Origin of the sequence: Planotetraspora thailandica (assembly GCF_016863335.1) — a bacterium.
In the GTDB taxonomy this organism is placed as follows: domain Bacteria; phylum Actinomycetota; class Actinomycetes; order Streptosporangiales; family Streptosporangiaceae; genus Planotetraspora; species Planotetraspora thailandica.
The window spans coordinates 115,344-172,591 of record NZ_BOOR01000005.1; the positions used below are offsets into that span (position 1 = coordinate 115,344).

49 protein-coding genes (2 of these 49 cut by a window edge) are annotated in these 57,248 nt (G+C 70.1%); 23 read left to right on the plus strand and 26 right to left on the minus strand.

Going from position 1 to position 57,248, the window contains the following annotated elements; genetic code table 11:
• From Pth03_RS03360 to Pth03_RS03380, 5 genes are all read left to right on the plus strand, one after another.
• Window positions 1–1,377: the 3' portion of an ABC transporter substrate-binding protein gene (locus Pth03_RS03360; protein WP_203942599.1), read on the plus strand. The gene continues 147 nt to the left of window position 1, outside the view; 1,377 of the gene's 1,524 nt are visible here — the last part of the coding sequence; the start codon falls outside the window, past its left edge; its stop codon occupies window positions 1,375–1,377.
• 69 nt (window positions 1,378–1,446) lie between these two features.
• Window positions 1,447–2,412, plus strand: coding sequence for an ABC transporter permease (locus tag Pth03_RS03365; RefSeq protein WP_203942600.1), 966 nt, complete (start codon window positions 1,447–1,449; stop codon window positions 2,410–2,412).
• Window positions 2,409–3,248 (plus strand): ABC transporter permease, encoded by an 840-nt coding sequence (locus Pth03_RS03370; RefSeq protein WP_203942601.1) that lies wholly within the window; start codon window positions 2,409–2,411, stop codon window positions 3,246–3,248. Before Pth03_RS03365 ends, Pth03_RS03370 begins: the two co-directional genes overlap by 4 nt.
• A complete protein-coding gene (locus Pth03_RS03375) occupies window positions 3,245–4,069 on the plus strand; it encodes an ABC transporter ATP-binding protein (RefSeq protein ID WP_203942602.1) in 825 nt (274 codons plus the stop codon). Before Pth03_RS03370 ends, Pth03_RS03375 begins: the two co-directional genes overlap by 4 nt.
• Window positions 4,066–4,860, plus strand: coding sequence for an ABC transporter ATP-binding protein (locus tag Pth03_RS03380; RefSeq protein WP_239118725.1), 795 nt, complete (start codon window positions 4,066–4,068; stop codon window positions 4,858–4,860). The genes Pth03_RS03375 and Pth03_RS03380 overlap by 4 nt, the downstream gene beginning before the upstream one ends.
• Here Pth03_RS03380 and Pth03_RS03385 read toward each other — a convergent pair.
• The 3 genes from Pth03_RS03385 to Pth03_RS03395 form a co-directional block, all read right to left on the minus strand.
• The gene (locus Pth03_RS03385) at window positions 4,857–6,053 is read right to left on the minus strand and encodes an amidohydrolase family protein (RefSeq protein WP_203942603.1); all 1,197 of its coding nucleotides are present in this window, start codon (window positions 6,051–6,053) and stop codon (window positions 4,857–4,859) included. The genes Pth03_RS03380 and Pth03_RS03385 overlap by 4 nt on opposite strands.
• A gap of 302 nt (window positions 6,054–6,355) precedes the next feature.
• Window positions 6,356–7,186 (minus strand): SURF1 family cytochrome oxidase biogenesis protein, encoded by an 831-nt coding sequence (locus tag Pth03_RS03390; RefSeq protein ID WP_203942604.1) that lies wholly within the window; start codon window positions 7,184–7,186, stop codon window positions 6,356–6,358.
• A 92-nt stretch (window positions 7,187–7,278) separates the two neighbouring features.
• Window positions 7,279–7,740, minus strand: coding sequence for a winged helix-turn-helix transcriptional regulator (locus tag Pth03_RS03395; RefSeq protein WP_203942605.1), 462 nt, complete (start codon window positions 7,738–7,740; stop codon window positions 7,279–7,281).
• Window positions 7,741–7,930: 190 nt separating this feature from the next.
• Here Pth03_RS03395 and Pth03_RS03400 point away from each other — a divergent pair, with 190 nt between their 5' ends.
• The 3 genes from Pth03_RS03400 (at window position 7,931) to Pth03_RS03410 (ending at window position 11,136) form a co-directional block, all read left to right on the plus strand.
• A complete protein-coding gene (locus Pth03_RS03400; RefSeq protein WP_203942606.1) occupies window positions 7,931–8,521 on the plus strand; it encodes a TetR/AcrR family transcriptional regulator in 591 nt (196 codons plus the stop codon).
• 123 nt (window positions 8,522–8,644) lie between these two features.
• Complete coding sequence (locus Pth03_RS03405) at window positions 8,645–9,631, plus strand: NAD(P)-dependent oxidoreductase (protein WP_203942607.1); 987 nt, start codon at window positions 8,645–8,647, stop codon at window positions 9,629–9,631.
• Between the two features lie 23 nt (window positions 9,632–9,654).
• Entirely contained in the window at window positions 9,655–11,136 is a 1,482-nt protein-coding gene (locus Pth03_RS03410; RefSeq protein ID WP_239118726.1) for a DUF7059 domain-containing protein, read from the plus strand.
• Between the two features lie 267 nt (window positions 11,137–11,403).
• Here the strand turns inward: Pth03_RS03410 and Pth03_RS03415 are convergent, their stop codons facing one another.
• From Pth03_RS03415 to Pth03_RS03425, 3 genes are all read right to left on the minus strand, one after another.
• A complete protein-coding gene (locus Pth03_RS03415; protein WP_203942608.1) occupies window positions 11,404–14,403 on the minus strand; it encodes an AfsR/SARP family transcriptional regulator in 3,000 nt (999 codons plus the stop codon).
• A gap of 276 nt (window positions 14,404–14,679) precedes the next feature.
• Window positions 14,680–15,324: a GNAT family N-acetyltransferase gene (locus Pth03_RS03420; RefSeq protein WP_203942609.1), complete on the minus strand. Its 645-nt coding sequence runs from the start codon at window positions 15,322–15,324 to the stop codon at window positions 14,680–14,682.
• 194 nt (window positions 15,325–15,518) lie between these two features.
• On the minus strand, window positions 15,519–16,793 hold the full coding sequence (locus Pth03_RS03425) for a pyridoxal phosphate-dependent aminotransferase (protein ID WP_203942610.1): 1,275 nt from the start codon (window positions 16,791–16,793) through the stop codon (window positions 15,519–15,521).
• A gap of 94 nt (window positions 16,794–16,887) precedes the next feature.
• On the opposite strand from Pth03_RS03425, the gene Pth03_RS03430 reads away from it, so the two are divergent.
• Complete coding sequence (locus Pth03_RS03430; protein ID WP_203942611.1) at window positions 16,888–17,853, plus strand: LysR family transcriptional regulator; 966 nt, start codon at window positions 16,888–16,890, stop codon at window positions 17,851–17,853.
• A gap of 13 nt (window positions 17,854–17,866) precedes the next feature.
• On the opposite strand, the gene Pth03_RS03435 is transcribed toward Pth03_RS03430, so the two are convergent.
• The 7 genes from Pth03_RS03435 to Pth03_RS03465 form a co-directional block, all read right to left on the minus strand.
• Window positions 17,867–19,342, minus strand: a complete 1,476-nt coding sequence (locus tag Pth03_RS03435) for a serine/threonine-protein kinase (protein WP_203942612.1) — start codon at window positions 19,340–19,342, stop codon at window positions 17,867–17,869.
• Between the two features lie 54 nt (window positions 19,343–19,396).
• A complete protein-coding gene (locus Pth03_RS03440) occupies window positions 19,397–19,789 on the minus strand; it encodes an RrF2 family transcriptional regulator (protein WP_203942613.1) in 393 nt (130 codons plus the stop codon).
• A gap of 13 nt (window positions 19,790–19,802) precedes the next feature.
• Complete coding sequence (locus tag Pth03_RS03445; RefSeq protein ID WP_203942614.1) at window positions 19,803–20,768, minus strand: sulfate/molybdate ABC transporter ATP-binding protein; 966 nt, start codon at window positions 20,766–20,768, stop codon at window positions 19,803–19,805.
• 2 nt (window positions 20,769–20,770) lie between these two features.
• A complete protein-coding gene (locus Pth03_RS03450) occupies window positions 20,771–21,553 on the minus strand; it encodes a sulfate ABC transporter permease subunit (protein WP_203942615.1) in 783 nt (260 codons plus the stop codon).
• Window positions 21,546–22,406: a sulfate ABC transporter permease subunit CysT gene (gene cysT, locus Pth03_RS03455; RefSeq protein WP_203942616.1), complete on the minus strand. Its 861-nt coding sequence runs from the start codon at window positions 22,404–22,406 to the stop codon at window positions 21,546–21,548. The genes Pth03_RS03450 and cysT overlap by 8 nt, the downstream gene beginning before the upstream one ends.
• A 7-nt stretch (window positions 22,407–22,413) precedes the next feature.
• On the minus strand, window positions 22,414–23,424 hold the full coding sequence (locus Pth03_RS03460; protein WP_203942617.1) for a sulfate ABC transporter substrate-binding protein: 1,011 nt from the start codon (window positions 23,422–23,424) through the stop codon (window positions 22,414–22,416).
• 133 nt (window positions 23,425–23,557) lie between these two features.
• A complete protein-coding gene (locus Pth03_RS03465; protein ID WP_203942618.1) occupies window positions 23,558–24,895 on the minus strand; it encodes an LCP family protein in 1,338 nt (445 codons plus the stop codon).
• 217 nt (window positions 24,896–25,112) lie between these two features.
• On the opposite strand from Pth03_RS03465, the gene Pth03_RS03470 reads away from it, so the two are divergent.
• On the plus strand, window positions 25,113–26,057 hold the full coding sequence (locus Pth03_RS03470) for a hypothetical protein (RefSeq protein WP_203942619.1): 945 nt from the start codon (window positions 25,113–25,115) through the stop codon (window positions 26,055–26,057).
• 1,256 nt (window positions 26,058–27,313) lie between these two features.
• Here the strand turns inward: Pth03_RS03470 and Pth03_RS03475 are convergent.
• Entirely contained in the window at window positions 27,314–28,720 is a 1,407-nt protein-coding gene (locus Pth03_RS03475; RefSeq protein ID WP_203942620.1) for an LCP family protein, read from the minus strand.
• A gap of 547 nt (window positions 28,721–29,267) precedes the next feature.
• Here Pth03_RS03475 and manA point away from each other — a divergent pair.
• A complete protein-coding gene (gene manA, locus Pth03_RS03480; RefSeq protein ID WP_203942621.1) occupies window positions 29,268–30,365 on the plus strand; it encodes a mannose-6-phosphate isomerase, class I in 1,098 nt (365 codons plus the stop codon).
• A 240-nt stretch (window positions 30,366–30,605) separates the two neighbouring features.
• Complete coding sequence (locus Pth03_RS03485; protein ID WP_239118727.1) at window positions 30,606–31,607, plus strand: polysaccharide deacetylase family protein; 1,002 nt, start codon at window positions 30,606–30,608, stop codon at window positions 31,605–31,607.
• Window positions 31,608–31,613: 6 nt separating this feature from the next.
• Here Pth03_RS03485 and Pth03_RS03490 read toward each other — a convergent pair whose 3' ends face one another.
• On the minus strand, window positions 31,614–32,276 hold the full coding sequence (locus Pth03_RS03490; RefSeq protein WP_203942623.1) for a hypothetical protein: 663 nt from the start codon (window positions 32,274–32,276) through the stop codon (window positions 31,614–31,616).
• 112 nt (window positions 32,277–32,388) lie between these two features.
• On the opposite strand from Pth03_RS03490, the gene Pth03_RS03495 reads away from it, so the two are divergent.
• From Pth03_RS03495 to Pth03_RS03515, 5 genes are all read left to right on the plus strand, one after another.
• A complete protein-coding gene (locus Pth03_RS03495) occupies window positions 32,389–33,183 on the plus strand; it encodes a CPBP family intramembrane glutamic endopeptidase (protein ID WP_203942624.1) in 795 nt (264 codons plus the stop codon).
• 39 nt (window positions 33,184–33,222) lie between these two features.
• Window positions 33,223–33,855, plus strand: a complete 633-nt coding sequence (locus Pth03_RS03500; RefSeq protein ID WP_203942625.1) for an MFS transporter — start codon at window positions 33,223–33,225, stop codon at window positions 33,853–33,855.
• Window positions 33,856–33,943: 88 nt separating this feature from the next.
• Window positions 33,944–34,678, plus strand: coding sequence for a YcnI family copper-binding membrane protein (locus Pth03_RS03505; RefSeq protein WP_203942626.1), 735 nt, complete (start codon window positions 33,944–33,946; stop codon window positions 34,676–34,678).
• 188 nt (window positions 34,679–34,866) lie between these two features.
• Window positions 34,867–37,584, plus strand: coding sequence for a DUF4118 domain-containing protein (locus Pth03_RS03510; RefSeq protein ID WP_203942627.1), 2,718 nt, complete (start codon window positions 34,867–34,869; stop codon window positions 37,582–37,584).
• A gap of 600 nt (window positions 37,585–38,184) precedes the next feature.
• Entirely contained in the window at window positions 38,185–38,397 is a 213-nt protein-coding gene (locus tag Pth03_RS03515) for a hypothetical protein (protein WP_203942628.1), read from the plus strand.
• Between the two features lie 59 nt (window positions 38,398–38,456).
• Here Pth03_RS03515 and Pth03_RS03520 read toward each other — a convergent pair whose 3' ends face one another.
• Genes Pth03_RS03520 through Pth03_RS03530 form a run of 3 tightly spaced genes read right to left on the minus strand, consistent with a single transcriptional unit; the run spans window position 38,457 to window position 40,579 of the window.
• Window positions 38,457–38,864: a phenolic acid decarboxylase gene (locus tag Pth03_RS03520; protein ID WP_203942629.1), complete on the minus strand. Its 408-nt coding sequence runs from the start codon at window positions 38,862–38,864 to the stop codon at window positions 38,457–38,459.
• A 10-nt stretch (window positions 38,865–38,874) separates the two neighbouring features.
• Complete coding sequence (locus Pth03_RS03525; protein ID WP_203942630.1) at window positions 38,875–39,588, minus strand: maleylpyruvate isomerase family mycothiol-dependent enzyme; 714 nt, start codon at window positions 39,586–39,588, stop codon at window positions 38,875–38,877.
• 28 nt (window positions 39,589–39,616) lie between these two features.
• On the minus strand, window positions 39,617–40,579 hold the full coding sequence (locus Pth03_RS03530) for a pirin family protein (protein ID WP_203942631.1): 963 nt from the start codon (window positions 40,577–40,579) through the stop codon (window positions 39,617–39,619).
• A 100-nt stretch (window positions 40,580–40,679) separates the two neighbouring features.
• Here Pth03_RS03530 and Pth03_RS03535 point away from each other — a divergent pair, with 100 nt between their 5' ends.
• Entirely contained in the window at window positions 40,680–42,092 is a 1,413-nt protein-coding gene (locus Pth03_RS03535; RefSeq protein ID WP_203942632.1) for a dihydrolipoyl dehydrogenase family protein, read from the plus strand.
• A gap of 3 nt (window positions 42,093–42,095) precedes the next feature.
• Here the strand turns inward: Pth03_RS03535 and Pth03_RS03540 are convergent, their stop codons facing one another.
• Window positions 42,096–42,722: a nucleoside/nucleotide kinase family protein gene (locus Pth03_RS03540; protein ID WP_203942633.1), complete on the minus strand. Its 627-nt coding sequence runs from the start codon at window positions 42,720–42,722 to the stop codon at window positions 42,096–42,098.
• Window positions 42,723–42,804: 82 nt separating this feature from the next.
• Here Pth03_RS03540 and Pth03_RS03545 point away from each other — a divergent pair, with 82 nt between their 5' ends.
• On the plus strand, window positions 42,805–44,493 hold the full coding sequence (locus Pth03_RS03545) for a GAF domain-containing sensor histidine kinase (protein ID WP_203942634.1): 1,689 nt from the start codon (window positions 42,805–42,807) through the stop codon (window positions 44,491–44,493).
• Between the two features lie 355 nt (window positions 44,494–44,848).
• Here Pth03_RS03545 and Pth03_RS03550 read toward each other — a convergent pair whose 3' ends face one another.
• The 3 genes from Pth03_RS03550 to mads6 all read right to left on the minus strand — a co-directional run bounded on the left by Pth03_RS03550 (window position 44,849) and on the right by mads6 (window position 47,430).
• Window positions 44,849–45,256, minus strand: coding sequence for a pyridoxamine 5'-phosphate oxidase family protein (locus Pth03_RS03550; protein WP_203942635.1), 408 nt, complete (start codon window positions 45,254–45,256; stop codon window positions 44,849–44,851).
• Between the two features lie 52 nt (window positions 45,257–45,308).
• Window positions 45,309–45,950, minus strand: a complete 642-nt coding sequence (locus Pth03_RS03555; RefSeq protein WP_203942636.1) for a response regulator — start codon at window positions 45,948–45,950, stop codon at window positions 45,309–45,311.
• A gap of 61 nt (window positions 45,951–46,011) precedes the next feature.
• Window positions 46,012–47,430 (minus strand): methylation-associated defense system protein kinase MAD6, encoded by a 1,419-nt coding sequence (gene mads6, locus Pth03_RS03560; RefSeq protein WP_203942637.1) that lies wholly within the window; start codon window positions 47,428–47,430, stop codon window positions 46,012–46,014.
• A gap of 206 nt (window positions 47,431–47,636) precedes the next feature.
• Here mads6 and Pth03_RS03565 point away from each other — a divergent pair, with 206 nt between their 5' ends.
• Complete coding sequence (locus Pth03_RS03565) at window positions 47,637–48,674, plus strand: NAD-dependent epimerase/dehydratase family protein (protein WP_239118728.1); 1,038 nt, start codon at window positions 47,637–47,639, stop codon at window positions 48,672–48,674.
• 68 nt (window positions 48,675–48,742) lie between these two features.
• Here the strand turns inward: Pth03_RS03565 and Pth03_RS03570 are convergent, their stop codons facing one another.
• Together Pth03_RS03570 and Pth03_RS03575 are read right to left on the minus strand one after the other, a co-directional pair.
• Window positions 48,743–49,288, minus strand: coding sequence for a hypothetical protein (locus tag Pth03_RS03570; RefSeq protein WP_203942639.1), 546 nt, complete (start codon window positions 49,286–49,288; stop codon window positions 48,743–48,745).
• Window positions 49,285–51,003 (minus strand): PHP domain-containing protein, encoded by a 1,719-nt coding sequence (locus Pth03_RS03575; RefSeq protein WP_203942640.1) that lies wholly within the window; start codon window positions 51,001–51,003, stop codon window positions 49,285–49,287. Before Pth03_RS03575 ends, Pth03_RS03570 begins: the two co-directional genes overlap by 4 nt.
• Before the next feature lie 631 nt (window positions 51,004–51,634).
• Here Pth03_RS03575 and Pth03_RS03580 point away from each other — a divergent pair.
• From Pth03_RS03580 to Pth03_RS03590, 3 genes are all read left to right on the plus strand, one after another.
• Window positions 51,635–51,823 (plus strand): hypothetical protein, encoded by a 189-nt coding sequence (locus tag Pth03_RS03580; protein ID WP_203942641.1) that lies wholly within the window; start codon window positions 51,635–51,637, stop codon window positions 51,821–51,823.
• Window positions 51,824–52,150: 327 nt separating this feature from the next.
• On the plus strand, window positions 52,151–54,235 hold the full coding sequence (locus tag Pth03_RS03585; RefSeq protein ID WP_203942642.1) for a catalase: 2,085 nt from the start codon (window positions 52,151–52,153) through the stop codon (window positions 54,233–54,235).
• Between the two features lie 31 nt (window positions 54,236–54,266).
• On the plus strand, window positions 54,267–55,460 hold the full coding sequence (locus tag Pth03_RS03590) for a carboxylate-amine ligase (protein WP_203942643.1): 1,194 nt from the start codon (window positions 54,267–54,269) through the stop codon (window positions 55,458–55,460).
• On the opposite strand, the gene Pth03_RS03595 is transcribed toward Pth03_RS03590, so the two are convergent.
• Both Pth03_RS03595 and Pth03_RS03600 read right to left on the minus strand, forming a co-directional pair.
• The gene (locus Pth03_RS03595) at window positions 55,420–56,031 is read right to left on the minus strand and encodes a TetR/AcrR family transcriptional regulator (RefSeq protein WP_203942644.1); all 612 of its coding nucleotides are present in this window, start codon (window positions 56,029–56,031) and stop codon (window positions 55,420–55,422) included. The genes Pth03_RS03590 and Pth03_RS03595 overlap by 41 nt on opposite strands.
• Window positions 56,032–56,058: 27 nt before the next feature.
• On the minus strand, window positions 56,059–57,248 hold the 3' portion of the coding sequence (locus Pth03_RS03600) for a sensor histidine kinase (RefSeq protein WP_203942645.1). It continues 208 nt past the right edge of the window; 1,190 of the gene's 1,398 nt are visible here — the last part of the coding sequence; its start codon lies beyond the right edge, outside the window; its stop codon occupies window positions 56,059–56,061.

Consider the following 57,248-nt stretch of genomic DNA (forward strand, 5'->3'; position numbering starts at 1 on the left):
CTCTACGAGCCGCAGAACCTCGACAACACGGCGGGCGGAGGCCAGGGCGTCACCGAGGCGTTCAACGGCAACGTCTACGAGGGGCTGTTCAAGCTCACCGACGACGGCAAGGTCGAGAACCTCCTCGCCAAGGACTACAAGGTGAGCGCCGACGGCCTCACCTACACCCTCACCCTGCGCGACGGCGTGAAGTTCCACTCCGGCAAGCCGCTGACCTCGGCCGACGTGAAATACAGCATCGAGAAGGTCACCGCGCCCGATTCGCAGTCGGCGCGCAAGAGCAGCTTCGACATGATCAAGAAGATCGAGACTCCGGACGATCAAACGGTAGTCGTCACGCTGTCGAGCAAGTCGATCTCGTTCGTCTACAACCTGAGCTACATCTGGATCATCAATGACCAGGCCAAAAGCCTCACGACCTCGGAAGACGGCACGGGGCCGTACACGCTGGGCACGTGGAAGCGCGGCTCCACGCTGAGCCTTGAGCGCTTCGCGGGCTACTGGGGCACGCCTCCCACCAACAAGGAGGTCGTGTTCCACTACTTCACCGACGCGACCGCGCTCAACAACGCGCTGCTGACCAACGCCGTCGACGTCGTCACCAGCGAGCAGAGCCCCGACGCGCTGGCCCAGTTCGACGGCAACTCGAACTACAAGGTCAACAACGGGCACTCCACGACCAAGCTCCTGCTCGCCTTCAACGACAGGAAGGCGCCGTTCGACAAGCCGCTCGTCCGCAAGGCGGTCACCTCGGCGATCGACAACAAGAAGCTGCTCAACTCCATCTGGGGCGACTACGGCACGCTGATCGGCTCGATGGTGCCCCCGACCGACCCGTGGTACGAGGACCTCACCAAGGTCAACCCGTACGACCCGGCGCTGGCCAAGAAGGAGCTGACCGACGCGGGCTACGCCAACGGGTTCAGCTTCACCCTCGACACCCCGAACTACGACCCGCACCCCACGGCGGCGACGTTCATCAAGTCGGAGCTGGCCAAGGTCGGCATCACGGTGAACATCAACATCATCACCGCCGACCAGTGGTACACGAAGGTCTACAAGAACCACGACTTCGCCGCGACGATGCAGGAGCACGTCAACGACCGTGACGTCGTCTGGTACGGCGACCCGACGTTCTACTGGGGCTACGACAACCCGCAGGTCACCGACTGGGTGAAGCAGGCCGAGCAGTCGGACACCACCGACGAGCAGACGGCCCTGCTCAAGACGGTCAACGAGCAGATCGCCGCGGACGCCGCCAGCGACTGGCTGTACCTCTACCCGCAGATCGTCGTCGCCTCCTCGTCGCTGTCGGGCTACCCCCTCAACGGGCTCAACTCGCAGTTCTACGCCTACGGAATCAAGAAGACCGCCTGACGCCCCCGCCCCGGCCTGTACGGCAGGCCGGGGCGGCCCCGCAATGACTCCCGCATCGATCGGACCCCGATGACCGCCTACCTGCTGCGCCGGACGGCGTTCCTCGTCGTCTCGCTGCTCCTGGCCGCGGCCGTCCTGTTCCTGCTCCTGCGCCTGCTGCCCGGCGACCCCGCCAACTCGCTGCTGTCGGTCGGCGCCACCCCGGACCAGATCGCGGCCGCCCGCCACCAGATCGGGACCGACCGCCCGCTGGCCGCGCAGTTCGTCTCCTGGATCGGCCAGATGGCGACCTTCGACCTCGGCACGTCGTTCGTCAGCACGCTCCCGGTCGGCCCGGAGATCGCCTCGCGTCTGGCCGTCACGGTGCCGCTCACCCTGCTGTCGTTCGCGCTCGCCGTCGTCGTGGCGCTGCCCGTCGGGTTCGTCGCCGCGCACAAGGCGGACACCTGGTACGGCACGCTGCTGAGCGGCGTCTCTCAGCTCGGCATCGCGGTGCCGGTCTTCTGGGTCGGCATGCTCCTGATCACGGTGTTCTCGCTTTCGCTGCGGGTGCTGCCCGCGGGGGGCTTCCCACAGGACGACTGGGCCGATCCCGCGCAGGCGCTCACATCGCTCGTGCTGCCGGTCGTCACGATCGCGCTCGTCATGGCGGCGTCGCTCATCCGCTATGTGCGCTCGGCCACGCTGGACGTGCTCGGCAGCGACTACCTGCGCACATCACGCGCGCTCGGCTCGTCCTTCGCCCGCGCGATGTGGCGGCATGGCCTGCGCAACGCGATCGTGCCGGTCATCTCGATCCTGGGCATCGAACTGGCCACCACCTTCCTCGGCGCGGTCGTCGTCGAGAGCGTCTTCGCCCTGCCCGGGCTCGGCGGCATGCTCGTGAAGGGGCTCGCCCAGCACGACTACCCGGTCATCCAGGGCATCCTGTTCGTCAGCACGCTCGTCGTGCTGGTCATCGGCTTCGTCGCCGACCTCGCGCAACGCCTCATCGATCCGCGGCTGCGCCATTCGCTCGCCAGGGACGCCCGATGAGCGCCCAGGCTCGTACGGCCAGGCGCCGATCGCTTCCGCTCACCGCGGGCTGCGTGCTCGTCGGCCTGGTGGTCGCCGTCGCGGTCGTGTCGCTCTTCTGGGTGCCGTTCACCCCGGACGACACCTCGGGCGACCGGCTGATGCCACCCGGCCTGCCGCACCTGCTCGGCACCGACAAGCTGGGCCGCGACCTCCTCACACAGCTGATGATCGGCGCGCGGATCGCCCTTGCGGCGGGGGCGGGATCGGTCGTGCTGGGCGGGGTGATCGGTCTGGCCGCCGGTCTCGCCGCCGGGTTCGCCACCCGGTGGCTGGACGACGTCGTCTCGGCCCTGCTGGACATCCTCATCGCGTTTCCGACGCTGCTGCTGGCCATGCTCGTCGCCGCCACCCAGACGGCCTCGCTCACCTCGGCGATCGTTGCGATCGGGCTGGCCATGTCGGCGATCGTCGCCCGGCTCACCCGGGTGCTCGTCAAGCGCGTGCTCGCCCAGGACTACATCACGGCCTCGCGCACGTCGGGCACGTCGTGGCCCCGCGTCATCGCCGAGCATGTGCTGCCGAACATCTGGCCCACACTCACGGTCAATCTGGCGCTCCAGTTCGGCCTGGCCGTACTGGCGGAGGCGAGCCTGTCCTATCTCGGTCTGGGCGCGCCGCCGCCGAACGCGTCGTGGGGACGCATGCTCGCCGAGGCCCAGGCGAGCGTCTTCATCGCCCCGGTCGGCGTGATCGCCCCGGGCGTGCTCATCGTCCTGCTCGTCGTGGGCGTCAACCTGGTCGCGGACGGCCTGCGTGACGTCGCCGACCCGACCCGGAGGAGGCGGCGGCGATGAGCCTGCTGGAGGTCGCAGGACTGCACGTGCGCGCGGCCGGCGGCCGCGACCTGGTCAGCGACCTGTCGTTCACCGTCGAGGCGGGCGAGCGGTTCGGCCTGATCGGCGAGTCCGGCTCAGGAAAGTCGCTGACCGCGTTGGCGATCATGGGCTTGCTGCCGCCGGGGATGACCGCCTCCGGCAGCGTCGTGTTCGACGCGCCCGGCACGGACCGCACGGAGGTCGTCGGCGCCCCAGAGCGGCGGCTCACCCGGTTGCGGGGGCAGGTCACGAGCGTGGTCTTCCAGGAGCCGCTCACCGCGCTCGACCCGCTCATGCGGATCGGCCGCCAGGTCGCCGAGCCGTTGCGGCGCAGGCAGGGGCTGCGCGGCCGCGCCCTGGACAAGGCGGTGCTCGCCGCCCTCGAAGAGGTACGGCTGGCCGAGCCGCGCCGGATCGCCCGGGCCTACCCGCATGAGATCTCCGGCGGGCAGCGCCAGCGTGTGGCGATCGCCATGGCGCTCGCATGCAGGCCCGCCCTGCTGATCGCCGACGAGCCGACCACTGCGCTCGACGTGACCGTGCAGGCCGAGGTGCTCGCGCTGCTCGACGGCCTGGTCGCCGAGCGCTCCATGGCCCTGCTGTTCATCAGCCACGACCTCGCGGTCGTGGCCGGCCTCACCGACCACGTCCTCATTCTCAAGGACGGTGCCGCGGTCGAGTCGGGAAGCGCCCTCGACGTCGTGAACGACCCCCGGCATCCGTACGCGCGCGAGCTGGTGGACAGCGCCAGGGTGCTCGACGCGGCCCTGGACAGGTTGAAAGGGGGAGGAACGCCATGATCCCGCCGATCATCGAGGCGCGTGAGGCGGGCTTCGCCTACCGCCGCTCCGCCCCCGTGCTCGCGGACGTGTCCGTCGAGGTCACGCGGGGCAGGGGCGTGGCCCTGGTGGGCGAGTCGGGTGCGGGGAAGACCACGCTGCTGCGCCTGCTGCTCGGGCTGGCCGCCCCGACGAGCGGGAGCGTCCTGTTCGACGGCGCCCCGCTCGCCCTCGGCGACAAGCGGCTCATGCGCGGCTTCCGGAGCTCCGTGCAGACGGTCTTCCAGGATCCGTACTCGTCGCTCGACCCGCGCCAGAGCGTCGGCAGGATCGTCTCCGAGCCGCTCCGTTCGCTCGGCCTGACGGCCGGTGGGCCGCGCGCCACCCGGCGCGCCGAGGCCGCCGAGCGCGTCGCCGCGGCGTTGCGGGCCGTCGGTCTCCCCGAGGACGCCGCCGCCCGCTATCCCCACGAGTTCTCCGGCGGGCAGCGGCAGCGGGTCGCCATCGCCCGCGCGATCGTGTGCGAGCCGCGCGTGCTGCTGGCCGACGAGCCCGTCAGCGCCCTCGACGTGTCGACCCGGGTGCGCATCGTCGACCTGCTGGCCGAGCTGAGGGAGACCCGCGGCCTGACCGTCGTGATGGTCTCCCACGACCTCGCCGTCGTGGCCGCCCTGTGCCCACAGGTGGCCGTGCTGGAGCGGGGCCGCGTCGTGGAGCAGGGCGACACCGCCGACGTCCTGGGCTCGCCCCGCCACCCCTACACCCGCAGGCTGGTCCAGAGCGTGCCCAGGCTGCCCGCCAGGCCCGCCTAGAGCTCCTCCATCCGGAGCCAGGCCCGGGACGGCAGGGGATGCCCGAACAGGCGTGCGGCGTTGCCGTACGCCACCCTGGCGACGTCGGCGGGCGGCAGGATGCCGAGGTTCTTCGTCACCGACTGCTGAGTGTCCGGCCAGGTGGACTCGGCCCTCGGGTAGCCGCTCTCCAGCAGCACGTGCTCCATGCCCACCGCGAGCCTGACCCCGCCCAGCGCGCTGTCGTCGAGCGTGCCGAAGAAGAAGTTCCGCCGCAGCACCTCGCTGGGCTTGAGGCCGCCCTCCCAGGTGGTCTCGTTCGCCACCGGGTGGTCGAGCGCGTAGTCGGCTCGTTCGGAGAGCATCGGCAACCAGCCGACGCCGCCCTCCACGATCAGGATGCGCAGGGCGGGGAACCGCAGCGGAATGCCCGACCACAGCCAGTCGGCGCAGGCGAACATCGCGCTCGCCGGGATGAGCGTGGTGATCGCCTCGATCGGGGTGTCGGTGGAGGGCACGGGCGCCCACGACGACGATCCCGTGTGCAGGCAGACGACAGTGCCGGTCTCCTCGCAGGCGGCGAAGAACGGGTCCCAGTGACCGCTGTGGATCGACGGCAGTCGCAGCCGCGTCGGGAACTCAGGGAAGACGACGGCCTTGAAGCCCCGCGCGGCGTTGTCCCTGATCTCCTTGGCCGCGACCTCCGGGTCGGGCAGCCAGGGCAACTGCAGCGCGATCATCCGCTCGGGGTAGGTGCCGGCCCACACGTCCACGTGCCAGTCGTTCCACGCCCTCACCAGCGCCAGGCCGAGGTCCTGGTCGCGTGTCCTGGCGAAGGGCATGCCCGCCTGCCCGGCGAGCATTCCGGGGAAGCACAGGGCGGCCCAGATCCCACCGCGGTCCATGTCTTCGATCCGGGCCTCGATGTCGTAGCAGCCGGGCCGCATGTCCTCGAAGCGGACGGGGTCGAGCGTCCACTGCTCCTTGGGCAGGCCGGCGCCCACGTCGAGCCCCGCGCACGGATAGGTGGCCCCGCCGTACCGCCACACCTGGTGGCCGGCGTCGGTCTCGACGACCTTGGGGGCGAGGTCCTTGTATTTCTCCGGCAGGCGGTCGTCGAACAGGTCAGCCGGCTCGATCAGGTGATCATCGGCTGATATGACCACGTACTTCCGCTGCCTCGGCTCTGGGTCGGGATTGGAAGGCGTAGTCACGTTAGTAAACCGTAGAGGCTAGGGATAACACCGAACAAGCTGCAAGGTCTCCGGTTGGTATCCGTTCGTTCACCCGGCGGGGTCTTCACGTCGCGGTCAGGGGTTTCACCGTACGGCATGGGCCCGTCCGGGGTAGTCGATCACCAGGCCGTCGGAGACGCCGGCCTCCGCGTATTCGGCGCCGGCGTGTTTCATCCAGATCAGGGAGCGCATCGGGCCTCCGTAGCTCGGGGGGAAAGCCGGTCTGGACAACCCTACGGACTAGCGGTCGCTTCGGTGCGGCGGCCCGGCGATCTGGTGTCTCAGCCCTCCGCCTCCGTGGGCTGCCGAATCACCGCTTTTTGGGTGGAAACCGGCTCCCCGGAAGTTCCGGAGGTCCGCGCGGCGGCGGTTTGGAGGTCCTGAGCCTCGCGGCGGATGAGGAGGAACCAGCCGCCGACGGCCACGCCGATGAACAGCCACCACTGGACGGCGTAGGCCAGGTTGAGGCCGCCGCCGTCTCCCGTGTCGGGCGTGGGGACCGGGTCCGGCGCCGCTCCGGTCTGCGGCTGCTGCGCGGTCAGCTCGACGAATCCGCCGTACAGCGGGTAGGACAGCGTCTTCCCGATGTCGGTGGTGTTGATCAGCAGGATCTGGCCGGGGGGCAGGCCGCTGCGGTTTCTGATCCCCGTCGTGTCCTCGGTCTCTGCGGGCCTGAGCCGTCCGGTGACGGTCACCTCGCCCGTGGGGGCCGGCGGCACCTGGGGAGGGCTGTCGGCGGTCGCCCCGGCCGGCACCCAGCCGCGGTTGACCAGCACGGTCCCGCCGGAGGTCGTCAGGGGGGTGATCACGTAGAAGCCGACGACGCTGTTCTGCGTGCGCCGCCGCACCACGAGTTCGTGCGCCGGGTCGTAGCTGCCCTGAACGGTGACGGGGCGGAACTTCACCGCGTTCGGCACCGATCCGCCCACCTTGTCGAGCGTCGGCAGGGGGACGGGCGCGCTGTTGAGGTTGGCCGTGATCAGTGTCCTGGCGGCCGATTTCTCCTCGAATCGCCCCAACTGCCATCGGCCCAGGAAGACGAAGGCGGGGATGAGCGCGAGCACGAGCACGTGGAACCCGAGCCAGCGCGGCGTGAGGAGGAACCGGTACACGCAACCAGGGTAGGCAGCCGGGTGAGCGGTCCCGCCCTCAGGTCGTGTCCCAGCCGCCCGCGCCCCGGGTCGGGCGAGGAGTCACGGCCCGTTCAGGCGGGGGAGCGCAGGCCGGGGCCGGGGAGTGCGGTGGCCTCCCGGGGGCCGGCCACCTCGTGGCCGTCGGCGCAGTGGAGCCTCAGATCCACCGGGGCCCCGCAGCCGCGGTGGGTGATGACCACCGAGGGGCCCTCGGGATCGGCGACGTACCGGTCGCCCCAGTGCATCAGGGCGATCAGGATCGGATACAGATCCAGGCCCTTCTCCGTGAGACGGTATTCGTCGCGCTGCCGCTGCCCGGGCTCCTGATAGGGCGTCTTGCGCAGCAGGCCCTCCTCGACCAGCCGGGAGAGCCGGGCGCTCAGCACCTGGCGGGGGGCGCCGGTGCCCGCCTGGAGGTCGGCGAAGCGCCTGACACCGTTGAAGGCCTCACGCAGGACGAGCAGCGTCCACTTCTCGCCGAGGACGGCCAGCGATCGCTCGATCGAGCAGTTTTCCACCCGTGTGTGCAGCATGTCGCGCATCGTCCATCCACTGCCTTCCCGCATCTCAGTCTACGCATTAGACCCAGATGCGGCCCTGCGGCCCGAATCCCTTGCCGGATGGGGGTGCCTGCCACAATGACAGGGCCGCGCCGCCCGGGTCGAGGGTCAAAACGGACGGCACATTTGCAGAATAAGGTTCTGTTGGGTCACCATTGACCGTGTGAAGAGCCCGAAGAGCGGCCGCGACGGCCGCACAAGGATCATCGAGGGCGCCCTGCGCAGGTTCAGCCAGGATGGTGTCTCCGCCACGACGCTCGCCAGCCTCCGCGAGGAGAGCGGCGTCAGCGTGGGGAGTTTTTATCACCACTTCGCGAGCAAAGAGCATGTTTTCGGGGTGTTGTACTCCGAGACGTTGGAAATGTACCAGGCCGCCTTCGTCGGCGAGCTCACCCGCCACGCGGACGCCCAGAACGGGATCGAGGCCATCGTCGCGATGCACATGGCCTGGTGCGGCGAGCATCCCGAGCGAGCGCGACTCCTGATCAGCGAGCGGCCGCCCCGGCGTGAGGATCCGGGCGGTCCTGAGGTCCACGAGGCGCGGCGGGCGTTCTTCCGCCGGGTGTCCGACTGGTGGCGTCCCCACATGAAGAACGGCCTGCTGCGGCCCGTTGACGCGACGATGTGCTACGTCCTGTGGCTCGGGCCCGCCCAGGAGATGTGCCGCCTGTGGTTCGCGGGAGCCCACCAGCCGACAAAGGAGGAGATCCGCGGGCTCAGCGAGGCCGCGTGGAACAGCCTCAGGATGCCGTGATGCGACCCGAATGCGATCCACTCGGTCACCTGCGGAACTCCCGACGCGGAACCCGGTGAACGATCCCGGGACGGCGCCACCACCTCGAACGCTGCTGGTCCGTCACCCGATATCGTCGCGACTGTGGCACTAGGGCATGATCTCGGGCGGCCCAGGGCTCTTGTCCTGGCCGAGCTTCCCGCGCGCGCCCGCGCCAGGCTCGGCGACATCGTGGACATCGTGGACGACCCCGCGCTGGCCGGACGGCCCGGGCACGGCTTCCCCGCGGAGGTACTCGCCGATCTGGTCGTCGCGTCCGGGGCGACCGTGCTCGTAGTCGAGGGCGACGAGGTCACCGAGCCCGTGCTGGACCTGCCGCTGACCGCCGTCGCCTGCGTCGGGACCGCCGTCGGCGTCGACCTGCGCCTGGCCGAGCAGCGTGGGGTACCCGTGTTGTGGGCCCCGGAGCGGGACGCGGACGCGGTCGCCGAACTCACCGTCGGCCTTCTGTTCGCCGTCAGCAGGCACATCGCCGCCGCCGACCGGGAGATCAGGCGCGGCCAGGTCTTCCGAGGCGGGATCGCGCCCGGCCACCGGCACCGGGGCAGGCGGATGGCCGGCTGCACCTTCGGCATCGTCGGGCTCGGCCGGGTCGGCCGTGCCGTACGGTGGCGGGCCGAAGGCCTGGGGATGCGGGTGATCGCGGCCGACCCCTTCGTGCCTGAGGCGACCCACGAGCTGCGCGACCTGCTGCGCGAGGCCGACGTCGTGTCGCTGCACGTCCCCGTGACGGAGGAGACCAGGACCTTCATCGGGCCCACCGAATTCGGCCTGATGAAGAAGGGCGCCATCTACCTGAACACCTCGACGGCGGCCGTCAACGACCTGACCGCCCTGGTCGACTCGCTGCGCTGGGGGCATCTCGGAGGGGCGGGGCTCGACCACTTCGAGCGGGAGTGGCTGGAGCCAGGGCATCCGATCACCCGGCTGCGCAACGTCGTGCTGACCCCTCACCTCGGCGAGGCCACCGACGAGACCGAACTCGGCCAGGCAGAGCTGCTCGTCGACGACATCGCCCGCCTCCTCAGGGGCGAGGCCCCGAAGCATCCCCACTGGCCGGCGGTGGGCTGACCCTGCCGCGATAGATTCCTCCCGTGCCCTCCCCATCCGACCTGGTCCCGAGGCTTCGTGACGCGTTCACTGAGGCCGGTTACACGATCGACGGCGTGCGGGAGCGGCTGGGCGACGTCGCCGCGACCGCCATGGCACGCGAGGAGATCGTCCCGGCGTTGCGCGCCACACGTGACGCCGATCCGCTCGCCACGCTCATCCGCCTGTGGTGGCTCGGCGTGCCCGTCGCCGCGGCCGACGCCGCCGCGCTGCCGCTGGCCGAGCTCGCCGAGGCGGGCCTGGTCGTACGGCACGGCGACGCCGTACAGGCCGGAGTGCACCTGCAACCGTGGGACGCCTCCGCGTGGGGCCAGGCGGGCCCGGCGTGGGTCGTCTCCGACCGGAAGGTGCGGCCGGGTGATCCGGCGCTGCGGGCCGACCACGTGGTGGGCGCGGGCGGCGCGTCGGCCAACCTCGCCCAGCTGGGGGCGGGCGGCCCGGTCGGCAGGGCGCTCGACCTCGGCACGGGGTGCGGTGTGCAGGTGCTGCACCTCGCCGGGCGCGCCGAGGAGGTCGTGGCGACCGACGTGAATCCGAGGGCGCTGGAGCTGGCCTGGCTGAGCTGGCGGTTGTCCGGAGTCGAGGGGGTCGAGGCCCGGGAGGGCTCGATGTACGACCCCGTGGACGGCGAGCGGTTCGACCTCGTCGTGTCCAACCCGCCTTTCGTGATCTCGCCGGCCGGCCGGTTCACCTACCGCGAGTCGGGCTTCCACGGTGACGACTTCTGCCGCGACCTCGTGCTGCGCACGCCCCGCCACCTCGCGCAGGACGGCCACGGCCGCTTCCTGGCCAACTGGCTGCACGTCAAGGGCGAGGACTGGCGCGACCGCGTGGGCGGCTGGCTGGCCGAGACCGGCTGCGACGGCTGGGCCGCACAGCGCGACGTGCAGGATCCCGCCGAATACGTGGAGTTGTGGCTGCGCGACGCGGCCGAGCAGGGCACGGCGGCCTACCGGGAGCGGTACGACGAGTGGCTGGCCTGGTTCGACGCGATGGACGTCACCGGCGTCGGCTTCGGCTGGATCGCCCTGCACAACGCGGGCTCGATGGATCCGGTCGTGCGCGTGGAGGAGTTGTCCCACCAGGTGGAGCTGCCCGTGGGCGGCTATGTCGGCGACGTCATCGAGCAGATCAGGACCGGTCACCGGATCTCGGACGAGGACCTGCTCGACGCCTTCCTCACCGTGGCCGACGGGGTGGTCGAGGAGCGCACGGGCCCGCCCGGGGCCGACGACCCCTCGCGGATCGTGTTGCGGCAGACCCGGGGGCTTCGCCGTACGGCGGCGGTCGGGACGGTGGAGGCCGCCCTCGCGGGTGCGGCCGACGGAGATCTGCCCGCACGGCCGCTGCTCGCCGCCATCGCGGAACTCATCGGCGCGGACGCCGGGGAGCTGATCGGCCGGGCGCCCGCCACGTTGCGCCCGCTGGTCGCCGAGGGCTTCCTCAGGGTTGCAAACGAGCGTTGATCGGACGTTGACCACCGGGCACGAGTCTGATTTCGGGCGCGGATCCGGGGGGGTTCGGGATCCGCGCCAAGTCCGGCCGGTCGTCATGCGAGGCGGCTGGCCGTCACCGGGCGCGCTGGAGACAACCGGGCCTGCGCCCGCCGGGTGACGGCGATGACCGGCCGGGCGCAACCCCCCGTCAGCGCGGGATCGAGCCTCCCGCAGACCACCGGAAGCGAGAGCCCACTGGTGATCAACCACATCCGGATGACGCGGCTGGACGACGACCTACTTCTCGACCTGGTCGAGTTCCCCGGCCTCACGCAGGAGGATCCGGACGTCCTCCGCCTCCGGAGAGCCGAGCCTGGTGAAGATGTCGAGGGCCTTGGTTAGGGCGTCCCTGCCGCGCGCCTCCTCGCCCACGCCGCGAAGGGCCTTCCCGAGCGCGGTGAGCGACTGCGCCTCGCCGTACGGGTGGGTGATCTCACGGCTGACGGTCAGGGCCTGCTCGGCGTGGCGGGACGCCTCGGCGTAACGGCCTGCGGCGATGAACGTCGCCGCGAGCCGGTAGCACACCCGCTGCTCCCACACCCGCTGCCGGCTGGCGCGGAAGAAGGACAGGCACTCGGCGTGGTGGACGACGGCCTCGTTGAGCCGTCCGACGAAGGACAACACGATGCCCAGGTGGTAGCGCGCCCGGGCCATGCCGGCGCCGCTGCCGATCTCGGAGAACACGGCGAGCCCGCGTTCGGAGGCCGCGATGGCGGCTTCGGGGTTGCCGAGGCCGAGATGGTCGCGGGCCGAATAGCTCAGAGCCAGGGCCTCGCCCGCCGGGTTGCCGACCGCGCGGAAGACGGTGGTGGCCCGTTCGTACCATTCGAGGGCTTCGACGTGGCGGCGTTGCCGTCCGGACACGACGGCAAGGGCGTTGCACGTCTCCCCGAGCACGATGTGGTCGGCGGTCCGCTCGGCGAGCCCGCGCGCCAGGAGGAAGTGCCTTTCGGCCTCGTCGAGCCGGTTGGCCCCGAACAGCACGCGGCCGAGGACGTAGGAGCAGCGCATCTCGCTGCGCGGATCGCCCACGCGCTGCGCGGCGCTCAGGATCGCCGTGCCCCGCTGCTCGAACTCGCGCTGGTTGGCGCCCGACTCGAGCAGCGGCTCCATCGCGAGCAGCAGGTCGGCGGCGGGCTGGAGGTCCTGGGGCGTCCGGGCGGCTTCGGCGGCCTGGCCGAGCGCGGCGAACAGGTCGTCCGCCTCGGCAGCCAGCCAGGCCACGGACCCGTCGGCCGTCGCGAAGGTGTGGCCACGCGACCCGATGACGGCCAGGCTGTCGGCGATCGTGCTGCCCTCGTAGGCCAGCCGGTGCGCCTCCCTGGCCGAGCCGAGATAGAACCCGAGGAGGCGGCGCAGGGCCTGCGCCCGCTCACGCGGGTCGTCGGTCTCCTCGGCCTTGCGGCGGGCGAAGAGCTTGAGGAGGTCGTGGAAGCGGTAGCGGCCGGGTGCGGGCGCCTCGAGCAGGCTGGCGTCGACGAGAGATTCCAGCAGGTCCTCGGCCTCCAGCGGGCTGAGGTCGAGCACGGCCGCGGCGGCGTGCGCGGAGATGTCGGAACCGCTCGGCAGGGCGAGCAGGCGGAACGCGCGGGCCTGCCGCTCGTCGAGCTGGCCGTACCCCAGTGCGAAGGTGGCCGAGACGGCGAGGTTGCCGATCTTCATCTCGTCGAGGCGGCGGCGCTCGTCGGCCAGGCGGGGGACCAGCGACGCCACCGTCCAGGAGGGGCGTGCGGCGAGCCGCGCCGCCACGATGCGCACCGCCAGCGGCAGGAAACCGCAGGCGGCGACCACGTCCATGGCGGCGGCGCGCTCGGCGGCCACCCGCTCGGGCCCTGCCACGGCCGACAGCAGCGACAACGACTCGTCCGGCTCCATCACGTCGAGGTCGATCAGCCGGGCGGCGGGCAGGTCGGCCAGCTTGCCACGGCTCGTGATGATCGCCGCGCAGCCGGCGGACCCGGGAAGCAGATGCTCCACCTGGTCGGCGTCGCGGGCGTTGTCGAGCAACACCAGCATGCGCCGATCGGCCAGCAGAGACCGGAACAACGCCGAACGTTCGGCCAGGCCGTCGGGGATGACGTCGACGGGGATGCCGAGCGCGCGCAGGAAGGCGGCGAGCGCGGTCTCGGGCGGCGTCGGCTCGTTGCCGTATCCGCGCAGGTCGGCGTAGAGCTGCCCGTCGGGGAACAGGTCTTCGGCGAGGTGGGCCACGTGGACGGCGAGCGTGGTCTTCCCCACGCCGCCGATGCCCGACATCGCGGCGACAGGCACGCCGTCTCCGTCGGCGAGCAGCGTCAGCAGGCGGCTGACGAGGGCCTTGCGGCCGGTGAAGTCGGTGACGGCGGCGGGCAGCTGCGCCGGTTTGGGCATCTCCACGACCGGCTCGGCCTCGGGCACCACGTCGATCGGCTCGATCACGGCCGGCCGTACGGGCTCGGGGGGCCTGGCGGGGGCGAGCGAGGGGTCGGCGGCGAGGATGCGGCGGTGGAGGTCGGTCAGATCCGCGCCCGGCTCGATGCCGAGTTCCTCGATCAGGGCGCCCCGGGTGTCGGTGAAGACCGACAGCGCGTCCGCCTGCCTGCCGCAGCGGTAGTAGGCCAGCATCAGCTGCGCGCGCAGGCGCTCGCGCAGCGGGTGTTGCGCGGTGAGCGCGATCAGCTCCGACACCACGTCGGCGTGGCGCCCCAGCTCCAGGTCGAGCTCCATCAGGCTCTCGACGGTGCCGATCCTGCGCTCGATGAGCCGGTCGCGCTGCTGCTCCGCGTACGGTCCGACCGCCCCGGCCAGCGGCTCGCCCGACCACAACGCGAGCGCGCCGCGCAGCAGTTCGGCCGCGCGGAAGACGTCGCCGGAGCGGCGGGCGGCCTCCGCCGCGGCGGTCTCCTGCTGGAAGACGCCGAGGTCGAGCCGCACCGGGTCGAGGCGCAGGGCATAGCCGCGGCCGACGGAGGTGAGCAGCTCGGGGCGGGTGCGGGGAGACCTGTCGGGCTCCAGGGCGGTGCGCAGGCGGGAGACGTAGGTGCGCAGCGCGCCGAGGGCGCGGGGTGGGGCGTCCTCGCCCCAGACGGCGTCGATCATCTCGGCCGGAGTGGCCGCGCGTCCCTCGCGGAGAAGCAGCATCGCGATGATGGAGCGTTGCAACGGCGTGCCCAGGTCGAGCTCGTCACCGTCGCGCCAGGCCAGGACGGGCCCGAGCACGGCGAAGCGAAGGCCGCTCGCGGTCGCGTCCCCTGGCATGTGCCCCGTCTCCTAATGGCCGGTTTTCGACCAAATGATAGATCCCCGATTGCACGGCCAATAGTGAGCAGGGCTCTCGTTAACCGAAGCGTTTATTCGTCTTTGACTGGGTGTTGAGCGCCGAGGGTGATTCTGGAATCACGAGGCGTGGCCCCTGCGGGGGCGGCCACGTTCTCGGAAAGCCGGGCAGAGGGGTTCCCGGACACAGAAAGACCCCGCGTCTTCGGCGCGGCCTGCCTCCTCAGTGCAGAGCCGCGCCGTGTCGCAGGGTCGGTGTCAGGCCGCCGTCGCGAGGCTGAGCCTCGCGAGGAGACGTTCTCGCAAGGTGGGCCATTCAGAGCCCAGGATGGAGTAGTACGCCGTATCTCGGACCGTGTCGTCGGCGCCTCGGCTGTCCGCCCGTCGCACACCCTCGAGGTGTGCGCCGAGGGCCTCGATGGCGGCCCGGGATCTCGTGTTGCGTACGTCTGCCTTGAGGGTGATCCGGTGAACCTGCCACGTCTCGAAGGCGTGGGTGAGCATCAGGAGCTTGCTCTCCCGGTTGACGCCGGTTCCCTGGGCTGAAGCAGCCAGCCAGGTGTAACCGATGTCCGCCACGGACGGGACCTCGCCGACCAACCCCTTGGCCCCCGGAGGCCAGGGCATGGGGCCCTGCCAATACTCCAGGTTCATCAGGCGGGTGGCACCGACCACGCGGTCGGTGTGCAGCCACCGGATGGCGAAGGGCATCGTGCGGCCCTCCGCCTGCTCAGCCAGAGCGGCCTCCACATAGGAGACCATCTCGTCCCGGCCTGCCGGAACGCGGGTGAAGGCATACGTGGAGCGGTCTTCACCAGCAGCGGTGACGAGGTCGTCGACCACCGCCAGGCTGAGCGGTTCCAGGCGCACGAAGCGCCCGGACAGGGTGACAAAAGCGGGCATGAGCACATGATGGGGTCTGCCGCACACGGCTGGTGCTAAATGACACGAGACATCTTGTCGAGCCTCAGGTTAAGCAGCGGGGCCGACGGCAAAACCGCAGGTCAGACGGGTGGACGACAGATGATCTCCGCGTGGCCGCAGGTAAAGATTTGGGCAAAGATCACAGGTGGCGCGCGGGGGTGGTGAGCGGTCCGTCAGATCGGGGTCGCAGCGACCGTCTCCTCGTGCCGGCGAACCTCCGTTTCCGCCCCTTCACCTGGGCGAAGAGCCGCCAAAGCGGCCTCCAGATGGTTGAGCGACGCGGCGATCCACGGCAGCCGCACGGGGTCGTCCGCGTGAAGCGCCGCGAGGCGCTGCTCGGCCGACTCTCCGTACAGGAGACTGGTGGCCACCCGGACCCGGGGGATGTGCGCGCGGTCGCCGAAAGCGGTTCCGGGCAACACGGCCACGCCGTGGTTCTCGATCAGCTCGGAGGCCAGCTCGGTCGACGACCCGAATGCTGAAATTTCGGGGTAAAGGTAGAAGCCGCCTTGGGGCGCGTGCACGCGCGCGCCCGCCCGCACGAACCGGTCGGCCACCGCGCGGGCGACGATGCCGTGCAGCCTGCGGCTGTCGGCCACGCGCCGTACGAGCTCGGCCGGCTCATTGAAGGCGTACGCCGCCGCGTGTTGCACCGGGGCGGCGGGGCTCGACCAGATCTCGCTGGCCAGGGCGAGCAACCGGTCGCGCAGGGCGGGCTCGGCCAGGCGTGCCGCCCCCGTCCGCCAGCCGCCGAGGGCGAGGCTCTTGCTCAGCCCCGTCGTGATCACGGTGCGCTCGGGGGCGAACTCGGCAGGGCTGGCATACGCGGCGGCCGGGTCGTGCACCAGGTCGCGGTAGATCTCGTCGGAGATGACCGTGAGGTCCAGCTCGCGCGCCACCTCGGCGACGCGCCGCACCGTCTCGGGCCGCGCGAGCCTGCCCGTGGGGTTGTCGGGCAGGGTGACCAGGACCGACCTGACCGTACGGCCACGCGCCCTGGCGAGGGTGACGGCCCGGGCGAGCAGGCGGGGGTCGGGAACTCCGCCCTCCCCGGGAGGCGGGGGGATCATGATGGGCCGCACGCCGACGATCTCGGCCTGGGCCGCATAGCTCACCCAGCTCGGCATGGGCAGCACGATGTCGCCGCCGAGGGCGAGCAGCAGACCGAAGAGCAACGCCTTGCTGCCGGGGCCGCAGACCACGAGGTCGGGGTCGGTGGGCAGGCCGCGCCGCGCCCAGTAGCCGGCGGCCGCCTCGCGGAGCGCCGCCGAACCCGCCACCTGCCCGTAGCCGTTCACGCCGCTCGCCTCGGAGAGCCGGCTCCGCAGCGCCGGATGCACGGGGAGTCCGGCCTCGCCGAAGGCCAGGTTGAGGATGTGGTGCCCGGCACGGCGCCTTCGGACGATGTCCTCGTTCGCCGCCAATGTCGCGGACAGGATGACACTCACGATGCCTCCAGAATCGGCGGAACGTTCCCAGCCTCTCGGGGGTATGGGCATCAGCACAAGCGAGGCTTTCAGGTGCTGGGAGTAAGGAACACTGATGCTCGATCTGCGGAGGCTGGTCCTGATCTGCGAGTTCGCCAGGAGGGGGAGCATCGCGGCGGCCGCCTCCTCACTGGGCTACAGCGCGTCGGCGGTGTCACAGCAGCTGGCCGCGCTGGAGCGGGAGGCGGGGACGGCGCTGCTCGACCGCACGTCCCGGAGCGCCGAGCTCACCGACGCCGGATGGCGGCTGGTCGACCATGCCCAGCGCATTCTGGCGATGGTGGAGACGGCCGAGTCGGACCTGTCTGCTCACGCGGCCACGCCGTCCGGCCGTGTGGTGGTGACCGCGTTCCCTACGGCGGCGGTGGCCTTCGCCCCCGCGCTCGCCCGGTCGCTCCGGCGGCACCGCGAGTTGTCCCTGCGGTTGCGGCAGAGCAGATCGGGGCGCGGCATGCGCGAGGTCGAGTCAGGCGAGGTCGACATCGCGCTGATCGACGACTGGTGGGGGAGGGTGCGCCGCGGCACCTCGGTGCGCGCCTTCCCACTGCTCGTCGATCCGCTGGTGCTGGTGGTGCCCCGGCGGCACGCCATGGCCGACCCCTCCGTGCCGGTCGACCTGCTCGCCCTGCGCGAGGAGCCGTGGATGGCCACCCCGGACGGCGAGCCGTCCCGCACCGCCGTCGACCGCCTGATGATGGGAGTGGGCGGGGCGCCACCCGTGGCCTGGGAGTTCGAGGGGCTCGGCACGATCCTCAGCCTCGTGGCCCGGGGCATCGGGATCGCCGCCGTGCCGGCGCTCGCCCTGGCCGCCGGAGTCAGGGGCGTCGTCGTCAGGGACCTGCCCGGTGAGCCCGTCGCCCGGCACGTCTACGCGGTCGCACGGGAGTCGAGCGTGCAGCGTCCCTCCGTCGCCGCGACCCTGCGCGCGATCCACGTGGCCGCGCGGTTCCTCGTCGCCGACCTCGGGCATCTGCGGGGTTTCCGCGACGAGGATGAGATCGGGCAGTCCTGGGTTCCGTGACCGGCCTCGCGCGTCAGGCCGGCGGCTTGAAAAGTGAGAACGCCTTTCGCTGGGTGGCCCGCAGGCGTTCCCAGTCGGCCGCCGTGGTGGTCCAGGTCAGCACGCTCGTGGTCGTGTCCGTGGAGATGACCCGGCGGAACTGGTGGTAGGCCACGCCCTTGGCCAGATGGGCGTTGTCCGAGGCCTTGCGCTGGGTCCAGGTGAACTCCCAGTCGGCGGCCGGGCCGTACTTGGTGGACGACGACTTGAGCCGCACCTTGGTGTAGCCGGTCACCGTCGGACGCAACATCGCCTCGGCCTCGCGGAGCGCTCCAAGCGGGTCGGTGCCGCTCTGCTCGGTCACCTCGACCGTCAGCTGCCCCCGGCCCTTGGGGTCGAACCACCACATCGCGAAGTCGGCGGGCACGCGGTTCCAGTCCTTGGGCACGCCGGCCTTCCAGCCGGCATCGGACTTGTACCACGTCAGCTTCAGGGTTTTGGCGGGCGTCTGGCTCTTCGACGGCGTCGCGGACGGCTTCGGGCTGACCTTGGCCGCCATGGCCGTCGGCACCCCGGTCTCGCCCGGCGCCGGCCCTGGCCGCAGGACCGCCCAGCCGCCGACCGCTCCGGCGACGAGCACCGCCGCCACCCCGGCGATCACCTTGGTACGGCTCCCGCCACGCGGGCGGGCGGAGGCGGGCGGGGGCGTTTCCAGTTCGGCGAGTGCCTGGTCGGCCGCCTCGGCGCTGAGCCGTTTGCGTGGCTCCTTGGCGAGCAGGCCGCGCACGACGTCGCCGATCGGGCCGGGGACGTCGCCGGGCACGCCCGCGGGCGGCTTCCCCGTGACCGCCATGTGCAGGGTCGCGCCCAGCGACCACAGGTCGGACGCGACCGTGGCGGGGCCGTCGCCGGGGCGTTCCATTCGCTCGGGGGCGAGGAAGGCGGCCGTGCCGCGGCTGATCGGGCCGCCGTGCGCGGGTGTCCGCCCGCCGCCGGCGTGGCCGAACGCCGGGTCGGCGGCCAGGGAGGCGATGCCGAAGTCGGCGAGCACCACGCGCCCGTCGTGGCCGATCAGCACATTGGCCGGCCGCACGTCGCCGTGCCGTACGCCTGAGGCGTGGGCGTAGGTCAGGGCCGACAGGACGTTGCGCGCGATCGTCGCGGCACGTCCCGGGGGAAGGGGCCCCTCGCCGGCGACGATGCCGTCCAGCGAGCGGGAGCGGACCAGCTCCATGATCAGATAAAGCTCGCCGTCTTCTTCGGCGACGTCGTGCACGGCGGCGATGTGGGGGTGGCGCAGCCGCTCGGCGTGGCGCGCCTCGCGGGCGATCCGCTGGATGATCTCCACCCGGCGGGTCTCGCGCAGGTCAGAGGGGAGCAGCACCTGCCTGACCGCGACGGGCCGGTCGAGCAGGGTGTCGTGACCCTCCCAGACGATGCCCGTGGCGCCCTGGCCGAGGGCGCGCACCAGCCGGTATCGCTTGACGATCAGCTGCCCCGCGGCACCCATTTCGCCTGCCCCTATACATAGGCAAATTTCACTGCAAGCGGGAGTCTTCCATAACTAAAGGGGCGGAAGTGAACCACTGGCAATATGCGCAAGGGTGATCTCGGTGAGGGTGGCCTGCTCGTACTCGCGTAAGGCGACCCACACGTCGGCGAGGGGCTCGGCGACCCCGGGGAAACGTTCGCTCTCCTGGGAGACTCCCTCGACCACCACGATGATGTCGGCCAGCGTGATCTCCGAGGCGGGCCTGGCCAGCCAGTAGCCGCCGTCCGGCCCGCGCTGGCTGTTGATCAGGCCGGCACGGCGCAGCTGGAGAAGGATGTTGTCGAGGAACCTGCGAGGGATGTCCTGGGCAGCCGCGATCCTCTCGGCGGGCACGGGTCCCGCCGGTGCCGCCGCCAGTTCGGCGGCGGCACGCAGGGCGTACTGCGTCCTGGCCGAAAGCCGCATGTGCGATTGGCCGCTAGACGGCGGCCAGGGCCAGGGAACGGGCGCCCGGGTTGGGCCTGACGCTGACGGTGTCGCCGGGCTTGAGGCCGAGCTGATCGGCGAAGGACCGCGTGACCTGGACCCACGCGTCCTTTCCGTCGATCCGCAGCTCGACCCGCACCTCGAAGCCGAGCCGTACGATCCGGGAGACCGTGGCGGCGGTGCCGCCCTCCTGCGGATCGGCGCTGATCTCGATGTCGTGGGGGCGCACCAGGTTGCCGCCGATCTCGGTGACCGGGCCGAGGAAGCGCATGACGAACGGGTTCGCCGGGTTGTCGTAGACCTCGGCGGGACTGCCCACCTGCTCCACGCGCCCGCCGGCCAGCACGACGATGGTGTCGGCGACCTCGATCGCCTCCTCCTGGTCGTGCGTGACGAACACCGTGGTCACGTGGACCTCGTCATGCAGGCGGCGCAGCCACGTGCGCAGCTCCTTGCGCACCTGCGCGTCGAGAGCGCCGAACGGCTCGTCGAGCAGGAGCACCTCCGGCTCCACGGCCAGCGCCCGCGCCAGAGCCATGCGCTGGCGCTGCCCGCCGGACAGCTGCGCGGGATAGCGGTCGGCCATCTGCTCCAGGTGCACGAGCTCCAGCAGCTCCATGACGCGCTTGCGGATGTCGGCCTTGGGCCGCTTGCGGATCTCCAGTCCGAAGGCGACGTTCCTGAAGACCGTCAGGTGCTTGAACGCGGCGTAGTGCTGGAACACGAACCCCACGTTGCGCCGCTGCGGCGACAGGCGTGTGGCGTCCACGCCGGAGATGTGCACCGTGCCGGTGTCGGGCTGCTCCAGCCCCGCGATGACGCGCAGCAGCGTCGACTTGCCGCCGCCACTGGGGCCGAGCAGGGCCGTGAGCGAACCCGACTCGACGTCGATCGAGACGTCACGCAGGACGGGCGTCGTCCCGAAGGACTTGTTCACGTCGCGAACTTCGATGGCCATGGTCAACCCTTCGGGCGCAGAAGCTTGGTCAGGAGCAGGGTGATCACCGCGATCAGGGCGAGAGCCGTCGCGGCGGCGAAGGCCGCCGGCTGGTCGAAGTTCTGGAACCGCTCCTCGACGAACAGGGTGAGCGTCTGGGTCTGGTCGACCAGCCGCCCGGACACGACGGCGACCGCGCCGTACTCGCCGAGCGAGCGGGCCAGGCACAACACGATGCCGTAGGCGAGGGCCCACCGGATGCCCGGGAGGGTGATCCGGAGGAACGCCTGCAGGCGGCTCGCCCCGAGCGTGTGCGCCGCCTGCTCCTGCTCGTCGCCGAGCTCCTCCAGCACGGGCACCACGGCGCGCACCACCAGGGGCAGCGCCACGAACACCGTGGCGAGCACCATGCCGGGGGTGGAGAAGATGATCTGGATGCCCCAGCTTTCCAGCAGGCCGCCGACCGGGGCGAACTTGCCGTAGACGAGGATCAGCGCCAGGCCGACGACGACCGGCGAGACCGCCATCGGCAGGTCGATCAGCGCGTTCAGCAGCCGCTTGCCGGGAAAGCTGTGCCGTACGAGGAGGACGGCGGTGCCGATGCCGAAGACGGTGTTGGCGGCCACCGCCCAGAGCGCGACGGTGAGCGTGACCTGGAAGGCGTGCACGGCCGACGGCGAGCTGAGCGCGTCCACGACCGGCTGCAGGCCGTCGCCGAAGGTCCGCCAGATGATCAGGCCGACCGGCAGGACCAGCAGGAAGAACAGATAGGCGATGGCGATCGTGCGGAGTCCGTACTTAGCCACGGCGGCTCCCCCAGCGTTGCAGGAAGTCGAGGGAGACCAGCGCCACCAGCGCGACGACGAGCAACACGGTGGAGATCGCCGCCGCTCCCGTGGTGTTGTCACCCTCGATCTGGCTGAAGATGTTGACGGCCGCGACCTGGGTCTTGAACGGCAGGTTGCCGGAGATCAGCACGGTCGAGCCGAATTCGGCGATCGACCGGGTGAACGCCAGCGCCGTGCCGGAGAGCATCGCGGGAACGAGGTTGGGCAGGATGACGCGCCGGAAGGTCTGGAACGGGCTTGCCCCGAGGGAGGCCGCGGCCTGCTCCATCTCCTTGTCGAGCTCCAGCAGCACCGGCTGCACCGTACGGACGACGAACGGAAGCGTGACGAACAGCAGCGCCAGCACGACGCCGGCCCTGCTGTAGGCGAGGTTGATCCCGAGCGGGCTCTCCGGGCCGTACAACGCGAGCAGCACGAGGCCGGCCACGATGGTCGGCAACGCGAACGGCAGGTCGATCAGCGTGTCGACCACGGCCTTGCCGGGAAACCGGTCGCGGACCAGCACCCACGCGATGATCGTGCCCATGACCAGGTTGAACACCGCCACGAGCGCCGAGGCGCCGATCGTCAGCGTGAGCGCGGCCCACGCGTCGGGGGTGGTGACCGCCCGCCAGAAGTACCCGGGGCCCTCGTCGAGCGAGCGCCAGGCCACGACGGCCAGCGGGATCAGCACGATCAGGCTCAGGTAGAGGACCGAGGAGCCCAGGCCGAGCGCGGTGCCGCCCGGTACGGAGAAGCGCGAACGCGCCCGCGCCCCTCCACCCGGAGGTCCGGGCGGAGGGGCGGGGCGTACTGCGACGTCGGTCGTCACGTCCGGGTCACTTCTCCGTCGCCACTCCGAGCTTGCGCTCGATGTCGGCGACGAGGCCGGTCTTGGCGTCGAAGAAGTCCTTGGTGACCTTCGGCCAGCCGCCCAGGTCGTTGATGGTGAACAGTTGCGGCGGCGTCGGGAAGTTGAAGCCGGTGATGCCGTCGAGGACGGGCCGGTAGCCGTTCTTCGCGAAGATCGTCTGCGCGTCCTTGGAGTAGAGGAACTTCAGGAAGTCGGCCGCCTCCTTGGGGTGGGCCGAGTTCTTGGTCACCGCGACCGGGTTCTCGATCAGGATGGTCGAGTCGGGCACGGTGTAGTCGATCGGCTGGTTGTTCTGCTGCGCGAAGATCGCCTCGTTCTCGTAGGTGATGATCGCGTCGCCCTTGCCGCCGACGAAGGTCTGCAGCGACTTGCGGCCGCTGTCGTCCTGGACGGGCACGTTCGCGAGGAGCTTGCCGACGTAGTCGAGCCCGGCCGCCTGGTCGGCTCCCTTGTTCGACTTGGCGCCGTACCCCGCGAGCAGGTTCCAGCGGGCGCCGCCCGAGGTGAACGGGTTGGGCGTGATGACCTCGACGCCGGGCTTGATCAGGTCGTCCCACGTCTTGATGTTCTTCGGGTTGCCCTTGCGGGTTCCGATGACGGCGATCGACTTGGTCAGGAATCCGTGGGTGGCGTTGCTGTTCCAGTCGCTCGCGACCAGGCCCGCGTCGACGAGCCGGGTGATGTCGGTCTCGAGGGAGAACTCCACGATGTCGGCCTTGAGCCCGGACGCGACGGCGCGACTCTGGTCGCCGGATGCGCCGTACGACTGGGTGAAGGTGATGTTCTTGCCCTCGGGCGTCTGCTGGTAGGCCTTGATGATGTCTTCGAACGCCGCTTGCGGTGTGGAGTAGGCGACGAGCGCCAGTTGGACTTTGCCGTCCCCCCCGGCAGAGCTGTTCCCTCCCCCGCAGGCGGTGACCAGGGCTGTGGTCGCCACGGCAGCGGCCGCTATCCCCCCGAGCCTGCGTACTCTCATTGCCCGTCTCCTCTATTCCTACTTAATAAGTCGGCTTCGTCGTATTAAAGAGGGCAAGGTAGATTCCCGTCAAGTGTGGTGGGTTTTTTGGATCGGGTCGTTCTCGACCGTGATCGGCCGTACGTAGCGGCGCTCAGCAGACGGCGTCGAGCACCTGCGGAGTCTCCGCAGATGAAGGCGCAGGGGAGGACGAAGCGGGCGAAGACGGCGAGGAGTGCCGGGACAACGCCGACGAGACCCGCCGCTTGATCAGCCACCAGTCGGGGTGGGCGGTGTCGATCAGGGGCGGCACGAACGGCAGGCTGCGGATCTCGCCGGCCCGCACCTTCTGCGACAAATCGACGATCGCGGGCAGCAGGCGCTGGGGGATGTCGGTCCTGACGTACTGTTTGGCCGCCGCGGCGATGCTCTCGAACCCCCGCATCACCGTCATGGCGTCCGCCTGCTTGGCGACCGCGTTGATCAGGCACTTCTGCCGGGCCATCCGCACGTAGTCGTCGCTGCCGGTGCGCGAGCGGCCGAACCACAGGGCCTGCTCGCCGTCGAGCGTGCGCGTGCCCGCCTGCAAGACCCCGCCCTCCAGCCCGTACGGAATGTCCTGCCTGATGGTGACCCGTACTCCGCCGATGGCGTCGATGACCTCGCGGAAGCCGTGCATGTCCACCATGGCGTAATAGGGCACCGGGATCCCGAGGATCTCGCTCACCGTGCCCTTGAGCACGGCGATGCCGCGATCGTGCGCGCTCGCGCCCGGGGCGATCGCGGGATGGTCGCTCGCCCATTGGTAGATCTCGTTGAGCAGCCCGGGCGTCGCTGTGTCCGTGGCATGGAACCCCCAGGGGAACATGTCGCGCGCGGGGCCGGGCGGGAGCGGTGCGTGCTGCAGGTTGCGCGGCAGGCCGAACAGAACCGTCCGCCCGGTGCGCACGTCGACGCTGGCCACCGTGAGGCTGTCGGTCCGCGCCCCCGGCCGGTTCTTCGCCGCGTCGGCGCCGACGAGCAAGATGTTGACGTTCCGGCCGTCCCAGGGGCCGTCGGCGTCCGAGGCGAACAGCGAGGTCAGCAGGTCGCGGGACACGAAGGCCATCCTGCTCACGGCGGCGAGGGGCACGATCAGCACCGCGCACGCCAGGGTGATCACGGCGGCGGTGACCTGGCGTCCGCGCGCGGTGAGGTCGGCGGGCCGGGCGAGGAAGTAGGACCGCACGATGACGGCCGTCCAGATCGCCGCGATGAGCAGTGCGGCGACGATCACCCGCAGCAGCCACTCGGGTTGCACGAGCATGCGCGCGAGGAGCGGCCTGAGCGCGGTGAGGAACGTCATGATCGTGCCGAGCAGCATGATGTAGGAGGTCGCCAGCACCAGGCCCATGCGGGTGCGGCCCGCGATCAGGTGGGCGAGCCCCCACAGGACCGCCGAGCCGAGGGTGAGCGACAACACCCGGAGAACGGCCGCACGCTCTGCCCGCATTCCGAACTCCGTGACTCTCCCCGAACCGCCTGACAGCCCCGATGTGCCCGCCCACCCGGTCGCGTAGAGGGGTCATGGCGAGATCTTGGGGCGCGCTCGCCCGAACCACAACGATCTCGGGTTGTGATTACAGTGATTGTTGTGAAATTTCCGGACAACTGGTGTCGGATGATGCTAAGAAGTTGCGCGAGCACGACTGGCTAAAGGAAGGACCGTCATGGTCGACCCGGTCCCTGACGACTCCATCGAGCAGACCGGATCGTTCGTCCGGCCGTACGTCTCGCACGGCTCCCCGGCGGATGGCGAACGGTTCTGGTCGGAAGATCTCGGCGACGCGGCGGCCCGCCGTTCCGACGCCGATGGAGACGATCTGCTGTCCAGCGAATGGAGACGCAAGGCCGATATGGAACGTCTGTCCGGGGAGGGCGCCGACGACGCCGACCACCCGGACGCGGAGGCCGAAGGCTGGGACGCCGACGACGACTGGGACGAACGCCGCGAGCACCGGGAGCGCCGCGACGGCTGGGAGGGCCACCAGGACGCCTCCGACTCCTGGGACGACGGCGACGACGACCGCTGGGACGACCGGCACGGTTCCCGTGGCGACCAGGAGCGTCACCCCCGCGAGGAGGGCGTGACCGAGCCCGGGGGATTCCTCGGCTCCGGCTGGCGGGGCGGCGACGGCTCCGGTGGCGGGCCGGGCGGCGGATACGACGAGCCGGACCGCCGGCGCAAGGGTGTGCTGCTGCGCGCGGGTGCGATCGCGGCCGTCGTCGTCGGCGCCGTCTGGGCGCTGACCGCGTGGGTCGGGCAGCCGGCGGAGTCCGCGTGCCCGTCGGGCTCCGGTTGTGCGGCCAAGCCCGTGTCGTCCCCCGCGGTGACCGAGGCGCCGCCCGCCGATTCCGGCGAGACCGCCGCTCCGGACCCCGGTGAGGTGCTGATTCCCGTGTCGGCGCATTCGCCCCGGCCCAGCCTCCGTCCGTCGCGGCCTCCGGCGGACAAGGCGACGCCCACCCCCGGCTCGGGAGGCGGCGCGGTCAAGACGCCGGAACCCCCGAGGAACACATCCGCGCCCACCACGAAGCCCACGCCGCCGGCTCCTTCTCCGTCGCCGAGCCCGACCTCGGATGACGGCGGCGGCCTGCTCGGCTGGCTATTCTGACGGGACCCCCCGGCGCCGTTCCGGCCGCCGTTTCGGGGGACCCATGTACGTGATCATGCACACTCGGTGGTGGGTGTGCATGATCACATAGGAATCGGGCCTGGTCGTCGCTGCCGGCACCGAACTTCTGCATGGTATCGACAGGGGTTTTCCGCCTAGTGTCCTCTGCTTCGGAGTGATCCGGAGGAGTGTTGTTCTCCCTGGTCAGCATCGGTTTCTGGGTTCGGAGTGATGGAGAGCCATGGGGCCCCTTTGGGTCCCCTCCGTGGGGATTGTGTGTGGAGTGAGGATTCAAGAAGCCAAGGCTCTCCACGGCTCCCAACAGGGCAGGAGATCGGGAACCGATCGCCCCCTGATCGCTCAGGCGATCGATGATGCTCACTTGGCTGATCGGGTGATCAGGCCCAGTGCTCGCGAGGTATGCCACACTGCCCCTGCCAGCGCGGGCAAATGCTGAATGGGAGTTCAGGCAAGCGCCTAGTGCGTTCGTTCCCCGGTGGGGTGAGCCGGTTCGAGTCCGGTAGCCCGCGATGGTTCTTAGCGGTGGATGCTTGGATGCTCGCCTAGGCGATCACTCGGACGGTTCAGCCGTCCCACGATTGGCACTCTCACGACCTGCCCGCCATGCACAAGCAAGTGCTACGCCGAGGGCTAGCACGGTGCTGATCGCATGCAGAGTGCGACTCCCATGCACAGGTTCAGTTATTTGAAGGTAGGCGGCCACTTGGCTGAGGATCGCCACGGCTGCCCAGAGCCAAGCTTTAGAGCTCTTCATTGATCATTCTCGTTCTCATCGTCGCGATCACTCGGGGGGCGATCCATGATCGACTACGAACGTCCCCATGCTCGATCCGCCCAGCCTTGGCGGTCTTGATGGGGGTGTCGCCCTTAGCGCTCTCAGTAGCGCTGACGTTGTCCAGGAGCGCCCGAATGGCAGCGACGCCGGTGAGCGTCTTGGCAGGCTCGGGAGCCATGTCCGGCTCGGTGTCGTGGAAGGACACCACCTCGCCGATCTCGGAACTCTCCAGGAGTGCCGCCAGGGATGCACTGAACCGCCGACGTTCGGCCTAGCCTCACCCCACGGTCCCCAACCGTGGGGATTATTCGGGGGATGTGACTCCCCCGAGAGGCATCGCAGCAGGTCAGGCACTAGGTGGATTACTTCTTTAGATACCCGCATGATCACGATCGGTGTACGGCCTGGTCGTCGCTGCCGGCACCGAACTTCTGCATGATCACGAGGTGGGTGTGCATGATCACGCGGGGGTGCAGGTGTCCTGGGTGGCGTCGAAACCGTTCACGTCGTCCAGCGACTTCGGCGTCTTGAGGCCCTTCCAGTCCGATCCGATGACGAGCACGAGCGCCTTGGTGTCGGTGTCGGTGACCGCGCGGGTGGTGCCCTTCTTCAGCTCGCGGAACAGGCGGGGCGCCCGCGACTCCCCGTTGGGGCCGTACTTGAGGGTCGTCTTCTTGGCCGGCGCCTTCGCGGTCGTGACCTTGGAGACCTTGTAGCCGCGGGCCTTGAGTTCGTCGGCCACCGTGGTGCCGACACCGGACACGCCCGTGCCGTTCTGGACGACGATCTGGACCTGCCCCTTCGGGATCTTCTGCTCGCCGCTCTTGACGTCCTTGGAGATCTGGTCGGCCGCGACCATCTTGAACAGGTTCTTGGCCTGCGGCTCGACCCAGACGACGCGGTTCGGGTCGGCGGCCGAATACTGCCAGGGAGTGGTCACGAACTTGATCTGCCCGGCGGTGATGCCCTTCGCGCTCATCGCGAGGTCCTTCATCACGCCGATGCTGAGATCGGGGTCGGTGGTGATCGACTTGGTCGCGGCGTCGAGGAAGCCGAACAGCGCCTGCGGGTCGGTCAGCGTCTGGCCGCTCATCGCCTTCTTGGCCATCGCCGACAGGAACATCTGCTGGCGCTGGATACGCCCGATGTCGGAGCCGTCGCCGACGTTGTAGCGGGCCCTGACGTAACCGAGCGCCTCCTCGCCCTTCAGAAGGTGCTTTCCGGCGGACAGGTGCAGCAGCGCCCTCCTGTCGTCGATCGGCTCGGCCAGGCAGACGGGCACCCCGCCCACCGCGTCGACCATCGCCTTGAACCCGGTGAAGTCGACCTTCACGTAATGGTCGATGCGAATGCCGGTCAGTTGCTCGATCGTCTTCCAGGTGCAGGCGATGCCACCGGAGTTGAACGACTCATTGATCATGCCCACGTGTGCGCTCTGGCCGGTCACGCCCTTCTTGGCGGGGCAGGAGGGCAACTTCACGAGGGAGTCGCGAGGGAAGCTGATCAGAGTCGCGCCGTCCCGGTTCGGCGAGATGTGCGCGAGGATGATCGTGTCGGTTCGCTCTCCGACGAACTTGCCGTATTTCGCATTGGCGCCGTTGCGCTGGTCGGAGCCGACGATCAGGATGTTGAGCGCCTCGCTGATCTTCGGGGGGCGTGGGCCGAGCTCCTTCTGGGTCACAGCCTCATGCCGCACGTTGCCACTGAGCTTGTTGTATCCCACGACGACGAAGGTGCCCACGCCCACGAGCACCCCGAGCACCGCCGCAAGCGCCGACCATAACCAGGCCCGCCATTTCGGCACGATGCGGGGTGCCGCCTGCGGCTCCTCCAAGGGTGGGGCAGGGCGGACGTCGACGTGACCCACTCTTCATGACTCCTGAGGTTCGGACCTGGGCCTTGGGCCTAGATCGAGAGCCAGCGCGGCAAACCGGGCCAAGTGTAGCGATCTATCCTGTAAACCAATTTTTACGGCCCGGTCGACATGCTGTGAGCGGTGATCGGTCCCCGCTTCCGTCTGTGTAGACGTGAGCATCGTGCGAAAAGTTCTAAGAACGGGCGAAATCTGTAGATCCTGGGCCGGCGCGGCGCTGGAACGGGTCGGTGATCGATGAGACGTAAGAACGGGCGGTCACGCCCCGGCGTGAGGTGCGGTGGTTCGTCATCGGCTTTCCCCTCCTATGGACGTCCGTCGGAGGGGAGGGCGTCGAGTGTGGCCGATGACGTTAGCCGCGCGTCTTCAAGCCCCTCAGTGGATTTCCGCGTTTTTGGCGGTGAGGCGGGTGAAGCCGGATGAACCGCCGGCGTGCGTGGCCGTGAATCGTTCACCCGACGTCCGTGGGAGCACCTCGCCATGCGTTTCCGGGGGTTGTTAGGCTCAGACGCTCATCGGCCATCGCCTAATGAGGACGTACGTGGACCAGCTCATCAACCCGATCAAGGACTACGCCTGGGGCTCCCGGACGGCCATCGCCACCCTGATGGGCAGAGAGGCGTCGGGACCCGAGGCCGAGATGTGGCTCGGCGCGCATCCGTCCGGGCCCTCCCGGCTGGTCAGAGACAGCGCCGAGCTCACCCTCGACCAGGCGATCGCGGCCGATCCCGAGGGGACGCTGGGCGCCGGCACGGTGGCCCGGTTCGGGCCGCGCCTGCCGTACCTGATGAAGCTGATCGCGGTCGACGCGCCGCTGTCGTTGCAGGTGCACCCGACGAGCGAGCAGGCGGCTGAGGCGTTCGCACGCGGCGACGCCAACTACTCCGACTCCTGGCACAAGCCCGAGATGATCTGCGCGCTCACGCCGTTCTCCGGGCTGGCCGGATTCCGCCCGGCGGAGCAGGCGGCGATGCTGGTCGAGCGGCTGCAGATCGAGGCGCTGCAGACCGTCGTGTCACGGCTGGCCGCCGACGACGTGCTCGGCGCGCTGCGTGTGCTGCTGGAGTGGCCGGGCTCCAAGCGCGAGCTGGTGGAGTCGATCGTGTGGGCCGCCGCGTCGATTCACCTGGCCGACTACGAGCTGGTCTGCCGCCTCGCCCGGCAATATCCGGAGGACCCCGCGGTGCTGGCGCCGCTGCTGATGCACCGCCACGAGCTGGCCCCCGGGGAGGCGCTCTACCTCGGCGCGGGCGTGCTCCACTGCTACCTCGACGGTTTCGGTGTGGAGATCATGGCGGGCTCGGACAACGTGCTGCGGGCCGGCCTGACGACCAAGCACATCGACGTCGACGAGTTGCTGCGTATCACCGTGCCCGGCGCGCAGCCGCTCGCGATCGCTCAGGACGGCGACGCCTACGTGCCCCCGGCTCCCGAGTTCCTGCTGCGCCGGATCACGCCCGCCGGCGGCCACGTGCTGGGCGGCGCGGTGCCGCGCATCGTCGTCTGCGTCGAGGGCGGCGTGAACGTGGGTTCCGAGGTGAAATTGCACCCCGGGGAGTCGGTGTTCGTCCCCGCGTCGGACGGGCCGGTGGAGCTGTCCGGCGACGGCGTCGCGTTCAGCGCCGAGCCCCAAATCTAGAAGAGGGCCGACAGGCCGTACCCTGCCGCGGCCGCCCGCGCCCCCGGAGGCCTGATGGTCTCTCCCTTGAGGTAAGAGCCACGGAGATTCACGCTGGGTGATGTTTGTCCTACTCTCTGTGAATTCCGCTGGTGACCCGGGTAGTACCTGACTCATCGTCATCCGGTGCCCGTTGGAAGGGGAGCCATGGGACGCTTGAGGGTTGCCGGTCTCGGGGTGGCGTCGTTGAGCGTCATCGCAATGTCAGTCGCGTGCGGATCCGGGAAGAGCGAGGCGGACAAGGCCGCGCAGGCCCGGGCCAAGGCGAGCAACATGGCCGCCGCCGCCTCCGAGCGCAAAGCCGAGACGCAGATCGCCGCGAGGGTCAAGGCCAACGAGCTGGGCCAGATCCCGGTGATCATGTACCACCGGATCATTGAGAAGCCGCCCCCGGGCGACGACCGCACGCCCGCGCAGTTCCGCGCGGAGTTGGAGCGGCTCGCCAAGGAGAACTACGTTCCCATCACCGCCGCCGAATATGTCACCGGCAAGATCGGCATTCCTGCCGGGAAGCACCCCGTGGTGCTGACCTTCGACGACTCCTCGCCGTCGCAGCTCACCCTGGACGGCATGGGCAACCCGAAGCCCGACACGGCCGTCGGCATCCTGATGGACGTGGCGAAGAAGAACCCCGGCTTCCGTCCCGTGGCGACCTTCTACGTGATCCGCGACCTTTTCGGCATGGCCAAGCCGGAGGAGCAGATCCAGGTCCTCGGATGGCTGAAGGACCACGGGTTCGACATCGGCAACCACACCCGCGATCACCTCAACCTCCTCGGCAAGGACGAGAAGGAGGTCGAGGACCAGATCGCGGCCGGCCAGAGCCTGATCACCACGCTGATCAAGACGCCGCCCGTCACGCTGGCCCTGCCGTACGGCAACCAGCCGCGCAACAAGAAGTGGGCGATGCAGGGCTCGGCGGGGAACGTGAAATACGACTACCGCGGCGTCTTCCTGGCGGGCTACACGCCGGCGCCGTCGCCGTACACGAAGGACTTCGACCCGGTGGGCATCCCGCGCATCCGGTCCAAGGAGAAGGTCGGCGACTGCGTGAAGTTCTGCTCGGCCGCGTGGCTGGACTGGCTGAACGCCAACCCCAACGACCGTTACACCTCGGACGGCAACGCCAACACCGTGGCCTTCCCGAAGTTCAAGGCGCCCTTCGTGGCCGCCCCCTTCGCCAACCGAGCCCTGCCGTACTGACGGTGGTCAGCTCGACGCGCCGGCCTGGCGGCGGCCCTCCTCGAGGAAGGCCGCCAGGCCGGCCGCCACGTCCGGACCCGCGCCGCCCAGCTCGGTGAGCGTGCGGGCCGCGCCGAACGACACGTTCCAGAAGGCGCCCTCGTGGGGCCGCCACGGCCCCACATACGCGTACGGCTCGCCGATAGCCGCGTCTCCCGGCGAGACGCCGTAGTTGACCTCGTCGAGGGTGAGGGCGAGGTCGAAGTGCTCGGGCCACAGCACCGGGTCCTGACCGGGGGCGAGCCGCCGCAGCGCGGCGTCGCCCGCCGCGAGCCAGTCCGTCAGGTGGGCCGCCGCCTCAGGATCGACCTCCACCGCGTCGGCCGCGTCGGCGCCTGAGCTGTCGTGGTAGAGCCCCTCGGGCCGGCCGCCGTCGACGCCCGCGGCGTCCGCCAGCGCCGCGTAGGTGACCTCGTGCAGCGGAAGCCGGGCTCCCGCCGCCGTGATCAGCGCGTCCGCGTCCACGCGCAGCTCGGGGGCCGCGACGGTGGCGAAGCCGCCGGGGACGATGCGGAGCCTGATGGTGCCGCTCGTGCGATATTGCGGGCCGGCCATGACCAGCTCGGCGACGCCGTGGAGCGCCCGCCTCGTCGCCGGGAGGCGTTCGGACAGGTCTGGCAGATCCGACACCGTCTTCTCCTCTCAGGCACGTCGACTAGCCTGCGGGCATGGATGACCATGCCTCCACCCGCCTCAGGGTAGCCGCCGTCACGGCCGGCCCGGTCGTCGCCGGTGCACGCCGGTGACCGCCACCCCGGAGTCCGGACCGGCGTCCGCCGACCTGCGTGGGCTCACTCCCCGGCTCATCGGCCCGGAGATCGTCGCCGTCTTCTCGGTGTCTCTCGGAGCCAGTGCGCTGCTGTCGCTCATCCGGCTGATCGGCGCGCTCACCGCGCCCGCGTCGCTCAGCGGCCAGGAGGCCGTGCTCGTCGGGTCGCTCGCCCCAGGCAGGCCCTGGCTCGACCTCACCCTGCAGATCGCCGCGATCGCGATCAACGTGGCCCCGGTGGGGCTGGTCGCCTACCTGCTGGCGAGGTCGGGCGAGTCCTTCAGGACGATCGGCGTCGACATGCGCGAGCCCGGCCGCGACCTGCTCCGCGGCGCGGCGCTCGCGGCGCTGATCGGCGGCACCGGCCTGGCGTTCTACTTCGTGGCCTTCCAGTCGGGGATCAGCCTCAACGTCGTGCCGGAGACGTTGCCCTCCACCTGGTGGCGGGTGCCGGTCCTGCTGGCCCAGGCGGCGCAGAACGGCGTGCTCGAAGAGGTGCTGGTCAGCGGATATCTGCTGCACCGGCTGGCGCAGCGCGGCTGGTCGCCCTGGCGCGCGGTGGGCGTCGCGTCGGTGCTGCGCGGCTCCTACCACCTCTACCAGGGGTTCGGCGGCTTCATCGGCAACGTGGTGATGGGCTTGATCTTCGGCAGGCTCTACCAGCGCTGGGGCCGCGCGATGCCGCTGGTCGTGGCGCACACGCTGATCGACGCGGTCGCCTTCGTCGGGTACGGCATGCTGCGCGGCAAGGTGTCCTGGTTGCCATGATCGGTGCAGGGGGTTGCGCGCGTCGGCTGGCATGAGACCATGTGGGGCGTTATGCGCGCCCGGCTGCCCCTCCGCCTCGCCCGATCGGTGTTCTTCACCGTCGTGTGCGTACTGCTGGCCGCCGCCGCGCACCGCCTCGGCGGGGGAGTGCTCCCGTCGCTGAAGACGGTGCTGGCGGCCGGTGCCGTGGTGCTGGCCTTCACCATCGCCCTTGCCGGGCGCGAACGCTCCGCCCCCACGATCAGCGTGCTGCTGGCGGTCGCGCAGCTGTTCCTCCATGAACTGTTCGACCGGGTCACGCCGGCGGTGGCGACGTCGTCGTCGTTCCTGTCCGCCCACGGGCACAGCGGTCTCGGCCCCGATCTCGGCATGCTCATCGCGCACCTCACCGCCACGCTGATCACCGGCTGGTGGCTGGCCCGCGGAGAGAGCGCCTTGTGGGCGCTGCTGCGCAGGGCGGGCGCGCGTGTCACGGGATCGTTGCGCGTCCTGCTCTCGCTGATCCGCGGCGACCTCGGCGCGCCCGCGGCGCCCCTGTCGTGGCGGTTCCCCGCCACCGTCTCGCCCCTTCGCCCCCGCAGGGGGCTGCGCCACGCCGTCACCCGGCGTGGGCCACCGCTTCCGGCCGGTCTGTGCACTTTCGTGCGGGCCGCCGGAACCACCCCCGCATAGGGATCCTTCCGGTACGGCTCGCGCGCTGTCGCCGTTCCCCGTGAACGGATCATCGTTCGATCCCCGTAGCCAGAAGTGGAGACTCCCTATGGCGTTCAACGCCGCCATCCGCCGTGCCGGTGCCGTCACCGCCGGCGTCGTCGCCCTCACCGTGGGCCTGGCCGTACCGGCCCTGGCGCATGTCACGATCAACCCCGGCACCGCGGAGAAGGGCAGCTGGAGCAAGATCGCCTTCCGCGTTCCCAACGAGAGGGACGCGGCGACGACCGACAAGATCGAGGTCGACTTCCCGACCGACCATCCGCTGCCGTTCGTCTCCGTCCGCCCGGTGCCCGGGTGGGATGTCAAGGTCACCCAGGGCAAGCTGCCCCAGCCGGTCGTCGACGACGACGGAGACAAGGTCACCGAGTCGGTGCTGAAGATCACCTGGACGGGCGGCAAGATCGACCCCGGCCAGTTCCAGGAGTTCGAGGTGTCGGTGGGCCCGCTGCCCAAGACCGTCGATGAGCTCGACTTCCCCACCACGCAGACCTACTCCAACGGCGAGGTCGTGAAGTGGGCCGACCCGCCGAAGGCCGACGGCTCTGAGGGCGAGCACCCCGTGCCGGCGCTCAAGCTGGTCGCGGCGACCGGCGACGACGACCACGGCGGCGCGGCGTCCGCCGCCCCGTCGGCGGCGCCCACCGTGGCGGCGGCGGGCACCGAGACGGCCGCCGTGTCTGACACCGACTCCACGGCGCGCACGATCGGCGCCGTCGGCATCGCCGTCGGACTCATCGGCACCGTCGTGGGCGTGCTCGGCCTGCGCCGCGCGCGGAGCTGACGCACCCTCCTGAGGCCGGCCCCCGGACACCGCCGGGAGGCCGGCCTCTCCACGTCAAGGAGCCGTCAAGACCCGCGCCGACCGCGTAGCCAACCTGTCAATGCGCACCCGTATCACCCGATTTGCGTGTTCGCTTGGCCCGGAGCCGGCCGTACCGTTGGTTCCATTGACGTTTTGGGGGAGGCGACATGCCACGCGGACGGCTGCGGATCTTCCTGGGGGCCGCACCGGGCGTGGGCAAGACCTACGCCATGCTGAGCGAGGGCGGACGCGCGCGCAGGCGCGGGCGCGACGTCGTGGTCGGCTTCGTCGAGACCCATGACCGGCCCCACACCGTCGAGCTGCTCGACGGGCTGGAGATCCTGCCGCGCCGTGTCGTCTCCTACCGGGGCGCGACGTTCACCGAGCTCGACGTGGAAGCGGTGATCGCGCGGCGGCCGAAGACGGCGCTGATCGACGAGCTGGCCCACACCAACGTGCCCGGCTCACGCAACGCCAAGCGGTGGGAGGACATCGAGGAGATCCTCGACGCCGGCATCGACGTCGTCTCCACGGTCAACATCCAGCATCTCGAGTCGGTCAACGACGTCGCCAGGCAGATCACCGGCGTGCCCCAGCGTGAGACCGTGCCGGACGAGGTGGTGCGGCGGGCCGACCAGGTGGAGCTGGTCGACATGTCGCCGGAGGCGCTGCGCCGCCGCATGGCGCACGGCAACGTCTACCTCCCGGAGAAGGTCGACGCGGCGTTGTCGAACTACTTCCGCGTGGGAAACCTGACGGCCCTGCGCGAGCTGGCGCTGCTCTGGGTCGCGGGCAAGGTCGACGACCAGCTCGACCGTTACCGGTCCGAGCACGGCATCGCCGGCACCTGGGAGACCCGCGAGCGGGTGGTCGTCGCGCTGACCGGAGGTCCCGAAGGCGACACGCTGATCAGGCGGGCGGCCAGGATCGCGGCGAGGACCAAGGGCGCCGACCTGCTCGCCGTGCACGTCACCCAGGCCGACGGGCTGAGCGGCACCGACCCGGTCGGCCTCACCCGGCAGCGCGCCCTCGTGGAGAGCATGGGCGGCACCTACCACCAGGTCGTCGGCGAGGACGTGCCGCGGGCCCTGCTCGACTTCGCCCGCGGCGTGAACGCCACCCAGCTCGTGCTCGGCGTCTCACGCCGGGGGCGGCTGGCACAGTTGCTCTCGCGGGGCGTCGGATTCACGGTGACCACCCTGTCGGGGGCCATCGACGTCCACATGATCACGCATGACGAGGTCAGCAAGGGCAGGCGGCCCACACCGTCGAGGGCCGCGCTCACCAGGACCCGCAGGCTGGCGGGCTGGGCGCTCACCGTGCTCGGCGTGCCCGCGCTCACGGCGCTGCTGCTGCCGCTGCGCGGAGACCTGACGCTGCCGAGCCAGATCCTGCTGTTCCTCGCGGCCGTCGTCGGGGTCGCCCTGGTGGGCGGCATGTGGCCGGCGATGACGGCGGCCGTCGGCGGTTTCCTGCTGCTCAACTGGTATTTCACACCGCCTGTTCACACGTGGACGATCGCCAACCCCGAAAACCTCCTCGCCCTCATCGTGTTCGTGCTGGTCGCGGGCGCGGTGAGTGCGATCGTCGATCTGGCGGCGCGCCGTACGCGGGAGGCGTCACGGGCGGGCGCCGACGCCGAGGTGCTCTCCGCGCTGGCCGGACATGTGCTGCGCGGCGAGGCCGCGCTGCCGTCGCTGCTGTCGCGGCTCAGGGAGGTCTTCGGCCTGGCGTCGGTCACCCTGCTCGAACGGCAACCCGACGTGGAGCCCAGCCTCGGCGACAAGACCGACCCCAAGGCGTGGCGCATCGTCGCCACCACCGGAGGCATGCCCTGCACTTGCCCCGGGATCGCGGACACGGAGATGCCGATCGACGACGACCTCGTGCTCGCGCTGCGCGGACGGCTGCTCGACGCCTCCGACCGGCGGGTGCTGGAGGCGTTCGCCGCAGAGGCGGCCGTGGCCCTCAGGCAGGAACGGCTGGAACGGCAGGCCGAACAGGTCAGGCCCCTCGCAGAGGCCGACAGGATGCGTACGGCACTGCTCGCGGCGGTGAGCCATGACCTGCGCACCCCGCTCGCCTCGGCGAAGGCGGCCGTCGAGAGCCTGCGCAGCACCGAGGTCGACTGGTCGGCCGAGGACCGGTCCGAGCTCCTCGCCACGGCGGAGGAGTCGTTGGCCAAGCTGAACCGGCTCGTGGCGAACCTGCTCGACATGAGCAGGCTGCAGGCGGGGGTGCTCGGCGTGCACTCACAGGCAGTGGCGTTGGAGGAGGTCGTGCCCCGGGCGATCGACGATCTCGGACAGCCGGACCTTCCCGGCTCCGCCCTGCCGCCGGGGCGACCCGTGCCGGTGGGCCGCCGCGTGCACGCGGACATCACGCATGACTTTCCCGAGGTGGTCGCCGACCCCGACCTGCTGGAGCGCATCCTGGTCAACATCATGGCCAACGCGGTCCGCTACAGCCCGCCGGACGAGCCGCCGCTGGTCACCGCCAGCTGGCACGGCGATCACGCGCAGATCAGGGTCATCGACCGCGGGCCCGGCATCCCGCGGGAGGACCACGACCGGGTCTTCATGCCGTTCCAGCGGCTCGGCGACCGGGACAACCACAGCGGCGTGGGGCTCGGGCTGGCCCTGTCGCGCGGGCTGGCCGAGGCCATGGGCGGCACCCTCACCCCGGAGGAGACCCCGGGCGGGGGTCTCACCATGATCCTCACGCTGCCGATCTGGTCGGCGGCGAAAGCCGTACGGGACGACGTGCCGGCCGGGGATCACGCGGCGGATGGCGTGCCGGCTGGGGATTACGCGGTGAGCCCGGATGACGCGGCGGCGCATGATGTGGTGAGCCGGCATGACGCGACGAGCGATACGCGGGGATAGGGCGGCATTTCTCCCACCACCATGAGCTGAAATAAGCGCATTCGCTTTTCATGTCCGGAAATTTCGCCCGAGGTGTGCGAAATGAATGACTCTGGCGCGCCTCATTGCGATTGCGTGCGATCCCGGTGCATGGTTGACGTGCCGCCGCCAATCGCCTGCACGATGGGATGAGCGACACGTCCGGATCCCCCCGGCAAACCGCCTCCACGCGGCTGAGTCACGTGGGGACTCCACATGAGGTATTTATCAGTGCCCGCTCCGCATCGACGGGCGTTCATACTCAGAGTCATGGACCCTGTCTTATCGGGGGCGAATGCCGCTTCCGTTGTCTCGGATCCGAAAGCCCGGCGGCTTGTCGGCCCGCCGGCGAGACGGCGGTCGTCCGACCGCCTCAGAAGGCCCGTCGCCCCTCGCGGCGCGGGCCGCGCGCCCGTCAGGCCCGCGCCCCGGCGCCTCGCCGTCCCGTCCATCTCGCCGCGATCCTCGCTCCGCGACTCGGCGCCTCATCCGGTGCGCCATCCGGAGCGGCGGCGGCCCGGACTGGGGCACATCGCACGGGCAGGCGGACCTCGGGCGTCCGGTCAGGCCCCGCGTCCCCAGGTGAGCCGGAGTCGCGCGCGAGCCGTGCTGGTCGTGGTGCTGGCCGTGGTCCTGCCCCTGGCGTTGCGCCTTCGCCCGTGGCCGGCCGTACCGGCCGTGCGCAGGCTCCCGGTGCGACGGGCCGCCGCGGCGGGTGACGGCGCGGGGGACGGCACACTCCGTGCCGACGGCCCGCAGGTCGATTTATTACCCGGGTCTCCGCGCCCCAGGTGAGGGCGCGGAGACCATCCCAGAACTCGGCGGCATGTGCCGCCGAGCGAGGCCGTCGCGAGTCAGAGCACCTCGAAGTAGCCATCGTCGTCCATGATGTGCCGAGGCCAGTCCGGACCCTGTGCCGTAAGGTCCCTGATCTTCTCGATGAACGCGGGATCCTGATTGTCACCCCGATAGGCGGTGAAATCTTCGGCCAGCCAAGCGGGGATGGCCGCGAAACGGTGCGATGTCCGTGTCTCCAAATACCACGTGACATGAACGATGGCACCACTCTCCTCGTACCAGGCCGTGGTCTCGATTCCTGGAGCGACCCGCTGGTAGAAGGTCCGTTGGACGGCATGCCGCCCGGCATGTGGGCCCTCACTGATGGTGTATTCGATGATGTCCGGCCCGACGCTGACGGGGTCGAACACCCAGCCTTCCGCCTGGTACCAGCGCAGTCGCGTCCCGAGGATGCTCGTGAACAAGGGTTTCCTCTCAGGCCAGGCAGCGCAGCGCGTTTCGCACCCGCGGGTCCATCGGATGATCCGCGGGCAGCCTGCCCACGGTCGCCTCGACGAAGTCGGCAGGGGTGAGCCGCGCCTCCACGTCGCCCACCGACACCGCGATGCGATCGCCCTCCGGCTCGACGAAGGCGGGCGAACCGGTCTCGTCGAGCACGAACTCGCTCACCCGCGCCCGCCACGCGAGCCTGGCCTCGGCCTCCTCCTGCGTGACGGGCGCGCCGACGTCGTCGGCGTGGGTGGCGTATTCCGAGTCGTAGTGGAAGGCCTGCAGACCCGCCGGATAGGGCCCGGCGGAGGTGCTGAGCATCGCGTCACGGCCGAGAGCCCGCATCCGCCGGCGCGTCTCGGCGTTCTTGGTGCGCCACTCCTCTAAGACGTCCTCGACGGGCCGGTTGTGGCGCCGCCGTACGCACCACTCGTTGAACGCCTCGAAGCCCCCGCCGACGCCTTCGCGGGCCAGCATGTCGAAGAAGCCCTCGAGGTCGCCGTCGAGGCAGGCCTGGTTGTAGAGTTCCTCGCCCGCGAGATGGCCGAGCACGTCGCGGACCGACCACCCCGCGCATCGGGACGGCCGCGACCAGCCCTGGTCGTCGAGCGAGGAGAAGAACCGGTCCAGCCGCCGGGCCTCGTCGTCGAAGATCTCGAACGGATCGAGATCGGCCAGTGCATCGCTTTCTGTGGTCATGCCAGAGCGTTACCCGCCAGGCGGCGGGCTAGCCGTGGCGGCCGCGGGGCTTGATCGGCGTGACGGGCAGCGTGGGCGCGGGCAGCGGAGCGCCGTCGAATCCCTCGACCGTGCCGAAGGCCGTGCCCGTGGCCCACTCCTCGCGGTAGGCCGCGATCTCCTGGGGCGTCCGGCCCACGAAGTTCCACCACATGATGATCTGTTCCTCGAACGGCTCGCCGCCGAGCAGGAGCACGCGGCCGGGGCGGCGGGCGCGCAGCGTGATGTGGGAGCGGCCGCACCCGAGGTAGAGCAGCGGTCCCGGCTCCAGGGTCTGCGCGCCGTCGTCGTCCCCTGTGATGTCGATCGTGCCGGACAGGCCCAGCAGGGCGTGTTCGAAGCCCGGCCGCAGCGGCAGGCGGATCTCCGCATCGCCGTCCAGGCTGATCTCGGCTCCGACCAGAGGCGTGTAGGTCTGTGCGGGCGACGAGGCGCCGTCCAGCTCTCCGAGCAGGACCGTCACGCTCGCCCCTGGGTTGCCCAGGGTGGGAAGCGCCGCGTGATGCTCGAAGTGCGGCTCCACCGCACGCTGCCCGTCGGGAAGGGCGATCCAGAGCTGCACCCCGTGCAACACGGCCTCGCTCAGCGACTCCTCCGAATGGGAGATCGCCCGGCCGGCCGTCATCAGGTTGAGCTGGCCCGGCTTGATGAGCTGCTCACTGCCGACGCTGTCGCGGTGGAGGACCTCGCCCTGCATGAGCCAGCTCACGGTCTGCAGGCCGGTGTGGGGATGCGGGGGCAGGCGCATGACGGCCGTCTCCGGCCCGTAGTAGTCGATGAAGCACCAGGCTCCGACCATCCGGCGCTGCCGGTTCGGGAGGGTCCGGGTGACCTTCATGCCTCGGGGGCCTCCGAGAACGACGTCACGGCCGGTGAGGAGCTCCCATACCGGGCCTTCCGTGGCCGTTCCCACGCTCACCGTCTCCTGAGGGTCCCGCTCCAGGTTGCTCATGCGAAAAATGTACGGCCTGTGCTGATGTGGGGCGCCTCGGGTCGGCGGATGACGCCAGACTGGCAGGGATATGCCGAGCCGTACGAGTTGGGAGGCGACCATGCCTGATGTCTTCGATGTGATCGTGATAGGGGCGGGGCCGGCGGGGGAGAACGTCGCGGGCCGCGTCACCCGTGGCGGGCTCACGGCCGCCGTGGTCGAGAGAGAGCTGGCGGGAGGAGAGTGCTCCTATTGGGCCTGCATCCCCAGCAAGGCCCTGTTGCGCCCGCTCGATCTCGCCGGGGAGGCGAGCAGGGTTCCCGGTCTCACGGTGAGCGACCTCGACGTCGGCGACGTGCTCGCCTGGCGCGACGAGCAGGTCTCCGGCTATGACGACGGCGGCCAGGTGGGCTGGATCGACTCGGTGGGCGCGGCGTTCGTGCGCGGTTCCGGCCGCCTGACCGGGCCGCGCGAGGTCGAGGTCGTCTCCGCCGGGGGTGAGACCCGCACGCTCACCGCCCGCCACGCGGTCGTCCTCGCGACCGGAAGCAGCCCGGTCATCCCGCCGGTGCCTGGCTTGGCCGAGGCAGGGCCGTGGACCAACCGGGAGGCCACCGGGGTGCGCTCGGTGCCGGAACGGCTGCTGGTGATCGGCGGCGGCGTGGTGGCGTGCGAGATGGCGCAGGCCCTCCACGGGCTGGGCGCGAAGGAGACCACCGTGGTGGTCCGCGGCGACCGCCTCCTGGAACGGGTGGAGCCCTTCGCCGGCGAGCTGGTCGCACGGTCCCTGGCCGAGCAGGGAGTGCGGATCAGGCTGGGCGAGACCGTCGAGCGCGTGGAACGGCCGGTGCCCGGGGGCGAGATCACCGTGCATCTGTCCGGCGGTGACGTGCTGACCGCCGACGAGATCCTCGTCGCCGCCGGGCGGCACCCCGCCACCCGTGATCTCGGCCTGTCCGCCGTCGGCCTGGACGACCGCGGCCCGGTGCGCGTCGACGACAGCATGCGGGCGACCGGCGTCGACGACGGCTGGTTGTACGCGGTGGGGGACGTCAACGGCATCAGCCTGCTCACCCACATGGGCAAATATCAGGCCCGGATCTGCGGAGACGTCATCGTCGCCCGGGCCAGGGGCGAAGCGGACGACCGTCCCGGCATGCGCGACCGGGCCGACGCCCTCGGATCGCCCCAGGTGATCTTCACGGATCCGCAGGTGTGCGCCGTCGGCCGTACGGAGGATCAGGCACGCTCGGAGGGCTTCGAGGTGCGGACGGTCGAATACGACATGGGCGCCGTCGCGGGCGCCACGCTCCTGGGGAAGGGCTACGCGGGCCGGGCCAAGGCGGTGATCGACGAACGCCGGAAGGTGCTCCTCGGCGTGACGTTCGCGGCTCCCGGGGCCGCCGAGCTGCTCCACGCGGCGACGATCGCGGTCACCGCGAGCGTGCCCCTGGACGACCTCTGGCATGCCGTACCGGCGTTTCCCACGGTGAGCGAGGTGTGGCTGCGCCTGCTGGAGGCGTACGGGATGTGAGCCTCAACTGGTGATCAGCGCGGGGTGGCGGGGATCTTCCACGCGGACCGCCACGTCGGCCGTCCGTGTGGGCTCCGCCTCGTGCTCGTACCGGTCGTAGGCCGGAAGTGTCCACCGGTCCGACTCGGCCGTACGCCGGGCCAGGGCGGCCGGGGACATCGACAGGTGCACCGTCAGGTCGAAGGGCAGGTCGCGGCCGAGCAGAAACGCGCCGTCGAGCAGCATGACGGCGCCCGGAGGCAGGGTCACATAGGGGGCGCGCGTCGCGCGATCTCTCGCGCTGTCCCACAAGGCAGGAAGGACCCGGCCCGTACGGCCCGGCCCGAGCGGAGTCAGGACCTCCCTGGTCAGCCCGGCGACGTCCAGCCATTCTGCGTAGAACACGTCGGGATCGGTCCTGCCGAACTCCAGGCGCAACGAGGCCGGGCGCAGGAAGTCGGCGGCGGACACGCGCAGAACCTCCCGCCCACGCAGGCGCAGGGGAGCGACCAGATCGTCGGCCAGCCGTTCCGGGTGGGCGGGCGGGGCGCCGTCGACGGCCACCCGCACCCAGGCGTCCCGGGGCGCTGAGGCGATGCGGTCCGCGAGCTCGTCGACGAGAAGGGACGGGGAGACCGGACGAGCGCGCACATGACCATCATCGTGGCCCGGCCCTGCCGACGCATTACCCCCTCGGGATGGTGGTGAAATGCGCAGGTGGGACAATCCGGATATGGGCGGAAGGGAGCGAAGCCCGGTCGTCCCCCCGATGCGGCTGGATGAGTTGCTGTCGGAGCTGCACGTGCGGCTCGGCCCCGCCCTGTCCACCCGCGATCACGTGAACGCCCTGCTGGAAGCCGTCGTCACGGTCGGCGGCGACCTCGATCCCGAATCGGTTCCCCGCCGGATCGTGGAGTCGGCGACCATCCTCGCCGCGGCCCGCTGCGGTGCCCTGACCAGGGCGGGCGACGAGAGCGGCACGGTGTGGTTCACCTCTGTGGACGTGCCCCGCGACGAGATCGCCGGGCTGGAACACGCCTTGTGCGCACTCGAACGGGCGGGGGCAGGGGGGCTTCGGCCGGTACGGCTGGCCCACATGAGGGAGCTGCCCGGGTTCGACGGGTTCGGCCGTGTGGCCTCCCGGGCCTTCCTTGGTGTGCCGATCCGCGTCCGGGGTGAGGTCTTCGGCCATCTCCACCTCGTGGGAAAGCTGGACGGCGCGCAGTTCGACGAGCAGGACGAGGCCATGGTCAGCACGCTGGCCTGCGCGGCCGGGGTGGCGATCGAGAACGCCCGGTTGTTCGAGGCGACCCGGCGCCGGGAGACGTGGCTCCACGCGTCGTCGGAGGTCACGACCAGCCTGCTGTGCGAGGTGTCCCCGCCGGAGGTGCTCGCCCTCATGGCGCGGAGCGCCCGGGAGATGACGGGCGGCGACGTCGCCGCCGTGCTGCTGCCCGAAGAAGATCGCACCAGGCTGCGCATCGTCATCGCCGACGGTCCGAAGGCCGACAACATCGCGCACGCCGAGGTCCCCGTGGAGGGGTCGCTCGGCGGCAGGGTCTTCACCCTCGGACATCCCATCGCGGTGGCCGACTTCGCCGAAGCGGAGATGCCTGCCGCGGTCGCCGGAGGCATACGGCCGGGCCCGGTCCTCGTCGTGCCGATCGGCGCGCCCGGCGCCGTGCGGGGAGTGCTGACGGTGTTCAAACAGGCCGGGTCCGCGCCGTTCAACCAGGCGGAGTCGCGGATGCTGCATTCCTTCGCCGGCCAGGCGGCCATCGCGCTGGAGCTGGCCGAGTCGCGGCGAGACGCCGAACGCCTCAGACTGCTCGAAGACCGGGACCGCATCGCCAAAGACCTGCACGACGTGGTCATTCAGCGCCTCTTCGGGGTCGCCATGGGGTTGACCAGCATCGTCCGCATGGTCGAACGGCCGGAAGGCAGCGTCCGCCTCCGCCACGCGATCGACGAGCTCGACGACACGATCAGGCACATCCGCTCGACCATCTTCGCCCTGCAGGCGCCGCTCGACACGTTGGGTGGGCTGCGCTCGCGCATCGTCAGCCTGGTCGACGAGAGCGGCACACGGCTCGGCTTCATGCCCAGCCTGCGGATGGACGGCCAGCTGGACAACCAGGTTCCCGGCGAGATCGCCGAACAGGCGCTCGCGGTGCTGAGGGAGGCGTTGTCCAACATCGTCCGTCACGCCAAGGCCGGCCGCGCCGACGTGCACGTCCAGGTGGCGGACCGCCGGTTCACCCTCGTCGTCCGCGACAACGGCATGGGCATCCCCGAAGGCGGACGGCGCAGCGGTCTTCGCAATCTGGAGGAGCGCGCCCGGAGGCTCGGCGGCGGCTTCGAGGTCGTGTCGCCCGCCGAGGGTGGCACCCGTCTTTCCTGGTCCGTCCCCCTACCCCGCTGACAAGCCCCCCCTTGGGTGTGATCCCTGCCCTCATGGTGGTGATCATGCAGAAGTTCGCCAGGGGGCAGGGTGACCTGGGCGGACCCTTCCCGTGATCATGCAGAAGTTCGGCGCATGGTCGGCTGAGCTGGGCATATGTGGTTCGTGATCATGCATAACCAGGTTGTGCATGATCACGGAGTGCGTACATGCAGGTAGGCGGGGCTGCGGGCGAACTACTGCATGATCACGAAATGTGTTTCAGCAGCTCACGGCGTGTGTCGTCGAACTTCTGCATGATCACGGGAAGGGTTTTGGCAGCTCGCGCGGCATGTCACCGAAGTTCTGCATGATCACCACAAGGCTTGGGTGGTGATTAATTACGGACGCGGCGGCCGGAGATTTCGCGGGGGGCCATCACGATGAAGTGGTTGTTGTTCTCGGGCACCCACGGGGTCAGGGGCAGCAGCGAAAGACGGGAGATCTCGTCGGGCTCCTCCACCGCGTGGGCGTGCCCCACCGCGGTCACCGACCAGCCGATGCGGCGGGCGGAATCGAAATGATCGGCCTCGAAGGCCACGACGGCGTTCCTGGCGGCGGCCGCGACCTTCGAGTCGACGGTGGTACGGATGATCACGTTGCCGTCGAGCATGCAGAAGGCGACCGGTTGCACGGCGGGAAGTGCCCGGTCGGTGAAGACGATCCTGCCGATCGGCGTGGAAGCCAGCAGGTCGAGGCACTCGTCTCGCGTGAGAATTTCCAGGCCTGCCGAGTCGAGCTTCATGTGATCAAGCCTGCGTGCGAGACGGAACCATGGATTAGGGGCAAAGGTCCCGTCATTCCTGGCGATCGGCCTTCAAGCGGGCCGCCAGCGCCGCGGCCTGCGTACGGCGCTGCATGCTGAGCTTGCTCAGCAGGTTGGACACGTAGTTCTTGACGGTCTTCTCCGCGAGGAACAGCCGTTCGCCGATCTGCCGGTTGGTCAGCCCCTCACCGATCAGTTCGAGGATGTGCCGTTCCTGGTCGGACAGCGCGGCCAGCGGATCCTTTCTGGACGCCTGGTCGCGCAGGCGTCTGAGCATGGTGGCCGTGGTGTGCGGGTCGAGCAGCGACTGTCCTGCCGCCACGGTGCGGACCGCTCCGACGAGGTCTGATCCGTGGATCTGCTTGAGCACATATCCGGACGCGCCGGCCATCACGGCGTTGAACAGCGCGTCGTCGTCGGCGAACGACGTGAGGATCAGGAAGGCTGAGTCGGGCACCTTCGACCGCACTTCGCGGCAGACGTCGACGCCGCTCCCGTCGGGCAGGCGCACGTCGAGCACCACGACGTCGGGCTTGAGCGCGGGAATGCGGGCCTGGGCCGATTCCGCGGTTCCGGCCTCGCCGATGATCTCGATGTCGTCTTCGGCTTCGAGGAGAGCCGCGACGCCTCGCCGGACGACCTCGTGGTCGTCCACGAGGAAAACCCGAATCATGTGACGAACGCTAACGCGGCGCCCGCGGCCGCTGTAGGGGCCAAGGTCCCGACGTGATCGATCATCGGGAGGACCGGCGGAACACGGCCCGCAGGCGATCCCACAAGATCGGCCGCTTGAGCCGGGTGCCTTCCTCGCGGATGTGGACCTTTCTCGCCTGCCGCAACTCGAGGCGGGCCGTCGCGGCATCCGGGCGTTTGGACGGCGTGTGGTCGCGCATGCTCCGTACCAGGTCCATGACCTCGGGCGGCACCGCGCCCGCGTGGGCTTCGCCGTCCGAGTCGGGGAAGGGCAGCTGCCCGGTGAGCAGCTGGAACGCGATCACCCCGGCGGAGTAGACGTCGGAGGCGGGCGTCATCCGGTCGGGCCTTGCGCGGCATTCCGGGGCGACGTAGTGGGTGTCGAGGATGTTGGGCAGCTCGCCGGCGACGGTGTGCTTGCGCGGCCCGGGTTTGGCGTAGTCGAAGCCGGTCAGCATGGCGTGGCCGTTCTCGGTCACGAGCACGCAGGCGGGCGTCAGCGCCCTGTGGATGACCCGATTGGCGTGCACGTGGGCCAGGCCCTGGAGCATGTCCTCCAGCACGTCGAGCTTGGCTTCCGTGGTCAGCGGGCGGCCGGTCAGGTGCAGGTGGAGCGCCTGGCCGTGCACGTCGTCGAGCACCAGCACGAACCGGCTCTCGTCGTCGATCGCGAAGAAGTCGCGGGAGCGCACCACGCAGGGATGCGGGGGGATCTTGGCCAGCGACTGGTAGGCGTTGGCGATGCGCCGCTGCTCGGCCACGCGCCGGTGTTGTTCGGCCATGGGATCGGCGCGGTAGACCCGCAGGAGCACGGTCTCGCTGGTCGGGGCGGTGGCGTTGACCGCGCGGTATTCGGTGACCCGGCTGTCGCCGCCGAGTTGCTCCTCGACCTCCCAGTTGCCGAATCGCGGCGGGGCGGTCGGGCGGCGCACGCTTCCGTTGAGCGCCTCGATCACCGCGGTCCTGTACGGCGTGGCGTCGCGGCTGCAGCCGTGCCTGACCCGGGAGACGTCGCTGAGGATGTCGACGAGGCCGGCGAGGTCGGTGACGTGCCGGGCGTCCCTGCCGCTCGGGTCGATGAGCACTGCCCCTGGCGCGGTCAGCACGACGACGTTGTCGACGTAGAGGCGCTCCAGCTCGCGGTGTTCGTCGATCAGCACGCCCTTGAGGGCACGGGCGGTGCCCCTGAGCTTGGCGACCGGGGAGCCGAACGCCTCCCTGTGCTGGGGGAACCACCGGGTGCCGTCCACTTCGAAGCGGCCGCGGGCCCCCTTGACGTCGATGACGCAGAGCGAGTGCCCGGTGAGGACGACGATGTCGACCTCGAACAGGTCGGCGCCGCGGGGGATCTCTATGTTGTGCAGCAGCAGCCAGTCATCGGGGGCGTTGTCCCGCAGGTGGGCGATGACCCTTCTTTCGGCGTCATTGACGGGCCGTCCGCCTCCGACGATCTGAGCCATCTTCCCCTGCCGCCTCTCTGACCAGAATGAGAACTTGATCCTCCTAGGTATCGGTATTCCCGTACCATCACAGGATTCCCCGGCCTTGCCAAAGCGCACCTTTTGTTCAGTTCCGCAATGGGCGAAATGCCGGTCGGGCGGCACGCGGGTCCGCAGCCCGTTTGCCGCCCGATTTGTCCGGAAACGCATTATCTATGCGGATTGTTGTGACGGGCGCTACAGGCAACGTCGGAACGAGTGTCGTCTCGGCGCTCGAAGCCGAACCGGCGGTGACCTCGATCGTGGGGGTCGCGCGCCGACGGCCCGACTGGCAGACCGTGAAGACCGAATGGCGCGCCGCCGACGTGCGCTCCGACGACCTGCACCCGATCTTCTCCGGAGCCGACGCCGTCATCCACCTGGCCTGGTTGTTCCAGCCGACGCATGATCCCGTCGTCACCTGGAAGGCCAATGTGACCGGAAGCATCCGGGTCTTCCGTGCGGCCGCCGAAGCGCACGTGCCGGCGCTGGTGCACGCGTCGTCCGTCGGGGCCTACTCGCCGGGGCCCAAGGACCATCCCGTCGACGAGGGCTGGCCCACGCACGGATGGCCGAACGCGGCGTACTCGCGGGAGAAGGCCTACGTGGAGCGCGTCCTCGACGTCTTCGAGCGGGATCATCCAGGCATCCGGGTGGTCCGCATGCGCCCGGGTTTCATCTTCAAGCGCGAGTCGGCCACGCAGCAACGGCGGCTGTTCGGAGGCCCGTTCGTCCCTCAGAGACTGGTACGGCCGGGCCTCATCCCGTTCGTGCCGGACATCCCCGGTCTGCGCCTCCAGGCGCTGCACTCCGACGACGCCGGGCAGGCTTACCGGCTGGCCGTGACCCGGCCGGTCTCCGGCGCGTTCAACCTGGCGGCGGATCCCGTCCTCGATCCGGCGGTGCTCGCCGAGGCGCTGGGGGCGCGCCGTGTCCCGGTGCCGCCATGGCTGGTCAGGTCGGCGATCGCGGCCGGCTGGCACATGCGCCTGGTGCCGTCGTCGCCCGGCCTGGTCGAGATGGCCCTGCGAATTCCGGTCATGGACGTCACCCGGGCCTGGGACGAGCTCGGCTGGCGGCCCCGCCGTACGGGGATCGATGCCGTGCGCGAGCTGATCGAGGGCGTGCACGAGGGGGCCGGGATGGCCACGCCTCCGCTGGCCTCCGTCGCCCGGCCGTGGAACCGGATCAGGGAACTGGCCGGGGGCGTGGGAGGCCGCCCGTAGAAAGGGGAGGCCGGGCACGGCGAGCGGTCGGGTCGCCGTGCCCGGCGGTCAAATGCCGCTGCGCGATCTCAGGAGTGGTCGGCGCAGCAGGGTGTCGGATTCGGTACTTCTGCGGGCATCAGCCTGCCGCCGACAGCCGGCATGGTGAGCAGCGTCATCAGGCCGTTCTGCCAGACGGGACGCACGTGATCGTTCGTGGCCACCGTCATGTCACCGGACGGGGGCTCGGCATGGGCGAGCACGAGCACCTGGTCGATGACCGAACGCTCGAGCATCTCGCCCACGGTGAGCGTGCCCACGAGCGCGTCCCGCCCGGGAAACAGCACGACCCGCCCGCCGGCCCGTGACTCGTGCTCCTCGGCCGCCAGCGCCGCGCCGTCCGCCCCCGAGCCCGTACGGCTCTCGCCCAGGGAGGCCGAAACCCCCGCGGGAAGGGCGTCCAGGTCGACCCGCCCGGAAACGGTGAGCGAGCACGCCACGTGAGGCGTGTCGGTCCGCACGAAGTGGGTGCATCCGACCGTGTCTTCCGGCAGGCCGAGCGCCTCCACCACGGTGTGGAGAAGGTGCTCGGCCTCCGCGACCGTACGCGATCCGGAGTCGAGGCCCAGAATCATCGGCGGGGCAGGATCCAGATCGGGTTGCTGTAGAACCACAGGTCGTGCCACGGGTCGGCGTCACCGAAGACGTCGATCGCCGGTCCGTGCGGGTCGACCGAGGCGCCGAGCAGGCCCTGGGCGGAGCGGTTGCCGTCGGTGCCGCGCAGGCGCACGTAGATCGGACGGTCGACCGCGCCCACCTGGTAGGTGAAACGCACGGTGCCGGTGTTCTTGTTCACCTCGTACGACTTGACGACCTTGGTCTTCGGCGTGGTGAAGGTGTCCTTGTTCGACGCCGGGCCGGTCACGTCGCCCTGGATGACGTCGACGCGGGCGAGCGTCGGGATCTCGTTCGCCCAGTTGGGACGGTTCGCCAGCGTGATCTCGATGGAGATCTCGACCTTGCTGCCCTTGCGGACGTGCAGCGTGCCGCCGAGGGTCACGCCGCGGGTGTCCGAGGTGCGGGCGCGGACGATGAGGCCGCTGATCAGGCCGCCGTGGTCGACCCAGATGCGGCCGGCGCGCATGGCGTCCATGATGGCGCCGTAGCCGAAGTTCGCGGCGCCGACGTGGGTGCGGCTGTAGTAGCCCGGCCAGAAGTCACCCTGGGTCGGCACCGGGGTGCCCCCATAGACCGGGTCGTTGTAGCGGCCGTTGGCCTCGAAGTCGCTGCCCGGGCCGCGGACGCTGGCGTCCTGGTAGACGGTGTGCGAGTCGGAGTTCGCGGTGATCCACCACGTCTTGCCCTCGGCGAGGAGGCTGTCCCACAGGCCGCCGACGGTGGAGGTCATCCAGTCGAAGCCGCCGAAGGTCTTGTAGCTCTCGAGCGGGTAGCCGGGCCAGGAGTCCGCGCTCGGGGAGCTGTCGTAGAAGCCGCGGCCGCTGCCGGGGCCCTGGGGCTTGGGGATGCCGGCGGCCTGGTGACCGGGGGCGCCCTCCATGCCCACCGCGATCGTCGGCTGGGCGTCGCGCCAGCCGCGGATCTCGTGCGGGGAGTCGAGGCCCTTGCGGGCGGGGTGGTTGGCGAGGAACAGCGCGTCGTCGACGCGGCGCCTCTTGACCGCGTCGGCCAGGAAGTTGAGGCCGGCGATCGCGAGGGCCTCGTTCTGCGGCGTGCTGGAGGTGGCGTTCTTGACGGAGCCGTCGAAGGAGTTCTCGAACTCCTTGAGGGTCGCGACCTCGTTGCGGCCGGGGGCGACGAAGACCGTGCCGTGCTCGGCGCCGGGGATGTTCCACTCGAGGCCCTGGAAGACCAGGGTGTCCTTGATGACCTTGCGCGCGGCCAGGATGTCGGGGTTGACCTTGTCGACACCGATCTTGGCGTGGGCGATGCTGCCGTGGTCGGTGATGACCATCCAGTCCAGGCCGTACGCGTTGGCGTGCTGGACGTGGTCGATGACCCGGTACATGCCGTCGGAGCTGTGCTGCGTGTGGATGTGGTGGTCGCCCGCGAGCCAGAGGTAACCGTCCTTGGGCTCGCAGTTGCTGCGGCCGTAGGACTTGGCGGAGTCGGCGGCGGCCTGGCCCTGCGTGCCGAGCACGCCGGCCGCGGTGATCCCGGCGCCGAGGAGTCCGGCGCGCCGGAACATCCCACGACGCGAGACCTGCGCGGGGGACAGTTCCTTGTCCGGGATCGACATGTCCACGACCTGGGCCATGTCGCCCTGATCGAGGGAATGGTCGTGCGTGTGATCGTGCGCGTGGTCGTGACCGTGCGTGTGGCCGTGACTCATATGTGTGCCCCTTCGTCCCGCCGGAGATATGGATCTTGTTCCGGCTACGAAAGGCACACTGGCGATCTCGGTTTAACCGTGCGTTAACTTCGCACGCCTCGGAATTGGCTGGTGACTGTACGGCTACCGTCGATATGACGATGTGTGATGTACTGGATGCGCTGGGTGAGTATTGCGACTAGAGCATCCCTGTGGCGTAGCTGAGTCGTAACTGAATGTGCGCTGTGAATCGGCACTCCGGCTCGCGGCCGTCCGAGCGTGCGCGGGGCCACGGATGGTGACACGCAGTGCTACCGCGACACACCCCTCAAAGGACGGCGTGTCGCGCGGCTCTCCCAATTTCCGGAAAAGCCGGCCGGACATTTCGGGCGGATAAACGCACTTATCGGGACAAATGCGGGCGTAAGCAGATAGACGACTGGTGATTTTGTCGTCACTCTCCGTATGGGACCTAGAACGCCGCTCGAATGCATTGCGTACACGGTGTGTCACCTGTGACCATGAAATCCGAAGGTCCGGAATCCCTCCCGCCGGGTCGGTGCGGTGACACTGCGGGATTCTCGCGGCCATCGGCCGATCCGAACGGGAAATGGTATTCCGCCCGGCCTTTACATATCGGGGGGAGGCGGCAATGACAGTTATTCGGCCTCGCGAAAGCGGGGGGCACGGTCGCAGGGAGCGTTTTCGCGACCCGGAGTTCGGATCCTGGATCGGGGAGGTGGCGCGGGTGATCCGGGACGTGGTCGACAGCACGCCCCGGACCATCCGCCTGTGCATTCTGATCGCGGTTGCCGCCGCGTCATGGGCCTACCTCAAGTGACACCGTTCAGCGCGGAGCTGGTGACGTACCTGTGGCCGCGGGCCCAGGTTAGGCCGGGCGGGTTCTCGTGACGGCCCGATTTACGGGATCACGACGATAAAGAGGACCAACGCCAACGCTTGACCGGGGCCCGTCGGCCGCCGCGCTTTCGTGATCGCGCGGCCGACGGGGCGGCCGGGACCACCATGGCCGGTGAGGGGGCGCCTCACGTGGTCAGATCTCGGCGTGCGGCACGGGATTGGCGCCATCTTTGAACTTTTGGGTGATTTATGCGTTCAAGTTGGGATAGGGGCGCCGGTAGGCGACGTCACACCGGGGGGTGACCTGATGACTGACGACAAATACCGGCAGTTGGACGCACACCGGCTGGACCCCAAAGCCGCGCCGTACACGACGGATCAGGGCATCCGCATCGGTGAGACCGACAACTCCCTGCGCGCTGGGGAACGCGGCCCGACGCTCATGGAAGACTTCCACTTCCGCGAGAAGCTGACGCACTTCGATCACGAACGCATCCCCGAGCGGGTGGTACACGCCCGCGGTTCCGGCGCCTACGGCCGTTTCCAGGTGTACGAGTCGCTGGCCGAATACACCACGGCGGAGTTCCTGTGCGATCCGACGCTGGAGACCTCCGTCTTCGTCCGGTTCTCGACCGTCGCGGGCTCGCGGGGGTCGGCCGACACCGTGCGTGACGTACGGGGATTCGCCACGAAGTTCTACACCAGGCAGGGCAACTTCGACCTGGTGGGCAACAACATCCCGGTCTTCTTCATCCAGGACGGCATCAAGTTCCCCGACTTCGTGCACGCGGTCAAACCCGAGCCGCAGAATGAGATGCCCCAGGCGTCGTCGGCGCACGACACCCTGTGGGACTTCGTCGGGCTCCAGCCGGAGATCACCCACATGATCATGTGGCTGATGTCCGACCGGGCGCTTCCGCGCAGCTTCCGGATGATGCAGGGATTCGGCGTGCACACCTTCCGGCTGGTCAACGCCGAGGGCCGCTCCACGTTCGTGAAGTTCCACTGGAAGCCCAAGCTGGGGGTGCACTCGCTCGTCTGGGACGAGACCCAGAAGATCGCCGGGATGGACCCCGACTTCAACCGCCGTGACCTGTGGGAGTCGATCGAGGCCGGCGACTTCCCTGAGTACGAGCTCGGCCTGCAGCTGATCGCCGAGGAGGACGAGGCCGCCTTCGACTTCGACCTGCTGGATCCCACGAAGATCATCCCTGAGGAGCGGGTGCCGGTCCGCCCGGTGGGCCGGATGGTGCTCGACCGCAACCCGGACAACTTCTTCGCCGAGACCGAGCAGGTGGCCTTCTGCGTCGGCAACCTGGTGCCCGGCATCGACGTCACCGACGACCCGCTGCTCCAGGCGCGCATGTTCTCCTACCTCGACACCCAGCTGATCAGGCTCGGAGGACCCAACTTCACGCAGCTCCCGGTCAACCGGCCGGTCGTGGAGGCGCGCAACGACCACCGCGACGGTTACCACCAGTCGGTGATCCCGCAGGGGAAGGCCAGCTACCACCCCAACACGTTGTCGGGGGGCTGCCCCGCCCTGTCGAACGGCCTGGCGTACACGCACTATCCCGAGCATGTGGAAGGCGTGAAGACCCGCACGCGAAGCGACAGCTTCTCCGACCACTACGGCCAGGCGACGCTGTTCTGGAACAGCATGGCCGACTGGGAGAAGCGGCACATCGTGTCGGCGTTCCGCTTCGAGCTGGGCAAGGTCACCTACCCGCACATCCGGGAGAAGGTGGTCGAGAACCTCAACCACGTCGACCACGACATGGCCGTCCAGGTGGCCGAGGGCATCGGGGTGGAGCCCCCGGCGAAGGAGGTCGTCGAGAACCACGGCCGCAGCTCGCCCGCGCTCAGCCAGGACAGGCAGCCGACGGCGGGGGCCGACACCCGCAAGGTCGCGATCTTGGCGGCCGACGGCGTCCACGGCGCCGAGGTCGACGTGATCAAGGACGCGCTGCGCGCGGTGGGGGCGAAATGCGACGTCCTCGGCCCGCGGGAAGGCGAGCTGACCGGTGCGGACGGAGACAGCGTGCACGTCGATCACGCGCTGCCGACCGTCGCGTCCGTGCTCTACGATGCCGTGCTCGTCCCGGGCGGGCCCTTCAGCGTGCGCACGCTGAGCGAGGACGGCCAGGCCGTACATTTCGTCACCGAGGCCTACAAGCACTGCAAGGCGGTCGGCGCGCTCGGCGAGGGCGTCAGGCTGCTGGACACCGCGCACGTCGGCGTGTGGCGGGCGGGCTCGCGTGAGGGAACGGTGAGCGATCAGGGTGTGGTCACCCATCTCGGTCCGGTGTCCGACGAGTTCGTCGAGGCCTTCGTCGCGGCGGTGGCCGTACACCGGCACTGGGGCCGTGACCCCGATCCGGTCCCCGCCTGACGGGGGAGGGCGGCGAGATGAAGGTACGGCCATGACCACGGAGGTCCGGCTGCCCGGCGCGCAGGCGACTCCCGTCGTCGCGGCGCCGGCGGCGCCGGTCCCCGTGCTCACGATGGGCGTGGAGGAGGAGTTCCTGCTGCTCGAGCCGGAGACGGGCCGGACCGCTCCGGCGGCCGAGGAGGTGCAGGCACGGGTGGCGGGCGCGTCCGGAGCCCGGCTGGTCCGCGAGCTGACCCGGTTCCAGATCGAGAGCAACACCTTGGTCCACACCGATCAGGCGACGCTCAGAAGCGACCTGCTCGAGCTGCGTCTGGCGGCGGCGACTGCCGCGTCAGCCTCGGGGGTGGGACTCGCGGCCTGCGGCACGGCGCTGATCGGCAACACGGGGGAGCCTCCCCTGAGCCGGTGCACGCGTTATCGCCACATCGCGCGCGAGTTCCGCGCCGTCATTCGCGGCCAGGGCGTGTGCGGGTGCCACGTCCACATCGGGATCGGCGACCACGAGGAGGCCGTGCAGGTCATCAACCACGCCCGTCCGTGGTTGCCGGTCCTGCTCGCGCTGACGTCCAACTCGCCGATCTGCGACGCGTACGACACCGGCTATTCCAGCTGGCGGACCATGCTGATCGCCCGCTGGCCGAGCGCGGAGCCGCCGCCTTTCTTCCACTCGGCCGGGCACTACGAGAGCCTCGTCTCCGGTCTGCGCGCCAGCGGGGCGATCCTCGACCGCGGCATGATCTACTGGCTGATCCGGCTCTCCGATCATGTGCCCACACTCGAGTTCCGCTGTGCCGACGTGTGCGCGACCGCGGAGGAGGCCGTGCTGCTGGCCGTCCTCGTGCGCGCGCTCGCCGCGACCGCGCTGCGCGACGTGCGCGCGGGGGTCGCCGCGCCTCAGGTCGACCAGACGCTGCTGCGCGCCGCGCTGTGGCGGGCGGCCAGGGACGGCCTGGACGGACACGGCCTCGACCTGTTCACCGGGGACCGCGTGCCGGCCTGGCGGCTGGTGCGCAGGCTCGTCGAGAGGGTGCGGCCGGGCCTGGCGGCCACCGGCGACCTGCGCATGGTCGCCGGCGCTCTGGAGACCGTACGGCGCCGCGGCTCGGGTGCGGCCCGCCAGCGTGCCGCCTACCAGCGCAGGAGCCACCTTCCGGATGTCGCCCGGCTGCTGGTGGAGCAGACCGTCAGCCGTGCCGGAGAAGCCCGTCGAGCGCCGCAGCGCTGATCGCGTCGGCCTCGCCGGGGGTGAGTTCCATGTGGCCGGACATCAGCCGGAAGATGAGCGGGCCGAACAGCACGTCGATCGCGGTCTCCACGTCGACGGAGGGGTCGGCCTCGCCTTGCCGTACGGCACGCTCCCACAGGGTGCCCGCGGCCTCCCGACGGCCGTGGAGGAAGTAGGCGCGGAAGTACGGCGCGCCCTCGGGATCGGTCACGCACGCCGCCAGCAACTGCGCGAACACCGCCCCCGCCGGACTCGCGTAGAAGGCGCTGACCTGCCGGACGTGTTCGGCGAGGTCGCCGCGGGCCGTGCCGGTGTCGGGCAGGGGCACGGTCTCGGCCATGTGGCGTCCGAACGCCTCGGCGGCGACGGCCGTCTTCGTCGGCCAGTGCTTGTAGACCGTCGCCTTGCTGACGCCGGAACGCGCGGAGATCGCGTCGACCGTGGCGGCGGGAAGACCGCCCTCCCAGAGGAGGTCGCGGGTCGCCCGCAGGACGGCCTCGCGCACGCGGAGGCTGCGTGCGCCGGTGGGATGCGCCAGGATCCCCTCTCCCGGCTCGGCTTTACCAGTCATCGGCGCCTCCTGAACTGAACGATCAGTTCAGGCTAGAGGTCGTCGGCCGGGGCCGTCCAGCGCCCGGAGCCGCAGGACGAACCGCGCTCCCCGCGGGGAGTCCTCGGCGCGGAGCGTGCCGCCGTGCGCCTCGGCGATCTCCCGGGAGATGGCCAGGCCGAGGCCGCTGCCGCCAGGGTCGAGGCGGCGGCCGTCCTCCAGCCGGGCGAAACGGCCGAAGACGCGCTCGCGGTCCTTCGGCGCGATGCCGGCCCCGTCGTCGGTGACGGTGACGATCGCCTGGCCGTTCACGGATTCGACGCCCACCTCGACGGTGGTGTGGGCGTGACGGCGGGCGTTGTCGAGGAGATTGCTCAGGAGCCGGCTCAACTGGATGCGGGAGCCGCTGACGCGGACGTCACCGGAGCCGTGAACGTGCACGGGGACGGTGTCGATCGGCCCGGTCGACACCTCTTTCGCCAGCGCGGCGAGATCGATCGACTCGGGGGGCGCGGGATCGCCGGCACGCATGCGGGCGAGCACCAGCAGGTCGCGCACGATCGCCTCGAGCCGGTCCGTCGTCGACAACGCGGTGCGCAAGGTCTCCATCGCGTCGACGTCCTCGGGATGCTCGATCGCGTCCTCCAGGCTCAGCCGGAGGCCGGCGATCGGGGTGCGCAACTCGTGGGACGCGTCGGAGGCGAACCTGCGCTGCTGCTTGACCGCGACTTCGAGCCGTTCCAGCGTCTCGTTGGCCGTCCTGGCGAGCATCGCGATCTCGTCCCTGCCGTGTGGCACGGGCACCCGCAGGCTGATGTCGCTGCCGCTGATCTCCGACATCCGGGTTCGGATCGCCTCCACCGGACGCAGCATGCGGCCGAGGGTGGTCCAGGTGATCCACCCGATGAAGGCCAGGAGGGGTACGGCCGCGGCGGTGGTGCCGACCTCCAGCCAATGGCTCGAGAGCAGGGCGGGCTCGGGCTCACCCGCGTAGACGACCGGGGAGTCCGCGGCGGGCGTGACCCGGATCGCGAAGAGCATCACGGGCCCGTTCCCGGGGGACATCGCGGTGATGTTCTGGAACCTGTCGTCGGACGGAGGACGCACGTCGGTGAGGGGCGGCATGCCGGCGGCTTCCTTGCTGGCCTTGAGAACGCGGCCCTTGGCGTCGACGATCTGGATCAGGTCGGCCCGGCTGCTGGTCGGGATCGTCTGGGGCACGGTTCCGTTGCGTACGG

Bases quoted from the DNA above. Each gene is read 5' to 3' on its own strand.
- Pth03_RS03440 (WP_203942613.1), bottom strand. From the start codon at position 19,789: ATGCGGCTTTCGGCCAGGACGCAGTACGCCCTGCGTGCCGCCGCCGAA.
- Pth03_RS03585 (WP_203942642.1), top strand. From the start codon at position 52,151: ATGACTGACGACAAATACCGGCAGTTGGACGCACACCGGCTGGACCCC.
- Pth03_RS03435 (WP_203942612.1), bottom strand. From the start codon at position 19,342: ATGGGTGCCGCGGGGCAGCTGATCGTCAAGCGATACCGGCTGGTGCGC.
- Pth03_RS03575 (WP_203942640.1), bottom strand. From the start codon at position 51,003: ATGAGTCACGGCCACACGCACGGTCACGACCACGCGCACGATCACACG.
- Pth03_RS03395 (WP_203942605.1), bottom strand. From the start codon at position 7,740: ATGCTGCACACACGGGTGGAAAACTGCTCGATCGAGCGATCGCTGGCC.
- Pth03_RS03580 (WP_203942641.1), top strand. From the start codon at position 51,635: ATGACAGTTATTCGGCCTCGCGAAAGCGGGGGGCACGGTCGCAGGGAG.
- Pth03_RS03545 (WP_203942634.1), top strand. From the start codon at position 42,805: ATGGGCGGAAGGGAGCGAAGCCCGGTCGTCCCCCCGATGCGGCTGGAT.
- Pth03_RS03420 (WP_203942609.1), bottom strand. From the start codon at position 15,324: ATGCCCGCTTTTGTCACCCTGTCCGGGCGCTTCGTGCGCCTGGAACCG.
- Pth03_RS03530 (WP_203942631.1), bottom strand. From the start codon at position 40,579: ATGAGCAACCTGGAGCGGGACCCTCAGGAGACGGTGAGCGTGGGAACG.
- Pth03_RS03590 (WP_203942643.1), top strand. From the start codon at position 54,267: ATGACCACGGAGGTCCGGCTGCCCGGCGCGCAGGCGACTCCCGTCGTC.
- Pth03_RS03370 (WP_203942601.1), top strand. From the start codon at position 2,409: ATGAGCGCCCAGGCTCGTACGGCCAGGCGCCGATCGCTTCCGCTCACC.
- Pth03_RS03465 (WP_203942618.1), bottom strand. From the start codon at position 24,895: ATGCGGGCAGAGCGTGCGGCCGTTCTCCGGGTGTTGTCGCTCACCCTC.
- Pth03_RS03555 (WP_203942636.1), bottom strand. From the start codon at position 45,950: ATGATTCGGGTTTTCCTCGTGGACGACCACGAGGTCGTCCGGCGAGGC.
- Pth03_RS03445 (WP_203942614.1), bottom strand. From the start codon at position 20,768: ATGGCCATCGAAGTTCGCGACGTGAACAAGTCCTTCGGGACGACGCCC.
- Pth03_RS03595 (WP_203942644.1), bottom strand. From the start codon at position 56,031: ATGACTGGTAAAGCCGAGCCGGGAGAGGGGATCCTGGCGCATCCCACC.
- Pth03_RS03500 (WP_203942625.1), top strand. From the start codon at position 33,223: ATGTGGGGCGTTATGCGCGCCCGGCTGCCCCTCCGCCTCGCCCGATCG.
- mads6 (WP_203942637.1), bottom strand. From the start codon at position 47,430: ATGGCTCAGATCGTCGGAGGCGGACGGCCCGTCAATGACGCCGAAAGA.
- Pth03_RS03380 (WP_239118725.1), top strand. From the start codon at position 4,066: ATGATCCCGCCGATCATCGAGGCGCGTGAGGCGGGCTTCGCCTACCGC.
- Pth03_RS03470 (WP_203942619.1), top strand. From the start codon at position 25,113: ATGGTCGACCCGGTCCCTGACGACTCCATCGAGCAGACCGGATCGTTC.
- Pth03_RS03570 (WP_203942639.1), bottom strand. From the start codon at position 49,288: ATGATTCTGGGCCTCGACTCCGGATCGCGTACGGTCGCGGAGGCCGAG.
- Pth03_RS03415 (WP_203942608.1), bottom strand. From the start codon at position 14,403: ATGCCAGGGGACGCGACCGCGAGCGGCCTTCGCTTCGCCGTGCTCGGG.
- Pth03_RS03505 (WP_203942626.1), top strand. From the start codon at position 33,944: ATGGCGTTCAACGCCGCCATCCGCCGTGCCGGTGCCGTCACCGCCGGC.
- Pth03_RS03525 (WP_203942630.1), bottom strand. From the start codon at position 39,588: ATGACCACAGAAAGCGATGCACTGGCCGATCTCGATCCGTTCGAGATC.
- Pth03_RS03460 (WP_203942617.1), bottom strand. From the start codon at position 23,424: ATGAGAGTACGCAGGCTCGGGGGGATAGCGGCCGCTGCCGTGGCGACC.
- Pth03_RS03550 (WP_203942635.1), bottom strand. From the start codon at position 45,256: ATGAAGCTCGACTCGGCAGGCCTGGAAATTCTCACGCGAGACGAGTGC.
- Pth03_RS03365 (WP_203942600.1), top strand. From the start codon at position 1,447: ATGACCGCCTACCTGCTGCGCCGGACGGCGTTCCTCGTCGTCTCGCTG.
- Pth03_RS03430 (WP_203942611.1), top strand. From the start codon at position 16,888: ATGCTCGATCTGCGGAGGCTGGTCCTGATCTGCGAGTTCGCCAGGAGG.
- Pth03_RS03510 (WP_203942627.1), top strand. From the start codon at position 34,867: ATGCCACGCGGACGGCTGCGGATCTTCCTGGGGGCCGCACCGGGCGTG.
- Pth03_RS03375 (WP_203942602.1), top strand. From the start codon at position 3,245: ATGAGCCTGCTGGAGGTCGCAGGACTGCACGTGCGCGCGGCCGGCGGC.
- Pth03_RS03535 (WP_203942632.1), top strand. From the start codon at position 40,680: ATGCCTGATGTCTTCGATGTGATCGTGATAGGGGCGGGGCCGGCGGGG.
- Pth03_RS03485 (WP_239118727.1), top strand. From the start codon at position 30,606: ATGTCAGTCGCGTGCGGATCCGGGAAGAGCGAGGCGGACAAGGCCGCG.